Here is a 57671-nt window from a genome sequence, read left to right on the forward strand (position 1 = left end):
AAATGAAACAAGCCCACATTAATACCCTTCAACAGCTCAATTTCACATGCCTGCTCCAGAAAAAAATGTATCAGATTTCTAGTTTATTGTTGTAATTTTAATTTCTCACGAATGTATGCATATTCTATTTATAATTTTGATTATTAATTTGGATATCTTTACACTGTTATGTATCTTCTAATAAATTTTTAAATCTAATTTCAATAAATAAATTGATTTCTCTATAATTGATCAATTACCCTTGAACATTTGATTGTATATTTGATAAAAAAAATATAACATATTATAATTAATAAGGCATCATATAATAAATGTAAAAGAGGAGAATAACAAATGAATGAATTATTTAAAATTAAAGATCTAGTATTTTACGAAGAAGAATTTGTAGATGATATTAAGGATTATGAAGATATATTAGATATAATACAGGAATTAAGTCCAGAATTAGATTATGAAATAATCGAAGTTGCAGGAGAAAATGGTTGCTGCGATAAGACTAAGAAGAATTATTTAGTTGAGATAATTGGCTATTTAGATGAAAATGATGAATTTATAACAAAAGAAGAAAGGGATTCTATGGGAGTAATGGCTTTGAATAAAAAATTTGATTTATTTGTTATTACTATTCATAAATGTACTGCTTGTAATAAATGGGTTATTTCACTATTAGAATAAGTTGACAAAAATATATTGTAGGAAGGACAGAGTATAACTTGAAATATCGAAATACAAAATTCGATTTAAAGATATTGTGTGTTTTTACATTATTAATTGCACAACTATTTTTTAATCTTAATTTTTTTAGCGCAACTGTACAAGCATCTGAAATTACTAACGAAATTGATCAAATTTATATTTCAGAAGGAGATTATTCTGACAAAATGAATAATATTGTTGAGCCATATTTACTAAATAAAGTTCAAAGTGGATATATTACTGGAGATAAAGATGCTAAGTTATATTATGAAAAATATAAAGTTGAAAATCCAAAAGGTAATATAGTCTTAAGTCATGGTTATACTGAAAGCTTAATAAAATATCATGAGTTAATATTCTATTTTATGAAAAATGGATATAATGTCTTTGGAATTGAACATAGGGGACATGGTAGATCAGGTAGTCTTGGTATAGCTGATAAAACGCAAGTACATGTAGATGATTTTAATCAATATGTCATTGATTTTAAGACATTTATTGATGAAGTAGTAATGCCTAATAATGATAATAAAAAATTGTTATTATATGCTCATTCCATGGGTGGAGCTATTGGTGCAAAATTTTTAGAAGATTATCCAGATTATTTTAATGCAGCCATTTTGAATGCACCTATGCTCCAAGTTAATACAGGAAATATTCCGGAATTTCTAGCTAAAATTATAGTTGAAATACAGGTTGCTATTGGTAATGGTGGAAAGTATGTTTTAGGCAAAGAGCCATATAATTCAAAATATGATTTAAACACAATTAATACAACGAGCTTCAATAGGTTCAAGTATTGTTATGATATTGTAGATAACGATGAAAAACTTCAAAGAGGAGGAGCTAGTTATAATTGGACAAACGAAGCTTTTAAGGCAACAGAAGAAATAATAAAAGAAAGAAATGCTTCAAAAGTTGAAATTCCTGTTTTACTATTTCAAGCTGGACAAGACTTTATGGTAAAACCAGAAGGACAAAATCAATTTGCTAAAGGAGCAAAGAATTGTAAAATTGTTAGAATTGAAAATTCGAGGCATCAAATATTTGGTGAAAAAGATGAAATTCTAAAGCCATATTTAGAAGATGTATTAGAGTTCTATGATAATATATGAAAATATAGACTAATTTGTATAAAGTGAATATTTGATTTTTTATATAACTGGAAGTTGCATTTCAGTTATATTTTTTTATATAAATTTTCTGTATACATCTAATTATTTACGAAAAATTCAGCAAAAACTTTATTGTAATCGAGTGCATATATTAATAAAACAAGTTTTTCAATATTAAGAAGAAATTTTCCTTACAGAAACTTTTGGATATTGCTACAATTACAAAGCAAATATTAAATTTTTGGAGGGAAACTATGAATAAAAAAAATCAAGGAACAAATTTTATCAGTATTATTGCTATATTAGTAGCCAGTGCCTTTGTTGCAACTTTTAATGAAACTATACTTAATGTAGCATTATCTGCAATTATGAAAGACATGAATGTATCCGCTGGAACAGTTCAATGGCTCGTAACAGCTTATATGACAGTAGCAGCAGTAATGGTACCTGTCACTGCTTTTCTTATTCAATCATTTAAAACAAGAAAATTATTTTTGTGTGCAATGGGATTATTACTTATCGGAACAATATGTGCGGCATTTTCAAATTCTTTTGCTATGTTATTAATTTCAAGAATGATACAATCATCAGGTACTGGAATGATAATACCAATTATGACAAATACCATATTATTAGTAGCGCCAAAAGAAAAACTAGGAATATCAATGGCAATTTGTGTGCCAGCAATTTTACTTGGCCCTGCATTTGGTCCAACGGTATCAGGAATTATATTACAATATTTTAGCTGGCATGCATTATTTATAATGTTAATACCAATTGTAGCTATAATTATTATTCTAGGTTCACTATTCGTAGTAAATGTTGGAGAATTAACTAAGCCTAAGATGGATTATTTATCTATTATTTTATCAACAATTGGAGTTGGAACATTAATATATGCTATAAGTAGTATAAGTGAAGGAAATATTAAGATAACTTTAATAAACTTTATAATTGGGATTATTTGTTTGACAATATTTATAAAACGACAAAATACTTTAAAAGAACCAATGTTGAATTTATCTCCATTTAAATATTCAAAGTTTATAATGGGAACAATTTTAGTAATGATAGCAATGATGGTTACTTTTACTATGAGTATAATGTTACCAATGTATATGGAAGGAGCTCTTGGAAAATCAAGTTCTGTAGCAGGGTTAGCATTATTACCAGCTGTAATTTGTGCTGGACTTGCAGCACCTGTAGGAGGAAAAATTTACGATAAATTTGGGGTGAAGTTTTTAATACCATTAGGAACAGGAATAGTAACTATCTTTGTATTTTTAATATCGTTATCTAAAATCGATACATCTTTAGTACATTTAGTAATAATCTATATATGCATGAGTCTAGGAGTTGGACTATTTATGTCTCCTGCTCAAACTCATGGATTGAATCAATTGCCAAAAGAATATTATCCTCATGGAGTAGCAATAATGAATACAGTTCAACAAATTTCTGCCGCTATAGGATCATCGCTTTTTATTGGAATAATGTCAGCAGCTCAAATTAATGCATTAGAAGTGCACCACGTAACCAATGAAGTTGCAATAGCAACTGGATTTTCAACTTCAACAATGGTAGTTTGTGGATTTGCATTTGTTGGATTAATTTTGTCTTTATTCTTTGGGCGAAATAAATCAGAAGTAGAAGCAAAGGATAAAGTTGAGTACACATCTGTATAGAATGCAAAATTGCTACTAGCGATTAAAAATTATAATTTATAAGATAGCTTAATGGAAGATTGAACTAGTTTTGATTTGTCAATAAATTTGGACAAGTTAATGTGGATCAACCTTCCATTTTTATATTTAATTATTTATATTCCTCCATCTTTTACTATAAGAACAGCAAATTTTTTTTACATAGTATGATAAATCTTCGGACAGTATATTACATATAGGATTAAATGGTGGTGAATAATGATGATAAAAAAATTAATTATTTTTTTAATATGCTTTTTAATTATTTTTAATATCCCAATAATCTCAAAAGCATCAGTAAACAAACCTTATGAAATTGAAATGAAACAAGATTTGTTAATCCTTATGCTTGCATACCCTGAAAATATTTCTGGAGTTGAGAAAAAAAGTAATGATGAAGTTTACTTAGTTATGAAATCAAGTAAGAAAATTAGATATGATGATAAAAGACAAAAGAACCATGAAGAAAAATTATCCGATCCAGATCTTCAAGATATGCTAGAACAATATTATCCTTTTGAAAAGACAAATGAAATAATGGATAAAAGCTTTGATCCAGGTAGGGCCAGAAATTATGCACTTCTAAGTGAAGTTTATGGAAGCTCAAAAACAGCTATTCAAAAAAATTTAACTAATATTAAATGTGGATATACAAATTATCAATTCAATAGTAAAAATAATGCAAATAAAGCTTTAGAAGAATCCTTAAAAGAATTAATATCTTTAGCAAGAAATAGAAATGATATAGCAAGTATTATTTATCCTGCAAGTGGCACTTTTAATTATAGAGTTATATCTGGAACTGGCAGATTAAGTCCTCATTCCTACGGTATTGCAATTGATTTAAAAAGTGATAGAAAAGATTACTGGAAGTGGAGTTCAATTGAAGATGGTAAAAAAAGATTAGCAGAGTATCCTAAAGAATTAGTAGATGTTTTTGAAAAAAATAATTTTGTTTGGGGTGGAAAATGGGGACATTTTGATATTTTACATTTTGAATATAGACCTGAAATAATATTGAAGGCAAGATATTTTGGAAATTGGGATAATGAAAGTGATTGGTATAAAGGAGTCCCTATTGATGAAAACACTAGTAAATATATTGAACTTATTGATAATACACTAAAGTAAAAATTTATTTGAAAGGTGGATTTTTATGCAGCTTTCTAAAAACAAAAAGCTCTTGTTTTTAATAAAAGCTATTATAGTAGCTTTACTATTATCTTTAATTAACATTAATAGTAAAATGGTTTTTGCCGAGCATATTATTACTAAAGATGAAGCTAAAAGCATTGCAGAAAATATTTTCTTAATAAAAAATAAAGCAATACTAGATAAAGATCTGGATTCAATAAAAAAATTATATGCTACAGATACAAGGTATGGCCAATGGGCATATGAATATGAGGAAAAGAAAGTTAAATATATTAATAATTGGGCTGAAAAACAAGGAGTAAAATTTATTGATATTATTCCTAAAATAGTGGTAAAGAAATCAAATGTTTGTAGTGAAAAATGTTCTTTTAGTATATTATGTAATATGGAATATAGATATGTCTATCCAGATAAGCCAGAACAAATAAATAGTTCAAGAATAGGGACATATCATTCCTTTCAATTAACCCAAAGAGATAATAATTGGATAATAACAAAGGAATGGTACACAGATCCATTTGCAGATTCCTTAAGTTTAGAAACCATTAAGGTAGATACAATTAAGGAGTTCATAAAAAATCAACCTCCAAGAGATTTAAGTACAATAAGTGAAAGAAGAAAATGTTCAAAGGAATATGCAGAAAAATATTGTGGCGCAGCAACTATTGAAGAGCATGGATTTAAATATAATAAAAAGTATAGAGATTTTAATCCAGAAGGTGGTGACTGTGCTAATTTTGCATCTCAAATTCTCTTTGAAGGTGGTAAATTCAAAAAAAATTCTACTTGGAATTATGATAAAGGAAGTGCTACAGGACCTTGGGTAAATGCTGGAAAATTCACTTACTATATGATAAACAGTGGAAGAGCATCCGTTATAGCAAAAGGCAGTTATGATAAAGTGTATAAGGAGTCATATAAGCTTCAGCCAGGCGATTTTATTGCTTATGAAAAAAAAGGTGATATAACTCATGTATCAGTAGTTACTGGAGCTGATTCAAAGGGATATACCCTAGTAACTTGTCATAACACAGACAGAAATAACGTACCTTGGGATTTAGGATGGAGTGACAAAAGAATAAAGTTTTGGTTAGTCAAAGTTAAATATTAATGATTATTATGATAATACTGTAATTTTTGAGTTTTTTCAAATATAGAAAAATTTTATTATTTGTGTATAATAGATAAAGATAGCACTATAATAAAATAAGGGGGATTAGCAAGAAAGTATTATGTATTCTTGCTTAAATAAAATGAATACTATAATATTAAACAAAAAAGATGGAAACAGTGTTGAAGCTGAATTAAAATTATTAGATTTAAGTTATCTTGATGAAATTATGAAACTTCAATCTGATATTTATGAAGGAATGGACAATAAGGAATTTTATTCTTGTACAACAAGAGATGAATTTGAAGAAACACTAAAAGAAACAGGAAAAATCATAGGCTGCATTACTTTAGAAGATAGCAAACTGATTGCTATAGGAGTTTATGTTCAATACGGATATAATGAGCATAATTATGGATATGATATTAATATTAAAGGTGAAGAGCTTCTAAGAGTTGGGCAACTTGAATCTTCTTTAGTTTTAAAAGATTATAGAGGTAACAGACTTCAAAAAATTATTTGTACATATCTAGAGAAAATTGCTAAGGATACGGGGATGAAGTGGCTTTGTGCTACAGTTGAACCTAATAATAAGTATAGTTTAAATTCAGTTAAAGAACTCGGCTATAAGGTAATGGTAGAGAAACTAAAATATGGCGGGCTTAATAGATATGTATTAATGAAAGAGTTATAGTATAATTTAAAATAAATAATCAAATTATTCAAAAAAGTATTGATTTTTGAATAATTATGAAATATAATAAATCTTGTAAGAAATATTGGTAAAATGTTAAGAAATTAATATTTAATGTATAAATTTATAAATGCTAAGATGAAGAAAAGTAAATTCTATTGGATGATTTTTAGAGAGCAGATGATGGTGGAATATCTGTATGAGTCTTGAATTGAAAGAACACTTCGGAGCAGTTAACCGAAATTATCTAGAATTAACTAGCTAAGAGTAGACTTAACCGGTTCCATACCGTTAAAAGTGGAGGGTATAAAATTAAATTTTGTACTTATATGAGGTGGGTTTTTTATAAAATCAACTAGGGTGGTACCGCGAATGATATCTCGTCCCTATGTATTAATTGCATAGTGACGAGTTTTTTTATATAAAAATTTATATAAAAAACGTGCATTTACTAAAATAAGTATAAAATTCGTATGTAAAAATAAGCAATAAATAGAAAAAGGAGTAATAACAATGAAGAGAGTATTTATTAAAGATTTAGTTGTAAAAGGTGAAGAAACAGTATTACTTAAAGGATGGGTTCATAAAATTCGTGATCTTTCTCATGTCTCATTTATATTACTAAGAGATAAATCAGGAATAATTCAACTTGTTTGTACTAAAGAACAAATTAAGGGGCTAAGACTTGAAAATTCAATTGAAGTAACTGGTATTGTTAGAGCAAATGAAAAAGCGCCTAAGGGTCTTGAAATAGAAGTTTCAACTATTGAAATGACTGGAAAAGTTTATTATGATAAACTACCATTTGAAGTTCAAAGTTTTAAAGAAAAAGCATCTCTCGAAACTCAATTAGACTTTAGAACTATAAGCCTTAGAATTCCTAAAAAGAAGGCCATCTTTAAAGTTCAAAATGAAATAGAAGACGCTTTTAGAAAATTCTTTAAAGGGAATGACTTTGAAGAAATTCATACACCAAAAATAACACATTCAGGAACAGAAGGTGGTTCTGAAATGTTTACTGTTAACTATTTTAACAGAAGAGCATTCTTATCACAAAGTCCTCAATTTTGGAAACAAATGATGGTTGGAGCAGGTTTTGAAAGAGTTTTTGAAGTAGGTTATGCATACAGAGCTGAGCTTCATAACACATGGAGGCATTTAAATGAATATGTAAGTTTAGATGTTGAGATGGGCTTTATTAAAGATGAGACTGATTTAATGGATATGGAAGAAAACTTTATAAGATATTTATACAAACATCTAAAGGAAACCTGCAGTGATGAATTAAAATTATTTAATGTTGAATTGCCAGAAGAAATTAGTATTCCAAGAATCCCACTTGCAAAGGCCCAAGAGATTTTATTAACTGAATATAATAAAAAATCTCCAGTTGGAAATATTGATAATGAAGGAGAAGCATTATTTCACAAATATGTTAAAGAAAAATACAATAGTGACTACGTATTTTTAACAGAATACCCAACTGCTAAAAGACCAATGTATGCAATGGAACGTGAAGAAGATCCAGAAATGACAAAGAGCTTTGACTTAATCTTTAAAGGTGTTGAAATAACAACTGGTGGACAAAGAATCCATGATTATGAAATGTTAAAAGCTAAAATGGAAAGATTAGGATTAAAACTTGAAGATTTTGCTTTCTATTTAGATACATTCAAATATGGAATGCCACCACATGGAGGCTTTGCAATAGGTCTTGAAAGAATTACAATGCAAATTCTAAATCTTGGTAATATCAGAGAAGCATCATTATTCCCAAGAGATATGAAGAGATTAACTCCATAGTTAGAGAAATCAAAAGTGCGAGTCTAAATCTTGTATTTGATTACTCGAACTTTTTCTTCCAGCAGTATTGATTTGGTGTGAATCACTTACCCAATGAATAAATGTGAGCTGGTTTTCCTAAAATTGATCATTGATCATTGGAAATTGACAATTGACAAAATAATTATTAGAGGTGAAAGTAATGAAAGTTAGTATTGATGAAGTAAAATATATAGCAAAGCTCTCTAAATTAAAATTTTCTGATGAAGAAGCAGCAAAATTTGCTAGTGAATTTGAAAGTATTTTAGAAAATTTTCAATATTTAAATGAACTTGATTTAGAAGTTAAAGAAGAAATAAATGATAAAGCTGAATTAAAGCCTGTAGTCAGAAAAGATGAAGTTAAGACTTTTGAATGCAAAGACTTATTTAGAAATGTTAAAGATATGCAAGAAACATATCTTAAAGTACCAAAGATTATTGAATAGGTGGTGGTAGAAAATGCAAATGAACATTAAAGACATGGTAGAAAAAATTAAAACTGGAGAATTAACTAGTGAAGCACTAGTTCAATCATATATTTATGAAATTACTAAAACAGAACCAACAGTAAATGCATTCTTAACATTAACTTGTGATGAAGCAATTACTAAAGCTAGAGAAATTGATGCAAAAATTAAAGCTGGAGAAAAATTAGGAAGACTTGCAGGTATTCCAATTGCAATAAAAGATAATATTTGTACTGAAGGTGTAAATACAACTTGTGCATCAAAAATGCTTGAAGATTTTGTTCCTCCATACGATGCTACAGTAGTAAAAAAATTACTAGCTGAAGATGCAATAATTATTGGAAAGACAAATATGGATGAATTTGCCATGGGGTCTTCAAATGAAAATTCAGCATTTAAGAAGACTTTAAATCCTAGAGATATTACTAGAGTTCCAGGAGGCTCATCTGGTGGTTCAGCTGCTGCAGTTGCAGCAAAAATGGCTCCAATATCTCTTGGTTCAGATACAGGTGGTTCAATCAGACAACCAGCAGCCTTCTGTGGAGTTGTTGGATTAAAACCAACATATGGCTTAGTATCTAGATTTGGCCTAATTGCCTTTGGTTCATCTCTTGATCAAATAGGACCATTTTCTAACTCAGTTGAAGATAGTGCTTATATATTAAATATAATTGCTGGAACAGATTTATACGATTCAACAAGCTTTAGGGATTTAAAAGAAATTGATTATACAGCTACTCTAAAGGATGGAGTAAAGGGAATGAAAATCGGTGTTCCTGAAGAATTCTTTGGAGAAGGCTTAGATGAAGAAATTAAAGCTTCAGTTAAGGATAGCTTAGAAAAATTAAAAGAACTTGGAGCAGAAGTTGAAACATTTTCTCTTCCAATAATTAAAGATGGCTTGGCTGCGTACTATATAATATCTTCTGCAGAAGCTAGTACAAATTTAGATAGATATGATGGTATTAGATATGGATATAGATCTGAAAATTATACTAATGTAGATGAATTAATGGAAAACTCAAGAACAGAAGGTTTTGGACCAGAAGTTAAAAGAAGAATTATGCTTGGTACTTATGCATTAGCATCTGGATATTACGATGCATATTATAAAAAGGCAGATTCCTTTAGACAAAAACTTAGATATGATCTTAAGAAAACTTTCCAAAAATATGATTTAATTGTAGGACCAGTTTCTCCAGTTCTTCCTTTTAAAATTGGTGAGAAGAATTCTGATCCACTAGCAATGTATTTGGCTGACGTATACACTATAAATGTTAATTTAGCAGGAAATCCAGCAATATCTATTCCAGCAGGAAAGAGCAAAGAAGGCTTACCAATTGGAATTCAATTAATGGGTGATATGTTAAGTGAAGAAACAATATTCAAAGCTGCTTATAGCTTAGAACAAGCTTTAGCTGTTGAGTTATAGGAGGGGACAATAATGAATTTTGAAACAGTAATAGGACTTGAAATACATGCAGAATTAAAATCAAAAACAAAGATTTTTTGTTCTTGCTCAACTAAATTTGGAGCAGAACCTAATGCTAATACATGCCCAATTTGTACAGGGGTACCTGGAACACTACCTGTGCTTAATGAAGAAGTAGTTAATTTAGCTATAAAAGCAGGAACAGCACTTGGATGTACTATAAACAAATACAATAAGATGGATAGAAAAAATTATTTTTACCCTGATCTTCCTAAAAACTATCAAACTTCACAATTTGATATACCAATTTGTTCAGGCGGCTTGGTTGAATTTGAATATGAGGGAAAACAAATAAAAGTAAGATTAAATAGAATACATATTGAAGAAGATGCTGGTAAGTTAGTCCATGTTGAAGGTGAACCTATATCATTGATTGATTACAATAGAGTTGGTGTGCCTCTAGCGGAAATAGTTACAGAACCAGATATGAGAAGTGTTGGTGAAGCTGTAGCCTTTATGAAAAAACTAAAAGCAATATTAGAATATGGAGAAATTTCGGATTGTCGTATGGAACAAGGTTCTTTAAGATGTGATGCTAATATTTCTTTAAGACCTGTTGGACAAAAAGAATATGGAACTAGGGTTGAACTTAAAAATATAAACTCTTTTAGAGAACTTCAAAAAGCTTTAGAAAAAGAAGAGAGAAGACAAAGAGAACTTTATACTTATGGTGAAGGTCATAAAATAGTTCAAGAAACTAGAAGATGGGATGCAGCAAAAGGTAAGACAATATCAATGAGAACAAAAGAAGAAGCAGATGATTATAGATATGTGGTTGAACCAGATTTACCACCTATAATAATCTATAATGAGCAAATTGAAGAAATGAAAAACAAATTACCTGAAATGCCTGATCAAAAGAGAGAAAGATTTTTAACTTCTTATGAATTATCAGAAAAAGAAGTTGAAATTTTAATAGGTGACAAAGGCCTTGCTACCTTCTTTGAAAAAGTTGTTTCATTAAAGGTTACTCCTAAAATAGCTGCGAACTGGATTCTAGGAGATATCTTAAGAATACTAAATGATAAAAAAATTGAATCTGAAGATATGACATTAGAAGCAGAAGCCTTTGCAAAACTTCTAAAAGTAGTTGAAGAAGGAAAAATAAGCAATAATGTTGGAAGAGAAGTTCTAGATGAAATTTTCGATGAAAATATAGATCCAATGAAAATTATTGAAGAAAAAGGATTAATGCAAATAAGCTCAACTGATGAGTTAGAAAAAATTGTTGATGAAGTAATTGCAAACAATCCTCAATCAGTAGAGGACTTTAAAGCAGGTAAAACACAAAGTGCTGGTTTCTTAATGGGGCAAGTAATGAAATTATCAAAAGGTAAAGCAAATCCAAAGGTTGCAAAAGAGCTTGTTGATAAAAAATTAAGTGAGTTATAAAAATTAAATAATCAAAATAAAGATTATGCTGTTTTTAAGCATAATCTTTATTTTTATAAAAAGCAAATTGTTATAAATTTGTTAATAAACCGGATACCTATTCTAAATTTCCAAAAAAGTGGTATAATATTGTTGAAAAATATGTAAAAGGAAGTGTAGCGTATGAAATTAAAATCAATAGCTTTAGCAATGGCTTTTACTAGTATACTTATGGCGTTACCTACTAGTGCTAAAGCCGAATCAAAACCTAATAATAGCTTTAACTCAAATTATATTGAAAAAGAGACTTCTATTCCAACTTTACAAGAACAAGCCGGACTCGATTGGCTCAATTTTTATCCGAATAAAGATGTAACATATAATTCAAGCTGTAATGGTTATACCTTTTATTCTAATACTAATAATGATAATGTTAATGGTAATTTTATCATATATTATATCAACACTACTACTGGAGCAGGTGTTAGTATTACTTTTAACAGTACTACATGTTCTGCTGTAACTTTTCCAATCGATGTAACAACAGCGCCAGCTGTCACACTATCCAATACGGCGATTCCAAATGTTACAACTAATTATGAAGAATTCTTAAATGAGTATGACAAACAAGAAATAGAATTCGATAATTGGATAAATAAGATGAATGACAAAATGGATTCGCAATTTGATAAAATGCAAAAGCAAATGGAGAATTCTTGGAAATTTATGAAAATGTAAGCATAAGAAACTCAAAATTCAATTTTTTATTAAATAACACAAAAGATAACACATACTTAGGGGAGTATGTGTTATCTTTTTGTTTATAGGGGAAATAATAATGCTTTACCTCAACAAATTTAATTTTATTCTATAAAGTTCACAACAATGTTACAATGCTGTGGCAGAAGTGTAAGAAATGTGCTCCCTCGTTAATTATAAATTATCACCATTTGTATTTAATTTCAAAACTTTATCAAGATTTTCAAATACAGATTGATCATAATCTTGATGAAGAGTTACATCAAGGACATCATAAAGTTTTTCAAGTTGCTTTATAATTTGATCTAATACAAAATCATTTTTTACTAATAAATACATTTTACTAGTTGAACCATCACCAATTTGAGCACATAATATTCCTTCAAGGTTAAAAGCACGTCTAGCAAATAAGCCTGTAATATGACTCATCACTCCAGCATGGTTTCTAACATGTAATTCAATTAAATAAGAATTAGTGTTAATCATTAAATTTTACACCACCGATCATTTCAATATTTGATTTTCCTGGGGGAACCATTGGAAGAATATTTTCTGTTTCATTAATTGGAATATTTATTAACCAAGGTCCTTTAGCTTCTAAAATTTCTCCTAATTTTTCTAAAGGATTTGTTTCACTAGCCAAATCACATGAATTTATTCCAAAACCTTCTGCAATAATTTTAAAATCCGGATTTGAAATAAAACTTGATGCAATATAATGTTCATTATAAATAAGCTGTTGCTGCTGACGAACTAATCCTAAGTGATGGTTATTTAAAATTATTATTTTTACATTTAAATCTAAATCTGCTAAGGTAGCAAGTTCTTGAATATTCATTAATATAGAACCATCACCACTAAAGCAAAGTATGGTTTTATCTGTATTCATCAAGGCTGCGCCTATAGCAACTGGAAGACCAAATCCCATAGTACCTAAGCCACTAGATGTTAGAAGGGTTCTCGGAGAACTGAATGGATATCTTTGTGCAACCCACATTTGATGTTGTCCTACATCTGTGGCAATAATTGTATCTCTAGGAACCTTAATACCAATATAAGGTATTATATTTGCTGGATGTAAATCATTGTCATAAGAAGGTAACGGATATTTTTCTTTAAAACACTTAACCCTTTCAATCCAACCACGCCTTGATTTGTCCTCAATTTCAGGCAAAATATCTTCTAAGAAATCTTTAATATTTGCAACCATTGATAAACTACTTGATTTAACTTTATTAATTTCTGACGGATCTATATCAATGTGAATTATAGAAGCATTAGGGCAAAATTTTTCAATATTTCCTGTTGCACGATCATCAAATCTTACACCTAGAGCTAAAATTAAGTCAGCTTCATTAAACAAATAATTAGTATAAGGAGCTCCATGCATTCCAATCATTCCAAGACTTAATTCATCATTACTAGGATACGCATCTAATCCCATAAGACTTAAAGCAACAGGAATATTACCCTTTTTAGCTAATTCATATAAATTGTTTGAAGCATTAGAATTAATAACACCTCCACCAGCATAAATAATTGGTTTCCTAGACTTATTAATTAATTCAGCCATACAAAATAGAGTAGAGCCTTTTAAATTTTTTCGCTCACACAAGCCATCAAGTTGTTGAGTTTCGTTAGAGAAACCTTCTACTTCAATGATTTGTGTCTGAATATTTTTAGGAATATCAATTAATACAGGTCCTGGTCTTCCATCTAAAGCTATTTTAAAAGCTTCCTTAATTACAGTAAATAAATCATTAATATCTCTAATTAAAAAATTATGTTTTGTTATTGGAATAGTTAATCCATATGCATCAACTTCTTGAAAAGCATCTGTACCAATTGCTGATAATGGTACTTGACCAGTTATAGCAACTAATGGGATTGAATCAAGTTTTGCATCTGCAATAGCTGTTAATAGGTTAGTTGCTCCAGGTCCAGATGTTGCAAAACATACGCCCACCTTATTAGTACTTCTTGAAATTCCTTGTGCAATAAAGCCCGCGCCTTGTTCATGTCGCGCTAATATATGTTTGATTTTACTTTTATATAAAGCATCATATAATGGAAGATTAAATCCACCTGGAATTCCTGCAATATATTCTACACCTTCATTTTCTAAAAGTTTTATAACAATTTCCGCACCACTATATTTCAAAAAAATCACTCCTTAACTTTATAATCTATTCATCATTGATTTTGGGTAACCATGGAATTTTTAGTTACATATGATATCTTTGGAACTCTTTAAGTATAAATAATTGGCTTTTGTAACATCTTTAAAATAAAAAAAGCTCCTCATCCTAGACATTTAGGACGAAGAGCAACTCACCGCGGTACCACCTAATTTTGTATATTAAATACACTCTTTAATTATGATACAAGCAAAAGCTTATATCATTGTCTTTATAACGGTAGACATTCCGTTTAATTCTACTCTCAAAATGATTTCTATTAAATTCTCCAAGGCTACTTTCCATATATAAATCATGAGAATTTCCACCAACCATTCTCTCTCTTTATTTCAAAAATATATGTACTTCTCCTTATCAACGAAGCATATTTGATTTGTATTAATTATATTCAAAAATGAATATATTTGTCAATAATATTCTGAATATTTTGCTAATTGTATTCTGAATTTTTTTAAAAAATTATAATAATTTATAGTGTATTATATTAATATTTGAAGAAAAATATGTTGTAATTGCTATTAAAAGTTATTATAATATTACGATAATATAATATAAAAATTTGTTTTTAGCAAAAAGTAAACTCATATTGTAATTATGAAAAAATAAAATGGTGATATTAGGAGAACTTTAATGTTAAATCATAAAGGTACACAAATTATTGAAACTACTAAATTTATATTAAGGCCATTTAGAGTTTATGATATCTTTGATATGTATTATAATTGGGCTTCTGATAAGGAGGTTACAAAATATCTTACGTGGGAAGAGCATGATAGCATTAATAAAACTAAAGTTGTAATTTCAATTTGGAAAACTGCTTATCAAAGCTTAGAATATTATAATTGGGCAATAGAAGATAAGTCTACTGGTAGCGTAATTGGAAGTATTAATCTTATGAATCTTGATAACTTTAACGAAAACTGTGAAGTAGGATTTTGTATAGGTAAAGAGTTTTGGAATAAAGGAATTATGACAGAAGTATTAAATACTGTACTTGATTTTGCCTTTATGGAAATTAATTTCTATAGAATTACAGCTAGAAGGCATATTAACAATTTAGCTTCAGGAATGGTTTTGAAGAAATGCAATTTTGTATATGAAGGTATTTTACGGAAAATAGTAAAAAATAATTTAGGTGTATTTGTTGATTGCAAATATTATTCAATAATAAAACCAGAATATATTGAGCTTGAAAAAGCAGGTAATGAAAAAAAGAGTTATAGAGAAATTAAAGATTTAATTAATAACTTAAATTAATAGCAAGGAGCAGATGAGTATATAGTGCCACTGCTCCTTTTAATTATTGAAAATACCTAAAAATATTTTTCTAGATATAAATGCTAGGGATAAAGAGTTTACTATGTTAAAATATAATGTATATACTTACACGAAGGAGATTAAGACTAATGAACATAATTACTTTAGAAAATATAACCAAAAGTTATAGTGATAAAATTTTATTAAACAATATTTCTCTTGGAATAAGTGATGGAGATAAAGTTGGTTTAATTGGTATAAATGGAGCAGGAAAATCCACTTTTTTAAAGGTTGTATCAGGACGTGAAGAATTTTTTGAAGGAAATATTATAAAAGGGAAGAATGTGAGAATTGAATTTCTTGATCAAGATCCAGTATTTCATGAAAATGCAACAGTATTAGAACAAGTATTTAAAGGCGATACTAAAGAAATGAAACTCCTAAAAAAATACGAGGAATTATTAGATAAAATTAAGTCTTCAAAGGGAGAAGAATTTGATTTACTTAATAAGGAACTCATTAAAGTTCAAAGTGAAATTGACTCTTTAAATTTATGGGATATGGAAAGTGAAGCAAAGACTATATTAACTAAGCTTGGAATAAAAGATTTTTCTCAAAAAGTTGGAAATTTATCTGGCGGTCAAAAAAAGCGAATAGCTCTTGCATGCTCACTAATAACTCCATGCGATTTGCTAATTTTAGATGAACCTACAAACCATTTAGATTCAGATTCTATTGAATGGCTTGAAGAGTACTTAAATTCTAGAAAAGGTGCTTTATTAATGATTACTCATGATAGGTATTTTCTAGATAGAGTAACTAATAAAATTATAGAATTAGATAGAGGAAATTTATATTCATATCCTGGAAATTATACAGCTTTTCTTGAAAAGAAAATTGAAAGACTAGAAGTTGAGCAAGTTCAAGAAGATAAAAGAAATGCTTTAATTAGAAATGAGTTAAAATGGGTACGTAGAGGAGCAAAAGCAAGAACTACAAAACAAAAAGCTAGACTCCAAAGATTTGATGAACTTGTTAATACTGAAAGTATGAAGAGACAAGAAGATGTGGATATTTCCCTTGTTGGGTCTCGTCTTGGTAAAAAAGTTGTTGAATTATATGATATAAGCAAATCCTTTGGAGATAAAACATTAATTAAAGATTTTAATTATATATTTTTAAGAGACGATAGAATTGGAGTAGTAGGTGAAAATGGTGCTGGTAAAACAACGTTAGTTAATATATTGAGAGGAAACCTTGCTGCTGACAATGGAACAATTGAAATTGGAGATACAGTAAAGATAAGCTGTTTTTCACAAGATAATAATCATATGGAACCAACCTTAAGAGTAATTGATTATGTTAGGGAGGGTGGCGAATTTATACCAGTTGAAGATGGTACAAAAATTTCTGCTTCAACTATGTGTGAAAGATTCCTTTTTGATAGTACAATGCAATATACTCCTATTGGGAAACTATCTGGAGGAGAAAAACGTAGACTACATTTACTTAGAATTTTAATGGAATCTCCAAACTTTTTAATATTAGATGAGCCTACTAACGATTTAGATATAGAGACTTTAAAGATACTAGAAGACTTTTTAGATAAATTTATGGGAGTAATAGTTGTTGTATCCCATGATAGATATTTCTTAGATAGAGTTTGTACTAAAATATTTTCTTATGAAGGAAATGGATATATAAAAGAATATCATGGTAATTATAGTGATTTTTTAATTTCAAAGGAAATAGAAAAAGCTTCTGATATAACTACCAGTAAAAATACAGGTGAAACAAAAGATGACAGAATCAAAAACTCAAAAGAAAAAACTAAAGATAACAAACCAAAGTTTACCTTTAAAGAACAAAAAGAATATGAAACAATAGACGATGACATTTTAAAGTTGGAAGAAAAAATTAAAACACTAGAAACTGAAATGTCAAAAAACTCTTCAAACTACGGTAAACTTAATGAGTTAATTAAAGAAAAAGATGTTATTCAAAAAGAATTAGAGTTTAAATATGAACGTTGGGAATATTTAAATGAAATTGCTGAAGCAATTGAAGAATTCAAAAATAATAATTAGAGGTAAATAAATGGAAGTACATGTATTTTTAAAAGGAAAAATTGAACCAACTATATTTCAAGGAGAACGTATTGATATTTTAGATATAGAACTTGAAGGCAGAAAGTATAAACAGATACGATATTTTGGAAAGGGAGTATCAAAATCTCAATATATTAGTGTAGACTTAATAAAAAATATTAAAGAAATTAGGAAGTAAAAATGCAGGTGATATAATTGATAAAACAAATTTTACTAGAGGGTTTCAATAAAAACATAACAAATTTAACTCTTACTAAAGGTCAAAGGGTAATAAAAAATGATTTATTAAGAGACCTTAAAGTTGATGTAGATAGAGATTCTATTAAAATCAATTCAATTGTAGTTTCAGAAAGCCTTCTAAGTGAATATTCATGTAAACTAGAATTTGATAATATAACAAAAGAAGTTATTGGAAGCTACTGTAGTTGCCTGGATTTTGAAAAAAATGAATTTAAAAAAGATAATTATTGCTGTAAGCATTTAGTAGCAACATTTTATACCTTTCTAAGAGAATTAGATGACGATGATGAGTTGAGAAATAAAATAACTAACATTTTTAAACAAAAGGATACGAGAGCTTCCTTTAAAGAAGAGTCTAATAATGATTTATTGTCTTTACTTATAGGAGATTCTCAAAAAGAAAAATTGAAATTTGAAGTAATTATTAATAAGAATAATTGGTCTTCAAAGCTTCAAGCGGAATTTAAAATAGGTTTAAAAAACCAAAGCAACAAAATGTATATAGTAAAAGATATTAATCAATTTTTAGTAGCTCACTATAATAAGGTTCCAATAAAATATGGTAAAGATTTTACCTTTGATATTAAAACTCAAAGCTTCAATGCTGAAGATAACAGATTGATTAAATTCATGAATAATATCAAAAATATGGCTGATAGAGATAGAAACTTCAGACGATCACAAGATAAATTAATTGATGGAAAGACTTTGACTATTCCTGATATTATGTTTAAAGAATTTTTGACAATCATTAAAAAAAATAGAGTTTTCCTCGGAGATGGATTTTTTTATAGAATTTTAGAAACTGATATAATATATGGGGATTTACCTATTTCTTTTGCATTAACAAGCAAAAAAGATGTTATAGTTTTAGAAGCTAATAGTGGAATCCCTGAAATCTTAACTCAAAATGAAGATGTGTTTTTATATGGGACTTCAATTTATATTCCATCTATAGAACAATGTGAAAGATTATCTCCTTATTTAAAAATATTTAATGGTACACCAAAAATAAGTTTCAATAAAAATAAAGAAACTAAAATTTTAAAAGAATTGATACCAGCTATTCAAAAAGTATCAAAAGATTTAACTCTTTCAAAAGATATTAGAAATAAAATTATAATTGGTCCTGTTAGTTTTAGATTTTATTTTGATAAGGACAAGGAAATATCTTTATTATATAAAGTTTCTTATGAAGGATATGAGTTTAATTACTTTGATGAAGTTACTGATAAAATAATTTACAGAGATACGCATAAGGAATATGAAGTCTTAGCAACATTAAAAAGCCTTGGATTTGAGGAAATAAATGAAAGACTATATTTTATGAAAGATGATGAAGAAATCTTCAGATTTTTTAAATACGATATAGAAAAACTACAAAAATATGGTGAAGTATTCTATTCTGAAAGATTTAAAGGTATAAAAGATATTAAGAAATCAGATTTTAAGGGAGAAGTTAGAAAAGGTAAGTTCAATTATTTTGAATTTGAATTTAAGCTCTCAGACATATCTCAAGAAGAAACTGCAAAAATCCTAAGAAGTTTTAGAGATAATTTAAAATACTATAAACTTGAAAATGGAGAATTTTTAGATTTAGAAGAAGAAGCTTTAAAAGAAGTACTTGTTCTTATGGATAATTTGCTCTTAGAAGAAGAATTAAACAATAATTTAATACAAATTCCTTCAAGCAAAGGAGCATATTTTGAAGATTATCTTGAAGATAAAGAATTAAGATTTATTGAAACCTGTGAGGAAATTAAGGAATTAAAGAGTAGACTGAAAAATATTAAAGATAAAGTGTTTCAACCACCATATGGTTTACAAGCTCAGCTTAGAGAATATCAAAAAGACGGGTATAATTGGTTTAGAACTTTAGATTATCTGGGTTTTGGAGGAATACTTGGAGACGAAATGGGACTTGGTAAAACCCTTCAAGCTATTACTTTTCTGCTATCTAAGCCAAACTCAAAGACTTTAATTATAGCTCCAACTTCTTTGATTTATAATTGGAAAAATGAATTCAAGAAATTTGCTCCATCTTTAAAAATAGGTATATCTAATGGCGTTAGAGAAGAAAGAGAAAAATTAATTGAGAAATACGACGAGTTTGATGTAATTTTAACTACCTACAATCTCTTAAGACGTGATTTAGAGTTATACAATATGGAATTTGATTATTGTATTTTAGATGAAGCACAAAATATAAAAAATCAAAGTTCTCTAAGTGCTAAATCAGTTAAAGACATAAAAGCTAAAATTAAATTTGCACTTACTGGTACTCCAATAGAAAATTCATTAATGGAACTTTGGTCAATATTTGATTTTATTATGCCAGGATATTTATATAACGAAAAAAAATTTGTTACCAGATACTTTAGAAGACTCGAAGAGGGTCCAGAAATTCTAGAAGAATTAAACAGGCTTACAAAACCATTTATTCTTAGACGATATAAGAAGGATGTAATTAAAGAATTACCAGATAAAATTGAAAAACGACTTTTTGTTCCATTAAGTGATGAACAAAAAGTTGTATATGAAACTTATTCAAATTATGCTAGAGATTTAATTCAAAAGAAGGTTGATGATTTTGAGTTTGCAAAAAGTAAAATTGAAATTTTATCTTATATCACAAAACTTCGTCAAATATGTTTAGATCCTTCAGTTACCATGGACAATTATTCTGGGGCTAGTGGTAAAATAGATGCACTTATAGAACTATTAGAACAAAGTATTGAGGAAGGACATAAAATATTAGTATTTTCTCAATTTACTTCAGTATTAAAAAATATAGGTAAAATTTTAAGTGAGAAACATTTTTTGTATTCTTATTTAGATGGAGCAGTATCTTCAATAAATAGAATGAAAATGGTTGATGAATTTAATAATGGAGAAAATCCAGTATTTCTTGTATCCTTAAAGGCTGGCGGAACTGGTTTAAATTTAACTAGTGCTGATATAGTAATACATTTTGATCCTTGGTGGAATCCAGCAGTTGAAGATCAAGCAACAGACAGAGCTCATAGAATTGGCCAAAAAAATATAGTCGAAGTAATTAAGCTGATTGCTGAAGGAACTATAGAGGAAAAAATAATGGAACTTCAAGATTCAAAGCGAGAACTGATTAACAAAGTTCTTGGTGACGATTTATCAGTAGGTACTTTTATAAATACCTTAAAAGAAGATGAAATTATAAATTTATTTAACTAGGATAAGAATTAAATAGATTACGATTGTTACAAATTTAAAAAGAAGAAAAAAATTGCACACTATAATTAAATGTAAATAAATTATATATATATTGAAATTATCAATGTTAAATATTCAATAATTATCACCGAATATTGATTTACAATGGAAATATTTAATTTTGAACAAATTTTGTAGTATATTTTAATTGGAACTTAAATATCGCATCATTTTATAGTTACAGGAGGGAAAAACAATAGAGAATTTATTAGAATATTTAAGAGAGGTTAACACAGTATCTATAATTTTAAGACTTACCTTGGCTACAATCTGTGGAGGTATTCTTGGGGCAGAAAGAGGAAGGAAAAAAAGACCTGCTGGTTTTAGGACACATATCTTAGTTTGTATTGGTGCCGCTATGGTTATGATAACAAGCCAATATATGACAGATATACTTAAGATAAGTACAGATGCAAGCAGAATGGGTGCACAGGTAATAAGTGGTATTGGATTTTTAGGAGTGGGTACTATTGTTGTTGGCCATCGTGAAGTTAAAGGACTTACAACAGCCGCTGGACTTTGGTCTTGTGCATGCATGGGGCTTGCAATAGGAATTGGATTTTATGAAGGAGCTTTAATATCATGTGTCTTCTTGTTTGGAGTATTTACAGTGCTTCACAAGTTAGATTTGTATTCAAGGAATCATTCTAGAATATTAGATGTATATGTTGAAATCAAACATATAACTGGAGTTGAGAGCTTTCTTGATGTAGTAAAATCTGATGGAACTAAAGTTTCTAATATAGAAGTTAAGAAGTCAAATGAAATGGATAAACATACTATTGGGCTTACAATGACTTTAACATTGGCAGATAAAATAGAACATTCTGAATACATTTTAAAGCTTCATACTATTGAAAATGTATTGTCAGTTGAAGAAATTATGTAGCTTTTTAAGGACAAATATGAAATAATTAACCAATATCTATGCAGTATCGTTAAAATAACCGATTTTATCTTCATAATATCTTCATATTCTTTTGATAATATATAATATATCAATGATATGGAGGTATTTATTATGAACATGACTCATTACATGTCCTTATTGGCAGAAAATCAACCTTGGAATTTAATTATCTTTATGGCTATACCTGTAATATGTGCTGAGACTCTTACTATTACAGAATTTTTCATAATCTTTAATAAGTCTCGATCAGGTGGTTTAAGAACTCTTAATAAAATCGTAGGTATATTTGATGGATTTTATTTCACAGGTATTTTTATTTATCTACTTTTTAATGCAGTTATTCCACTTACAACAAGTGGGGGATGGCATACATGGGTAGATGTAGTAGCTGTCGGTTTTTACTTAAGTGGAGTAGTATTTGTTTTACCAATTGCATTAATGGAACTTGGTGTAATATTTAAAAATAAAACAGAGAACCAAAAGACTAAGATTCACTTTATTCTTATTGGTGGTTTTCTAGTTGTTGCTCATATTGCAATGATCTTTGGTATGGTAAATCCAGAGATAATTAATTCAATGTCAAATATGTCATCTATGCCAGGAATGCAATAGAAATAATTTAATTAATAAGAAGACAGTTACAACAGATGCTTGTCTTCTTATTATTTTTATTTAAAATACTAGTTTTAAATAGCACACTTTCTATAAATTTATATTGTTAAAATCATAACATAGTGATAGAATATCTGTGGGTAGTATCGAAGATGAATTACACCAAACAGAAAAGCATTAATACTTATAATATAACTCATATCTATATGAATGAGATTAAAATTAGGATGTTGTATCACATTTATGGAGGTGATACTATTAAAATTGGATTTATTGGTCCTGGGAAGGTAGGCGTAAGTTTAGGACGCTACTTTACTCATAAAGGAATGCAACTAAGCGGTTTTTATGGAAGAAATGAAAATACTGCCAAAGCTGCTGCACATGCTACTAAATCAAAATTTTATAAAAACATACACGAACTTATCAAGGAAAGTAATATTTTATTTATAACAACTCCTGATGACTCAATTTCACTCATAGATAATGAATTATCAAAATTTGATTTAAAAGACAAATCTATTTGCCACGCCAGTGGTTCATTACAATCAAATGTATTATATAATGCAAAAAATTCTGGTGCATTAATCTATTCTGTACATCCCATATTCGCATTTTCAAGTAAAAATACAAACTTAACAGCTTTAGAAAATATTTATTTTTCTATAGAAGGTGATATTATTGAAAATTCACCAATTATAAAACTATTTAATGAAATAGGAAATAGATATTTTATTAGGAACAAAATTGACTCTTCTATTTATCATTTGGCCAATGTTCTTGTTTCTAATCTTACATTGTCTTTATTAGATATAGGAATAAATTATCTGATGAAACTAGGCTTAAATGAGGAAGATGCTTTAAATGCTCTAAAACCATTAATAAAAGGTAATATAGACAGCATATGTGATAAAGGTTTTTCAAATTCCTTGACTGGTCCTATTGTAAGGGGAGATCTATCTACAGTCAAAAAACATCTATCTGTTTTAGATAATCAAGATCAAGAGCTTTATAAAAGATTATCAATTAATTTATTAAAAATTATGGCATTTAAAGAAATTAAAGCTGGGAATATCTCATTAGATGTAAATAACGATTCCTCTAATGAAGAAATGGCGATTACTAATTTAATCACTAAATCTAGTAAACACTTGGAAATATATAATATTTTAGAAGGAGTAAATTAATGAAAAATACAGTTTTGACATTTAAGGAAGCTAAGGAACAAGGAAGAAAATTGAGCATGCTTACAGCATATGATTACTCTATGGCTAAAATTATTGATGAAAGTAATGTTAATGGAATATTAATAGGTGATTCATTGGGCATGGTAATTAAAGGTGAAGAAGATACTTTAGCTGTTACTATAGATGAAATTATCTATCATACAAAAGCTGTTAAAAGAGGCACAAAAAATGCACTTATTGTAAGTGATATGCCGTTTTTATCATATCATATATCTGTAGAGCAGGCTGTTTCAAATGCAGGAAGATTAGTTAAAGAAGGAGGAGCTAATGCAGTAAAGCTTGAAGGTGGAGCTAATGTTATACCTCAAATCAAAGCCATTGTAGATGCTCAAATTCCAGTGATGGGACATTTAGGTTTAACCCCTCAATCCATAAATGCTTTTGGAGGTTTTAAAGTTCAAGGAAAAAGTGAAATCGCAGCTAAGAAGCTTATTGAAGATGCTGTTAATTTAGAGAAGGCTGGCGTCTTTTCAATTGTCCTAGAAGGAATTCCAGAAAAAGTTGCTGAAATCATTACAAAGTCAGTTTCAATTCCTACAATCGGAATTGGAGCAGGTAAGTATTGTGATGGTCAAATATTAGTGTATCAGGATATGCTAGGAATGTTTAATGATTTTGTACCTAAATTCGTAAAGCAATATGCCAATATAGGTGAAATCATGCGCAATGCAATAAACTCTTATGTTAATGAAGTTCAAGAAGGATTATTCCCAGAGATAAAGCATACCTTTAAAATTGATGAAAACGAACTAAGTAAGTTATATTAATAAAACAAAAAAACATATGTGATATTCACAGTCAAACTTGTAATTTTCTTTATATTTGAGAGGAAAGAGGAGATGCCAAATGTTAATAAAAGAAATTAAAGAACTTAAAAATCTAGTTAAGTCATGGAAGAAAGAAGGTTTTTCCATTGGGTTTGTTCCAACCATGGGAGCATTACATGAGGGCCACCAAAGTCTAATAAAAAAAGCTGTAGAAGAAAATGATAAAGTCATTGTGAGTGTATTTGTTAACCCCACTCAATTTGGTCCTAATGAAGATTATGACAGTTATCCAAGAGATATCAAAAAAGATTTAGAACTTTGCATGATGGTTGGAGCTAATGTTGTCTTTAATCCTGAGCCTAACGAAATGTATTTTAATAATAGATCAACTAGCATAAGTGTTTCAAAACTTACAAGTGTACTTTGTGGTGCAAAAAGACCTGGGCATTTTGATGGCGTTTGTTTAGTTGTGTCTAAATTATTAAATATAGTAACTCCAGATAAAGCTTATTTTGGACAAAAAGATGCTCAACAAGTAGCTGTTATAAAGAGAATGGTAAGAGATTTAAACATAGATGTTGATATAATAGCATGTCCAATAATTCGTGAAGAAGATGGACTAGCAAAAAGTTCAAGAAATACTTATCTTTCAGCTGAAGAAAGAAAAGCAGCATCAGCATTAAGTAGAAGTTTAAATATAGCAAAGAATCTATTAAATAAAGGTGAAAGAAGCGCTTCAAAAATTAAAGAAATTATGATGGAAGAAATCAATAAAGAGCCTTTAGCTAAAATTGATTATGTAGAAATAGTTGATAATGAATCTTTAGAAAATGTTGAAATTATAGAAAAAAATATATTAATTCCAATTGCAGTTTATATAGGCAAAACTAGATTAATTGATAATTTTATCTTTGAGATATACACCTCTTAAAAGAGCAGCTATGCTGCAATTAAGAACTTAATATAACCTATAAAAAGAGTAGCTATGCTACAATAAGGAACTTAATTTAACCTATTAAAAAAGCAGCTATGCTGCAATGAAGAACTAAATAATATAGTAAATAAATATAACTAGGCAAATTTATATGGGAAATAAGAGGGAAGAATTAAAAATTAAACTTACTGAATTCATTATACAAGGGGGAATAAAAAATGATATTAACTATGTTAAAAGGAAAAATACACAGAGCAACAGTAACACAAGCTGAGTTAAATTATGTGGGAAGTATTACAATAGATAAAACATTAATGGAGGCAGCAGGCATACTTGAAAATGAAAAAGTTCAAATCGTTGATGTAAATAATGGGGCAAGACTTGAAACCTATGTAATTTCAGGTAAAAGAGATTCTGGAGTCATTTGTTTAAATGGCGCTGCAGCAAGACTAGTACAACCTGAAGATAAAGTAATAATAATTGCTTATGCTCAAATGACTGAGGACGAGGCAAAAACCTATAAGCCAAAAGTAGTTTTTATGAATGAAGATAATACAATTAAAGAAATAACTAATTATGAATCTAATGAATAAGATTTAACTTATATTTTGAATCATATAGATATCCAAAGCAAGAATTAGATATATGCGGAACTTACCGAAATTAAACACATATTTATTAGTAACATTTTCAATAAGATATGAAGTATAAATAGGAGTGAGGTTTTTTAACAATCTCACTCTCTATTTGCATACAACACGAATAAGTATATTTTCAATATGATTTCCACCATATTCATCTTCAACTAGAAGTTGAAACAAATCAAATCCCGAAAATCTCCTTGTTGATTTATATATAAGAGTAGATGAATTGATTAAAACTACCTTTCCATATTTGGGTTCTTTTTTAATTTTTATAAAGTTATTAATATTATAAGGACTTATAACTTTTAAATCTAATAAGATAGATTTGCATGCACACACATAAAACGGTTTTATTTCCCTAATTTCCACTTTTAAGTCACAAGGATGTGCTATAAATTCGCATTTTTCTTTATACGTTTCATTACCTTCCAAAATCACACTTCCTTTTTATTATCACTTATAATGCATATTATGCTTTAAAATTGATAATTGTACCATTTCAAGATTAACATTAATACAATATTATATATTAAATTATAAAGATAGTTTATTTAGGAGGTCATATTATGAGTTTAGGCAAAGATATATATGATGAAGAGTATAAAGATTACATTAAGGAAGATTCTCTAGACGATAGTGAAAATATTGAAGATTATTCTTGCAGCGGAAACTCAAAAATTTATGTTAATTGTAAATTAAAAGTTGATTTTGATACAAAAAATAAGATGATTTATTTGTATCCAGGGAAATCTCAATATTTCACCGTTGATGTATTAAAGTCATGTGGAGATGTTATTATAAAGTATAAAGATCCTTATTCTGAAAAGGGGATATGCGGAAATCTTGGAATATATAGAATAATTCAATCTGGAATAATTGTAGAAACTTATTGTAAGTTAGATCCTAAAAAAAATGATATTCTAAATTTTACAGCAATTGATAATTGTACTAAAGAGTCCTATGACTTTGTTGTAGTATTTTCTTTCAATCCATGCCGTTTTCATGTCTAATATATCTTCAAAAAATATTCAACCAATAATTGCAGAATTGCATAGAAAAAAAATTATTGCTACGAGTTGAAGTTATCAATATATTAAATTATTGAATTCAATGTAAAGTGTGATATGCTCACTTATAGGTAGACAAGTGAAATAATAAAAATTGGACATGGTATAATAAAGTAGACACAAAGTTAAGAGAAAAATATGAAAGGTGGTTTATTTATTATGCGACGTTCATATAACAAAGAATTTAAAATAGCAGCAGTAAAGTTAGTTATAGAAGATAACATGCCTGTAGCAGAGGTTTCCAGAGCACTGGTTGTACACTATAACTCATTATATCGTCGTATAAGTGAATATGAAGAATACGGAGAGAGTGCGTTTCCAGACCATGGAACCGCACTCTATTTATATCAATATGAGATTAAAAAACTAAAACAAGAAAATACAGAATTAAAAAAGGAGCTAGAAACTCTAAAAAATATCATAATGTCTCTAAAAAATTGATGTTTGATTTTTATATTTTATATCATATTATAATGTTTTAAAGCATAAGCAATTCCGTCTTCTTCAATATCTTTTGTTACAAAAGACACTAAATCAAATAATATTGGATTACTATTTCCCATAGCAATACTATTTTTAACATATTCAAGCATAGTTAAATCATTTGTGCTGTCACCAATTGCATAAGTATTTTCATGAGGTATATCTAAGTAATTTGAAATAAATTTTATTCCTGTGGCTTTAGAACATTCTAAAGGAACTATTTCATAAAAATCTTTGCCTCGATGTATAAAATCAAAGGAGTTCTTATAATTATCATAGAAAGCTTCGAAATTACTATTTTCATTATTCCAAATAACTAATTTATCAAAATCAATATCTACATCATCAAAAGTTTGTCCTTTATAAAAACCTTCTTTAATATGACGTTCCTTAATTCTTTGCACTTCTTTTGAATTTATATTTTTATCATGATCATAATAAACACCATTTCTTCCTTCTAAAATAGCATCTATTTTATATTCTTTTAATTTCATTGCAATTTCTTTTGATAATTCAATTCCAAGACTCTTGTGAAATAATTCTTTTGAATTCAATTCCACATATGTACCACACCCACAAACATACCCATCAAAATTTAATTCTTCTATACAAGTGTCAATTTCTAAAATAGGTCTTCCGGTATTAACAAATACAAGATGTCCATTTTCCTGTGCTTTTTTTATAGCATTTTTTGTACTCTGGGGAACGCGATAAGTTTTTTCGCATAACAACGTTCCATCTATGTCAAAAAATATAATGTTAGGTTTCATAATATTCTCCCTTCAAGCTTGTATACTTAATAATGAAATGAATCATTAACTAAAATTCAATTGTCATTATACATATTTTATAGGATTATTACAATATAGTTTCAATTATATAGATTCTATATTGTAATAATTTTACGTAAATTCTCCACTATAATTTTTTGTGAATAAAATTATAGTGGAGAATTATAATGCTATTTTCTTTTACATTAAGTTTAATTAGTCAATTACATTCTGTATTTGATCCCTATATTGATTAGGAGAAATCCCATAAACCTTCTTAAAGGTTCTTATAAAATGGGTATCATTTTCATAACCAATAGCATCACTAATATCCCGAATTTTTAAATCTGTTGAGGATAAAAGTTCAATTGCCTTATTTAATTTTAAGGTTTGAATCATTTCTTTAAAGGTATGGCCTGTTGTTTTTTTTATAAGCTTACTTAAATAGGGTATTGAAAAATGAAATTCATTTGATAAATCATTCAAAGTTATAGTCTTATAATTTCCTTGAATATAAGAAATTATTGAGGCAAGCTGTTTGTTAGTCTTTTGCAGTTCTTGAGGTAATTCTACCTTATTAATATCGTTCCTTAGTAAATTTGCAAAGAGTATCATAATTTGATTATCTAAAATTTTATTGCTGTATTTCTTATTTTCAAAGTCTTCAATTATCATTTCACAAAGAATTTTCTTTATTTCAGGATTATTATTTGTGTGGAATATAATGTAGTTATTGTAATTTTTAGTGTACAAAATCTTAGTAAAAAAAGCAGACAAGATATTTTCTTCACTTAATACTTCTAAAAATGTATCATTAAAGGTACTTCTTCTGATCAAAAAATTAACCAGTACAGTATCATCGTAAATGCCAACAGAATGTTCAACATTAGGAGGCAGAATGTATAAATCACCTTCATTAAAATTAATTTCATCTCCAGAAATATCTTGTTTGAAGCTTCCAGAATAAACATAACTCATTTCAAAAAAACTATGTTTATGATTAAATTCAGGAGTATATCTATAGTGTTTTAGTGCTATGACATTATGGTTTTTCTTTTCAACAAAAAGTATATCTTCTGGCATGAAAGAAGGATCAATACCATGGTCAACTCCAGGAATGAGAAGCCTTAATTTCTTTATGTATTCTATATCCAAATTATCCATAAAGGTTTTATAGGTATTAGGATTTTGTTTAGCTAAATAAAATTTTTTATAATATAATTCGTCTTCTGTATATTCTTTTAAAAATTTATCTAATTCCATTAAGTTCATTTTCTACACCAATTCCTTTCTAAAAATACCTAAGCACAATTATAGGATTTATTATAGATTTTTTATCTATATAAACTTAGATTTATTATTTTAAAAATATAATCCTATGATTAAAAAATGTCAATCATTAAAATTAAATGTTGTAAGTTTAAATTAGATATAGGATTACAAAAGTGTGATTAATGATTTCAAATAGCTATATACATATAAAGTAATGTCCAAATAAATTTTTTATCACTTGAAATTTAGATTAAAAAATGTCAGCCTTTTTCATTAAGTTATGTTATTGGTTTTAAGCTGAATTTGAAATATTATATGAGTATAGTGTTTGATTAACTTAAAGTTTGGGCTCAGCTTGTAATCGATAACTTATGAATAAATAACTTATGAGTTATAAGTTAAGTAGGAGGAAAAATATGGATATAAATTCAAAGGCAAATGTTAATATTTCAGCTAACAGTGAAAATAATAAAGTTGGTTTTGGCGAAAAAGTTTCTTATGGATTTGGAAATTTAGCAGGTAATCTTTTATTGACTACTGCAAATACTTTTATAAGTTTTTTCTATACAGATATTGCAGGAATTGCAGTAGCAACAGTTGGATTTATTTTACTTGCAGGAAGAATTCTTGATGGAGTTGCAGATTTAGCAATGGGGGCAATTGTTGATAAGACAAAAACAAAGTTTGGAAAGGCTCGGCCTTGGCTTTTATGGCTAGCTATACCTTATGCAGTATCATTAATACTAATGTTTACAGCGCCAGATTTAAGTAGTAACGGTAAAATTATTTATGCATTTATTACATATATTTTTGGAATGCTTATGTTTACAGGAACAGCAACTCCGTATAACGTTTTGAGTGCTTTAATAAGTCAAGATTCAAATGTAAGGTCACAATTAAGTTCTTATAGAAGTATGTTTGGTTTTTTAGGTGCATTAATACTTAGTATAATTACAATGCCTTTAGTAAAGACTTTTGGCGATGGAAAAAAGGGATGGCTTCTTCTTGCAGTTGTATATGGAATAGCATCAGCGGTATTATATTTTATGTGTTTTAAGAATACAAAGGAAAGAGTAGCAGCGCCAGTAGATAATGCTGATTTCTCTTTAAAGGATGGATTAAAAACATTATTTAGAAATAAATATTGGGCAATGATTGTAGCTAGTATTGTAATAATATTTATATCAGCAGGACTTGGTGGGGTAAATGTTTATTATGCTCAATATGTACTTGGAAATCCCAATTTAGTTGGAGTAATTGGAACAGCATCTTTTTTACCTATAATTGCAGGATCATTTTTAGCAGGACCTGTTCTTACTAGGTTTGGAAAAAGAAACACTGCTTTAGGTGGAATAATATTAACTATAGTTGGCTCAATACCTATGGCATTAGCTCCAACAAATATTACAATGATCATAGTCGGACTAGTTATTAAAGGTTTAGGATCCGCTGGATTCTTAGTTTCAGCCTTTGCAATGCTTGGAGATACAGTAGAGTATGGTCAATGGAAACATGGAATTCGTATTGAAGGTTTAACTTTTGCAGCAGAAGGTTTTGCTGAAAAAGTAGGTACAGGATTAGGCGGTGCAGTGCTTGGAGCAATATTAGGCCTTGGTGGATATATTGGAGGACAAGCTACTCAAAGTGCTTCAGCAATCATGGCAATGAAAGTTTCCTTTGCATATGCACCAATTGCTGCATCAATACTAACAGCTGTATTACTTTATTTCTACGATTTAGATAAAATATATCCTAAAATTATTGCAGAATTAAAAGAAAGAAACAAATAAGGTATTTATTAATACTATTTAAAAAGATAAGTTAGTAAATATAAATTTTTATTAGAAAATCATAGTTTGTATTTTAATTAGGCATTAGGTTGTTTTAACTTATGCCTAATTATACATTTAAAAAGTATATGTAATTCAATTGAATTTATATAATTATTTTAAAGCTAAAGCTTTGTTTATATATTATTACGTATAAATGATACATTATCAATTGAAACATGCATAGATATCGAGAGGAGTTTTAGTATGCTAGTTGTAAAAAACTTAAAATGCGAATATTTAGAGAATCCAATAGGAATAGATAAAATAAATCCAAGATTGAGCTGGCAGATTATTTCTGATAAAAGAAATGTTAAACAGCAGCAATTTCAAATACAAGTTGCAACAGACGAAGAATTTAAGAATATTGTATGGAACATGCATACCTTCTCTGAAAAATCAATTCATATTCCTTATGAAGGAGCGCCACTTGAAAGTAGAATGAGATATTTTTATCGAGTAAAGGTATGGATTAATAAAGAAGAAGAATCCGATTGGAGTGATACGTGCTTTTGGGAAATGGGTTTAATAAATACTTCGGAATGGAAGGCAGAGTGGATTTCTTTAAAAGATCAAAAAATAAATGAAGACTTTAAAGCTAGAGCTCCATTTAGTTGTTTTAAGAATTTTACTATAAATAAAGATGTTAAGAAAGCTGTCGTTTATGTAACAAGTTTAGGAGTGTACGAACTTTATTTAAATGGAAAAAGAGTTGGGGAAGATTATTTAACACCAGGTTGGACTGACTATAATTATCGCATTCAATATCAGACTTATGAAGTTTCTGATTTAATTAAAGCTAAGGACAATAAACTTAATGCAACAATTGGAGAAGGCTGGTACAGTGGCTATCTAGGATGGACTAAGAGAAAAGATACTTACGGAAGTAAAAATGCTTTGTTACTTCAAATGTATATTTATTATGAAGATGGCACAAGTGAAGTTATAGCTTCAGATGAATCTTGGAAGGAAGAAAATTGTAACATATTAATGTCTGACATATATAATGGGGAAATATATGATGCAAGAGAAAAAGAGGAAACTAGTATAGACATTAATTTAATAATTGTTCCATATCCAAAGACACATTTAATTGCTCAAGAAAATGAACCAATTAGAATTCAAGAAGAAATAGAACCATTGTCAATATTTAAAACTCCAAAGGGAGAGTTTGTATTAGATATGGGACAAAATATGGCTGGCTTTGTACGCTTTAAGATTAAGGGAGAAAAAGGACAAAAAGTAACTTTAATTCACGGTGAGGTTTTAGATAAAGAAGGGAATTTCTATAGAGATAATATTAGAGATGCAGCTCAAAAAGTTACTTATATATGTAGTGGTAATGAAGAAGAAATATATGAACCTCATTTTACTTTTCAAGGATTCCGTTATGTTAAGCTTGAAGGATTCCCCAAAGATATAAAACCTTCTAATTTTACAGGAGTTGTACTTCATTCAGACATGAAACCTATAGGAAGTTTTGAAACTTCTGATAAAAAAATTAATCAACTTCAACATAATATTTTATGGGGACAAAAGGGTAATTTTATTGATGTGCCAACAGATTGTCCTCAAAGAGATGAACGTTTAGGGTGGACAGGAGATGCACAAATCTTTGCACGAACTGCATGCTTTAATATGAATGCAGCACCTTTTTTCAGCAAGTGGTTAAAGGATCTTTCTTGTAATCAAATGTCAGATGGTGCAGTACCTTTTGTAGTTCCAGATATATTAAAGGGCACATTTGCTGATGGAATTGGATTAACAACCGCAGGTTGGGGAGATGCAGCTGTTATATGTCCTTGGACAATTTATCAATGTTATGGGGATGAAAATATATTAATTCAGCAATATGATAGCATGAAAAATTGGATTAATTATATAAGAAATCAAGGTAATGATGAATATCTTTGGGATACTGGTCTTCAACTTGCAGATTGGCTTGCTTTAGACAATGAAGAAGGAAGCTTTTTTGGAGCAACCGATGGATACTTAGTTTCTACCGCATATTATGCTTATTCTACAGGAATATTTGCAAATATAGCTAAAATATTAGGAAAGTTTGATGATTACAAATTATATAACCAGTTATATGCTTCAATAAAAGAAGCTTATATTAATAGATTTTATGACAATGAAGGTAATTTAACAAGTGAAACTCAAACTGCTCAAGTAATATCTTTATATTTTGATTTAGTCCAAGAAAAATATAAAGAAAGGATTGCTAAAAGATTAGTGGAATTAATAGAAAAGAAAAATATGCATTTAGATACAGGATTTTTAGGAACTCCGTATATTTGTCATGTGCTATCTGATAATGGATATGAAGACGTTGCTTATAAACTTCTATTTAATACTGATTATCCATCTTGGTTATATCAGGTAGAAAGAGGTGCTACAACCATGTGGGAGCATTGGGACAGTATTAAAGTTGATGGTTCTTTTTGGGATATAGGTATGAATTCCTTTAACCATTATTCATATGGTTCAGTAGGTGCATGGATGTACCAAAATATTGGTGGTATTGATATGGTTGAGGCAGGATATAAAAAATCCCAAATAGCTCCAAAACTATCAGAGAAATTGAGCTATACTAAGGCTGCTTTAGATACTATGTATGGAAAAATATCAGTCAGTTGGGAAATAATTGAGGATAAGATATATATGAATGTAGTAATTCCTCACAATACAACTTCAAGGATTACACTTCCTAAAGTTAAAAATATTGAAAAAATAAAGAAATACATTATTGAAGCCTACAATGAAAAAAGATTGCATATTGATTTAACTAACGGGCTCTCCGAAACTTATATTGATACTAATTTTAGTTTCGAAATTTTTGGTGATAATATTTCTTTTGAAATTGGTTCAGGTGTATATAATTTTTCGTATGAATATACACATATATAAAGAGTAGCTTTGCCACAATAAGGATCTTTTCACTAATATAAAGAGCAGCTTTGCCAGAATATGAAATTTTTCACCCTATAAAAAAGGAGTTATGCCTTAATTAAGTTAATAGTTTAGGATAAAATCTATTGAGTCGATAAATATATAACATAGTGTGCAATACTTCTTTGCCCACTATGTTTATTTTTAGTTAGAAGAAAGGTGTAATGTTTAATAATAGGAAGTGAACCAACTTTTAATTTATTCAATACTCTAAGATTAAAATTTTGCACATAGTCAGATAATATAGTATAATTACATCTATGATTTAATATAGAATATATTTAGTTTCGTGATAATTTGTATTTTAGGATATGATTAAATTCTAAATAAAATAACACAAAAGGAAGGAGGATTTTTATGGAATTCAATAGGAAACAAAAGAAAATTATTAACAGCAAACCTAATGGACCTATGTTAATAAAAGGTGAAAATAGTACAGGAAAAACAACAGCTTATGTAAATAAAATTCCAACATTACTTAATAATTATTGTATTAATAAAAATGATAGAATTCTTATTGCAACAAATAGTGAAGAACATTCTAAATTTATATCCTTTGTATATGATAATATGGATAGTGAAAAATATCATCAAAATAGTTTTTTTGATGTTGATAATACAAATAAATTAGAAATTAGCACAATTAGTTCTTTAATACAATATTATTTTAATCAATATGAAACAGAGCATAAAATTAAACTAATAGAAGCATCAATTACTGAATGTGAAGTACAATTAAAAAAGGCTATTGAAGTTACTAAGCAAAAATATACAAAGGAAAAGTTTGATATATTTGATGCTTCATACACAAAATTTATATTTGAAGAAATCACATGGATTAAGGCTTCGGGGCTCAACAGTATTGAAGAATATCAAAAGGTGCCAAGAAAAAGCAGAATAAATGAAATAACTGGTAATAAAAAAATACTGAGAAAGAATTCGAAACTTAGACATGCTATTTATGACATAGTTATTGAATATAACAATAATTTGAATAAGATAAATAAAATAGATTTACAAGATAAAGCTTCTTTTGCACTTAAAAGTGCTACAAATAATAAAACAAAAGCTTTTACGCATATTTTTATTGATAATAGCGAAATTTTAACAAAAGTTGAATTGGATTTATTAAAAACAATACATACTCAAACTCATTATTCAAGCATAACCTTTATATTTAATATTGGTGAAAAGCCAACATTAAATGCTTGGATTTCTAATGGAAAAGCTTTTAGTAGTTTAGGTTATGATATGAAAGGTAAGAGTATTACACTAACTGAACATTATGATCATGAAGTAAATGAAGATTATACTACTAAAGTTGAAAATTATGATATGATCGAAAGTAATACAACTCCACAAAGCACAGACTCTTATTTAACATTAAATCCAATCGAATATATAGATTTAAAACGAAATGTTTCTCATAAATTTATTAAAGATCCAGATGCATTGGATGAAATATACATTAGATACAATGGAATTGAAGAAAAAGTAGTAGATACTATTAATATTCCAGTATTTAATGAAATTGCTGCTGGTAGTCCTATATTAATGAATGATTCAATTGAAGATAATTATCTTTTACCAAAAGAGTGGATAAGAAATACTAAAGATACATTTATTCTTAAAGTAAAGGGTGACTCCATGATAAACAAAAACATTTATGATGGAGATTTAGTTGTAATCAATAAGCAGCCTTTTCCAAATGTTAAGGATATAGTAGCAGTTGATATCAATGGGGAAGCAACCTTAAAAACTTATAAAAAGATCCATGGTCAAGTTGTATTAATGCCAGAAAACGAAAAATATGATCCAATAATTATAGAAGATCAAGAAGTCCATTTCCTTGGAGTTGCAATTGGCCTTATAAAAAATTAATGATTAACCATATAATAGTTGATATAATTATTATATGGTTTTCTATTTATATAGATATCAAAAGCGAGAATTAGAGCTATGCGAAACTTACCGAAATATGATACATTTATCTTCCGCAGGACTAGTGAAATTTTCGTCAGCTCAATTTTACATGCCTGCTCCAGAAAAAATGTATTATATTTCTAGTGTAGTATTGTAATTTTAGACTTTACATATTTTATTATGTTAGGAGTGAACCTAATTGTTTGAATTAAACAATATAAAATTTAAAGATATCTTAGATATACCATATTTAAAAATTAATAAGAATATAACCTGTATTATTGGTCCATCAGGAAGCGGAAAAACAACTCTATTGCGAATGTTAAATAGATTAAATGCTCCAGATGAAGGAAAAATCACTTATAATAATATGGATATTTTCAAAATTAACTCAATAAAATTGCGTCGCAACATTGTAATGCTAGGTCAAACACCTGTAATTTATCCAGGAACAATAGAAGATAATCTTCAAATTGGATTGGAATTTTCAGAAAAATTGCCTGCTTCAAAAGAAGCTATGAAAGATGCTCTTGATAGAGTGGAGTTAAGAAAGGAACTTTCTGATACTTGCAGCAATCTTTCAGGTGGAGAAAAACAACGTTTGTGCCTTGCAAGAGTTATGCTTATGAATGCTGATACATATTTACTAGATGAACCTTCAGCAGCTTTAGATAAAGATACCGAAGAATTTATAATTGATAATTTCTCTAAATTTGTAATGGAAAACAATAAAGAGCTCATAATGATCACTCATTCAGAGTTAATTGCAGAAAAATTTATAAATTCCATAATAAGAATTGAACAGGGAAAGGTAGTGGAGGCATATAATGAATAATACAGTAATGAATCTTTCCATATTACGATTATCTATTGCATATGTCTTTGTTTTTATAATGCTAATTATATTTAAAGCACGAGGAATAAAACGCGAAAGACAGATTATTATTGCATCAACCAGAATGACAATACAACTTATAATAATGGGCTATATATTAATGTTTGTTTTTAATAATCCAAGTTGGTGGCTAACCTCAATAATGATAGTGGTAATGATATCTTTTGCCATTTATAATTCAATTAAAAGAGTTAAATATAATATGTCTTATGAATTAAAGAAAATAATTGCATTTGCAATGACATTTGGAGCACTATTAACTGCAACTTTTTTCATTATAATTATCCTTGGTGTTCAACCCTGGTTTAATCCTCAATATTTTATACCGATTTCTGGAATGATAATTGGAAATAGTATGACAGGTATTGCTTTAGGTGCTAATAAGCTTTGTAGCTCCATTGAAGAAAAAAGAATTGAAATTGAAAATTCATTAATGTTAGGTGCAAGTCCTGCAGCAGCAACAAAAGAAATTGTAAATAATTCGTTTGATACTGCAATTTTACCTACAATGAATAATATGCTCACTATGGGAATTGTTTCATTACCTGGAATGATGACTGGGCAAATACTTTCTGGAACCTTTCCAATAACAGCAATTAAATATCAAATTGGTATAATGCTTGCTATTCTAGGTAGTACAGCAGTTTCAACTGTAATATTTGTGAGTTTAGGCTATAGAACATTTTTTACTAAAGACCATAGGCTTAAATAAATAAAAGAGAAGAAGTTATCTCAGAAATGAATTGCAAAATTATTATATTAAATATACAAAATTGCAACATATACATTTTCTTTAGATAACTTCTTTTTCTTTTGACATCTTATTAATATTTTCTAATATTTCCATCCAATTATATACTCTTATAATATTATTATTTATTGGATCTCTATTGTAGTTCGTATCAATTAATAATACTTTAAATCCGCTAGCTGATAACTCAATAGCATTATCATAACTATCTTCAATAAAAATATCACAATTTAAATTTCTTGCTGTTGGAACTTTATTATGAGTTCCTAAAACAAAAACATCATCAAACGGAATTTTATTTTGTTTTAAATACAGATTTGTTAATAATTCTAAAGATTTATCTCTGGCTGTAACAAAATAGATATTATTATTCTTAAACAACTTATTTAACACATTTTTAACGTCTTCTCTTAATTCTTGTTTTCTATGAATATCAAATTTTAATTCTTCGTAAAATTTCAAATATTCTTTTTCTTCGATTCCAAGTACTTTAGAAATTTCATAGGAATTAATATCTTCTTCTGATACCTTTAAGTTAAAATAGTTATTAGCATAATTTAACCAATAATATGGATCGGTAATAGTTCCATCAATATCAATACAAATATTTAATTTTTTCATTTTATCACTCCTTTTAAAATTAGTATACAATTATAAGATTAAAAACAATTTAAAATCACGTAATATTTCTGTGAAATAAGGTTAAAGTTATATATGAGTTTCTAAGGATTCTAGAAATATTTCAGTAATAATTAACATTTCAGTATACTAAGTCTAAATATATTTTAAAAATTAACTAGTAATTTTTATATGCTTATTATATAATAATTATTATTAAATAACAATAGATAGAGGTGAAAATATGTTTAATTGCATTAAATCTGAAAATAATGTATTTAAAAATTTAATTAATGGTCAATGGGTGAGCAGTAAGGAAGATAATTTAATAGAAATCAATTCTCCAATAGATAATTCAATTGTTGGAAAAATTCCAGCTATGACAAAAGAAGAGGTTGATTTTGTTATTAGCACAGCTAAAAACGCGCAAAAAGATTGGAAGAAGATTCCTATAAATGAAAGAGCAGAAATATTATATAAAGCAGCAGATATTTTAGTTAATAATATTGATGAACTTGCAGAAATAATGATTAGAGAAATTGGTAAGGATCGAAAAAGTTCTAGATCTGAAATCACTAGAACAGCAGATTTTATAAGATTTACAGCAGATACAGCTAAAAATTTATCAGGAGAAAGTATTCCAGGTGATACTTTTCCAGGATATAAGAGAAATAAAATTTCTGTTGTGACTAGAGAACCATTAGGGGTAGTTTTAGCAATTTCTCCTTTTAATTATCCTATCAATTTAGCTGCTTCTAAAATAGCACCAGCTATTATCGTTGGAAATTCTGTTGTCTTAAAACCAGCTACTCAAGGTAGCCTATGTGGCTTATATTTAGCTAAAGTTTTTCAAGAAGCTGGTGTTCCTAATGGTGTATTAAACACTATAACAGGTAAAGGAAGCGAAATTGGTGATTATGTTGTTACTCATAAAGACATAAATTTCATAAACTTTACTGGAAGTACAGAAGTAGGAACTAGGATTTCTAAAATTACAAGTATGGTTCCTCTTTTAATGGAACTAGGTGGTAAGGATGCTGCCATTGTATTAGAAGATGCTGATCTAGAACTTGCAGCAACTAATATTGTTGCTGGAGGTTATTCTTATTCAAGTCAACGTTGTACAGCTGTAAAAAGAATTTTGGTTATTGATAAAGTTGCTGATGAACTTGTTGCTAAAGTCAAAGAAAAAATTAGTAAACTTAAAATTGGTAATCCTTTAGTTGATGATGTAGATATAGTTCCATTAATAAACAAAAAAGCTGCAGATTATGTGTCAGAACTAATTGAAGATGCAAAAAGCAAAGGTGCAGATTTAATAGCAGGTGGAAATAGAGATGGTAATATAATCTTCCCAACATTATTTGATAATGTAACTACTGATATGCGAATTGCTTGGGAAGAACCTTTTGGTCCAGTACTTCCTATAATTCGAGTAAAAGATAAAGATGAAGCGATAGAAATAGCTAATAAATCAGAATACGGCCTACAAAGCGCTGTCTTTACTAAAAATATCGATGATGCTTTTTATATTGCTGACAGACTTGAAGTTGGTACAGTTCAAGTAAATGGTAAGACTGAAAGAGGACCTGATCATTTTCCTTTCCTTGGAGTTAAAGCTTCTGGAATTGGAACTCAAGGTATAAGATATTCTATAGAATCAATGTCAAGACCTAAAGCAACAGTAATAAATCTATTAAAATAAAAAGCAACTATTACAAATTAATAGTAAGATTCATTAATAGGTGAGAGTTAAGAAGAAAACTCTTACCTATTACTTTTTATTTGAACTATTTCAATGGATTGTTAAAAGAAACATCTCGTACAAAATGAAATTTTTGATTGATATTTTAAGTTTATGAGTTATTATAATTTTAATTATATTTGTATTAATTTAGAAAAACTTATTAAAACTAATGAAAATCCCGAGGATAATTGTTATAATTGTTCTGGGGATTTTTACATTTAACAACAAAAATAAAATAGCATTCCGGTTATGGAAATATCATTTCTAAAATTTGTAATAACACCCCTTAACTATAGCGTGTGAACTTAAAGGAGGAAATAATTATGGCTTTAACGCCAATGATGGTTGAATACATAAAAACTAAAGAGGAATATAAAGATTGTATTCTATTTTATAGATTAGGTGATTTTTATGAAATGTTTTTTGAAGATGCTGAAACTGTATCGAGAGAATTAGAACTGGTTCTTACAGGAAAAAATTGTGGTTTAGAAGAAAGAGCTCCAATGTGTGGAATACCTCATCATGCAGCTGCGGCATACATTCCAAGATTGATTAGCAAAGGCTATAAAGTTGCAATTTGTGAGCAACTTGAAGATCCAAAGGAAGCCAAAGGAATTGTAAAAAGAGGAGTAGTAAAAATAATAACTCCTGGAACTTTTATTGATAATACAACTTCACTTGAAAATGATAATACATATTTGATGGCTATTCAAGTATACGATGATAAAATAGGAATTTCGATTTCTGATATAAGTACTGGTGAATTTAAAACAACATCTTTTAACAATATAAGAATAAGTTTACTTGATGAAATAGCAAAAATTTCACCAAAAGAAATCTTAGTTTCAGAAACTTTAAGTGATGATGTTATTCAAGATATAAAAGGAATAACTTCAGCATTAATTTCTAAAGTGAATTTTGAAGAATTTTTAGTATCAAAAGAAGATTTAATAGAACAATTTTCTGATATGGAAGTAGCTGGTTTGACAGTTGAAAGAGAAATTACAAGTAGGGTTCTTTTAAAGTATATATATGAAACACAAAAAATGAGTTTAACAAATATAAATTTACTTGAACAATATGAAATAATTAATTACATGACTATTGATGGAAATTCAAGAAGAAATCTTGAATTAACTGAAAGCATTAGAGAGAAAAATAAAAAAGGTTCTTTATTATGGGTTTTAGATAAAAGTGCTACTGCAATGGGTGGAAGAACTCTAAGGAAGTGGATTGACGAACCACTAATTATTAAAACTGAAATAGAAAAAAGGCTAAATGGGGTAAATGAAGCTTTTAGTTCTGTAAGTTTCAATGAAGATTTAAGAATTGCATTAAAAGAAATTTATGATATTGAAAGAATTGTTGGTAAGATTTCTAATAAAAATGTAAATGCAAAAGATATGTTATCTCTTAAATCATCATTAGAAAAGCTTCCTATGGTTAAAAAACTTCTAGAAGATAGATCATCTGATCTTCTAAAAGAATATCATGCTGAACTTGATGAGTTAACTGACATAAAAGATTTATTAGATTTATCCATAAAAGAAGAGCCTTCATTAAGCATAAAAGAAGGTAATATTATTAAAGATGGATACAATAGTGAAGTTGATGAATTAAGACAATCAAAGCTTCATGGCAAAGAATGGATTGCTGCTCTTGAAAATCGTGAAAGAGAATTTACAGGAATTAAATCCTTAAAAGTAGGTTATAACAAAGTATTTGGTTACTATATAGAAATTTCTAAATCTAATTATGATTCTATTCCTGAAGGTAGATACGTGAGAAAGCAGACTCTATCAAATGCTGAGAGATATATAACTGAAGAATTAAAGGTAATGGAAGAAAAAATCTTAGGAGCAGAAGAAAAGCTTATTAATTTAGAATATGCACTATTCTCTGATATAAGAGACAATATAGAAAAAGAAATTTCAAGACTTAAGAAAAGTGCTCGGATAATTTCAAACTTAGATGGAATATCTACTTTAGCTTTAATTGCCTTAGAAAATGATTATATCAAACCAGAAATTAATGAAGATGGTATAATAGACATAACAGATGGAAGACATCCAGTAGTTGAAAAAGTAATAGGTAGAGGTGAATTTGTTTCAAATAATACTATTTTGAATCAAAATGATAAAGAATTACTTTTAATAACAGGTCCAAATATGGCAGGTAAATCAACTTATATGAGGCAAGTTGCTCTTATTACTTTAATGGCTCAAATTGGGTCTTTTGTACCAGCATCAAAAGCCAATATTTCTATATGTGATAAGATTTTCACTAGAATTGGTGCATCTGATGACCTAGCTGGTGGTAAATCAACTTTTATGGTTGAAATGTGGGAAGTATCAAATATTCTAAGAAATGCAACTCAAAAAAGTTTAGTATTATTAGATGAAGTTGGTAGAGGTACTTCAACATATGATGGATTATCCATAGCTTGGTCAGTTATTGAGTATATAACAAAAAATGATAAGCTTAGATGCAAAACATTATTTGCTACACACTACCATGAATTAGTAAAACTTGAAGGTATCTTGCCTGGTGTTAAAAATTACTCTGTTGCTGTTAAAAAAATGAAAGACAGCGTAATCTTCTTAAGAAAAATTGTAGAAGGCGGCGCTGATGAATCATATGGAATTGAGGTTGCTAAACTTGCAGGTCTTCCAGAGGCAGTAATTAATAGAGCTAAAGAAATTCTTCAAAATTTAGAGGGCGAGAATAATTTTGATATTAATAAAGTAACAAATACAGAACCTGATGAAGCTGAAGCTTCTATAGACATAAATATTTCTAATAATACTGTTTCAGTTGAAGAAAATACCTCTGAAGTTTTAAAAGAGGAGCAGTCTACTATAGTAGAAATTAAAGAAGAAGTAAAAACTAAGAAACACAAGGAAAAAGATGCTTCAAATAATATGCAGTTAGACTTTTCCTTTATGGAAAAGGAAGCTTTATTAAAAGAAATAAGTCAAGTTGATATTTTAAGCTTAAATCCTATGGATGCTATGAACACACTATATAAATTAGTGAGTGAAGCTAAAAAGTTGACTAACTAGAATTTACTATTTATATGCTATAATATGCCCACGATAAATAAATGTCGTGGGTGTTCTATTAAAAAATAAGTAAATAAGCTTTCTCCTTGTAGCTTTCCTTAATTGATACTTGAACATTGATAATTAGTATATATAATATGATTATGGTAGGAGATTTTTACATGAAAGAAGAAGTTGAAATCAGATATCCCTCATATATTAAAGAATTTAAATGTATTGGCGGTAATTGTTCTGATAATTGTTGCCACGGATGGGAAATACATATTGATAAAAATACTTTTGATAAGTATGTAAAAATTCCAAATAATATATTTGATACAGATATCCTCGAAAATATAATTGTAAGAAAGAATTGTAAGAATCCAAATATTGATTATGGGCAAATAAAATTAAATAATGAAACTCAATGTCCTTTTTTATGTAAAGATAATTATTGTAGTATTCATGCTAATCTAGGTGAAAATTATCTTTCAAAGGTATGTACAACTTATCCAAGAATTATTAATAAAATAGATGACTGCTACGAGCTTTCCCTTAATGTTTCCTGCATAGAAGCTGCAAGAATCATACTTTTAAAAGAAGAGGGAATAACATTTGACTATAGTAAAGAACTAATATCTAATAATTATGTAATAGCAAAAGAAATCAATACTAATACCTATGAAATTAATGATACAAACTATAAACACATCAAAGAAATCAGAGACAAAAGTATTAATATCATCACCAACAGAAAATACAAATTAAGCGAAAGATTATTTGATCTTGGATTGTTTTTAGAAAATGTTCGTAGGAAATTATGTTACAATTATGACAATACGGTTCAATTTGTTGATGAATATGATATAAGATCAAACAAAATCAAATTTCAAAGAGATATAAATGACTATATGCTACAAATATCATTTTATAAAGGCATATTAGAAAAGTTAGCTGCTTCGAAATTTTTTATTAGTGATAATTTCAGCGAGATCATCGATAAAGTCATGTTAGGTTTTAAATTTAGTGAAGATAAAAGTCTTATAGAAAACTCTCAAATTTATTTAAAAGCTTATACCATACTGGATAAGGAAATTTTTGAACCTTACAGCTATATTTTTGAAAATTATTTAGTAAATCATATGTTTAAAGAACTTTTCCCTTTTTCTGAAAATGATATTGTATATGATGGATATATCATGATGCTTGTTAGATTATCGTATATAAAATTTTTTATTGCAGGCTATTATCTTTCTAATGGGAAAATAACAATAGATAATATAATAAAGATAATTCAATCTTTAACTAAAGAAATTGAACATGATGAAACTTACTTAAAGCATATTCTCACTCATATTAAAGAATATGAATTAGATAATAAGCGCTTTGCAAAAATACTTTTGTAATTTGAAATAAAAATATTCACTAAGGAAGTGAGCATAATGCCAGTATATAGATTACCTAAAGAAATAATTTTTCCAAATCCTGAGCTTTCTGAAGAAGATGGACTTTTAGCTATTGGAGGCGATTTATCCTTAGATAGATTACTTTTGGCTTATTGTAATGGTATATTTCCATGGTATAACGAAGGAGAACCTATACTGTGGTGGTGCCCTAAGCCTAGATTTATATTAATACCTAAAGAAATTAATATCTCTAAATCCATGAAAAAAATCATCAAGAGAGATATATTTAAAGTAACCTTTAATGCTGATTTTGAAGGTGTAATTAACAATTGTAAACACATTCGTGAGGACAATAATGAAGAAACTTGGATTAGTGATGATATGAAGGCCGCATATATAAACTTATTTAATAATGGATATGCAATGAGTGTTGAAACGTATCTAGATGAAGATTTAGTTGGGGGCTTATATGGCGTTAAAATAGGCAAATGCTTTTTTGGAGAAAGTATGTTCTCGAAAGTAAGTAATTCATCTAAAATAGCATTAATAAAACTAGCTGAAAAGCTGAATAATGAAGGTTATCTTTTTATAGACTGTCAAATGCAAACCAAACACTTAGAAAGCATGGGTGGGAAATTTGTTGATTGGAATACCTTTAAAAATTTACTTAGTAATGGTTTAGAAGAAACTTATTTAAGATAAAAAATAGTTTTCATTTATAAATATGATATATATAATAATATTACTTAAATATATAGAAATAAATTATAAGGTGTGTTGTAAAATGGAAGAATTAAAGAAAGTTATTGATGAAATAATTAATGACGAAATTATAAAATTAGTTATTAGTAATAAACTGAATAATAATATTGAATATAATAAAATCACATTTGTTTTAAAAGAAAACAATAATAAAAAATATTATCAAATAGAAAAATATACTGACAAGCAAGTATTTCATGAAAATGTTGATATAAATATTTTAGGTGAAAAGCTCCTTGAATATGTATCATCAAATTATAAACAAATATCAGCTTGGTCAAGCAATAATACCTTTGACGTGAAAATATCAAAAAAAGGTAAAGTATTATTAAGTAAGAAAAAAAGTGATAATGCAAAGTTGGTTAATAAAAGCCATAATAAAGAAAAAAATTATATTTTAAAAGAAGGAATGATTATCGAGCCTCTTATTGATTTAGGTATATTCACTAAGGAAGGTAAAGTGATCAATTCTAAATATGATAAATATAAGCAAATAAATAGATTTGTAGAGATAATAGATGATGAAATCAAAAAAAATGATTACACTGACCTTACTATTTTAGATTTTGGTTGCGGAAAATCTTATTTGACCTTTGTTTTGTATTATTATTTTGTAGAGATCAAGAAAATTAATGTTAAAATGATAGGCTTAGATCTTAAAGCAGATGTAATAAAGAAATGCAATGATATAGCAAAGCGATATAAATATGATAATCTACACTTTGAGTTAGGAGACATAAATGGTTTTAAGTATAATAATAAGGTTGATATGGTAATTACATTACATGCGTGTGATACGGCTACAGATTATGCATTATATAATGCAATAAAATGGAATGTAAAAATGATTTTTTCAGTTCCTTGTTGCCAACATGAATTTAACCATCAAATAAAAACGGATTCCTTGTCAATACTAACAAAGTACGGTATTGTTCAAGAAAGAATTTCAGCATTAATGACAGATTCAGTTCGTGCTAATCTCTTAGAATGTGTAGGCTACAAGACACAACTTCTTGAATTTATAGATATAGCGCATTCACCTAAAAATATATTAATAAGAGCATCAAAAGATCACGTATCTAAGGATAAGAAACAAAAAGCCTTGACTGAAGTCACTAATCTTATGAAGCAGTTTAATTTAAGCCCAACTTTACATAAACTACTAAAAGATGATACTTTAATTTAATATATAGGTCACTCGAATAGTTATATGAGTGACCTATTTTTAATATTATATTATTTAAAAGTTGTTTGTGGAGAAGGTTCATCGTCTCCATAGGGACTTTTTTCATTTGCCTTATTTTTTACTACTTTTGCATAATTTCGCGTTAATGGCTCAGATACACTTTTGCTAGACTTTTCATTATTCATAATAATATTGCCTCCTTTTATTTAAATTTTCTTCTGTATTAGCTTATCCATAAAATTATAAAATACAATTTAATAATTAATATTTCCTCTGATTTCAATTGTTATTATTGTATAAATTAGTTATAATACATTTTGAGAATGATAATTTTAGTAATATTTATGATATTTATTTAGCAAACAAATGAGAGGGGGAAAAAAGATGAAGAGAATTAATATTCTTAGTGAAGATACTTCTAATAAGATAGCAGCTGGTGAAGTCGTTGAAAGACCTGCTTCAGTTGTAAAGGAATTGGTTGAAAATTCCATAGATGCTAATGCTCAAAACATAGTAATTGAAATTGAAGAAGGCGGAACAGCACTAATTAGAATTATTGATGATGGAGACGGTATTTATAAAGATGATATTGCAAAGGCGTTCCTTCCTCATGCAACAAGTAAGATTAAAGAATCTGAAGATATTTTTAATATAAACACTTTAGGATTTAGAGGTGAAGCTCTTCCATCTATAGCTTCTGTAGCTAAAGTAAATTTAAAATCAAAGGAAAAAGATCAAGATCTAGGTTATGAAGTAACTATAGAAGGAAATAATTTTACAGAAGTAACTGAATGTGGGGTTAATAAAGGAACTATTCTAGAAGTTCGTGATTTATTTTTTAATGTTCCAGCTAGAAAGAAATTTTTAAAATCTGTTTCAAAAGAAGCTTCTGTAATTAACGATATAATTACAAGATTAGCATTGGCTAATCCTAAGATAAGCTTCAAATTATATAATAATCAAAAAAAGGTTCTTCACACCTTTGGTAATGGAGAGCTTAAAGATGTTATAAGAACTATCTATGGTAAAGCTATAACCGATAACATAATTTATTTCAGTGAAACCTCTGACCTTATTACTGTTTACGGCTATATCGGTAAGGAAGAAATAGCAAGAGGTTCAAGAAACAATCAAAGTATCTTCGTAAATAAAAGATATATCAAAAATAAAGCTTTGACTGTAGCTGTAGAACAAGCGTTTAAATCTTTTTCTACAGTAAATAAATTTCCTTTTTTCATATTATATATAGAGGTTTATCCAGAATACGTTGATGTTAATATTCATCCAACTAAAGCAGAAGTCAAATTCAATGATGAAAGAATGCTATTTAAAAAGATCTTTGGTGCAGTCCATACTTCTTTAAAAAATGAAGTCTTTGAAACTTTTGCAATTAAAGAAGAAAATGACAATACATATACACCTCCAACTTTTGAAGAAATAACTTTTAAAATAAAAGAAGAAGAAGAAAAAGTAAAATTGCTTAATTCGTCTGTCAAGACCATGATTGAAGAAGGAAAAGACCTTAAAGTCAACAATAATGATCACAACATAGTTACATATAGTAGTAATATACAGCCTGAAATAAATCATATTGATGATATACAAAAAATAGATGTCACCATTCCAGTAGATTTGAAATCTAATTCAATAGAAGAAGTTACAGTGCTTAAGGAGCACATCGAGAATCCTTATAATGTTGAAAATAACAATGAACCTTTTCAAGAATATGAAAGTGAAACAGTTGAAACTCAAAATATAAAACCGGAACCTATCGCTAAGTTTCCGGCACTCTCAATTATTGGCCAATATAATAAAACATATATTCTAGGAGAATATGACGGCACTTTATATATGATAGACCAACATGCTGCTCATGAGAAAATATTATTTGAAAAATATTTAAAAGAAATTGAAATGGGAACAATAATAATTCAACCACTTATGGTGCCAAGCATTATTGATTTAAGCATTGATGATTACTCTTATTATGAAGAAAATAAAGAGGTATTTAAAGCTGCTGGTTTCTTACTTGAAGAATTCGGAGGTAATTCATTGTCTTTAAAAGAAGTTCCTTATTTTCTTGGAAGACTTAATCCAAAAGATTTATTTTTAGATATTCTTGATAATTTGAAAAATTTAGGCAATGGTAAAACTATTGAAGTGAAACATAATGCAATAGCAACAAAAGCCTGTAAGGCTGCAATAAAGGCAAATGATAAACTTGATATAAATGAAATGGTTAAATTAATTGAAGACTTAAGATACATCGATGATCCATTTCATTGCCCTCATGGCAGACCAGTAATTATTAAATTCACTAGCACTGATATAGACAAAAAATTTAGAAGAATAGTATAACAATACAATAGTGGAAGGATACATTAATGAAACAAAAGTTATTAGTAATAGGCGGACCAACAGCAGTAGGAAAAACAGAGCTTTCCATAAAATTAGCCCAAAAATTAAATGGAGAAATAATTTCAGCAGATTCCATGCAAATATATAAGTACATGGATATAGGCTCAGCAAAAGTTACTATAGAAGAAATGGATGGTATTAAACATCATCTAATTGATGTAATTGAGCCTGATACTCCATTCTCTGTAGCAGATTTTAAAGAATACGGAGAAGCTGCATTAAATAGTATTATTCTTAATCATAAGTTCCCAATAATATCTGGTGGAACTGGTTTATATATTAACTCCTTAACCTGTAATATGACGTTTACTGAAGCAGAAAAAGATGATGATTATAGAAAATACTTAGAATATTTAGCAATTGAAAAAGGAAATGAATATATCCATGAAATGTTGAAAGATATTGACCCTATAAGTTATAAAGAAATACATGCTAATAACAGAAAACGTGTTATTAGAGCTTTAGAGGTATATAAACTTACAAATAAGCCATTTAGTTCATATAATGCTGGAAGTGATTTTTATAATAGTGATTATGACGTATTTTATTACGTTTTGACAATGGATAGACAAAGATTGTATGAAAGAATAAATAAACGAGTTGATATAATGATGGAAAAGGGACTTCTAGAGGAATGCATAAGACTAAAAGAGATGGGGTATACTTCAGATATTCAGGCAATGCAAGGAATAGGATATAAGGAGTTATTGTATCATTTGGAGGGAAATCTTTCTTTATCTGAAGCTGTTGATATGATAAAACAAGGTTCAAGAAATTATGCAAAACGTCAATTGACATGGTTTAGACGTGATAAAAGATGTATTTTTTTAGATAAAGATGTATTGAGTGATGATAAAATTATAGAAAAAGTATATAATGACATAATAAATAATTAAGTGTTATAATATTAGTAGAGGATTTATTACTTACTGGAGGTGTTATATTTTGGTTAATAAGCAACAAAATAATCTACAAGACATTTTCTTAAACAATGCAAGAAAAAACAAAATAACTTTAGTTATCCATTTACTTAATGGATTTCAGTTAAAGGGTGTTGTAAAAGGGTTTGATAATTTTACCGTTATTTTAGATTGTGATAATAAGCAAATGCTTATATATAAACATTCAATATCAACTATAACGCCAGCTAAACCAATTTTATTTACAGATAGTGAATATGTGGGGAATTAATAAATAGGCAAATTTTTGCCTATTTATTTTTGGGTATAAATTCATATTCATAGTAACATTCGTGATTACAAGAATATGTTAAAATAAATCAATAAACTTTGGAGGATATACTTAGATATGTTAAGAAAAACAGAAGAATTTTTAATTAATAATTATAAAATAAGTGAAAGGACTTTTGAAATATATAGACAGGCTTTAGCTGATACTGAAGCTCAATTTGAAGAGTATGATGATATTAGAGAATTCAACCAACTTAAGGTTTTAAATGCTTTTCAAGCTGAAAAAATAAGTGATTCTCATTTCACAAATACTACTGGATATGGACTTGATGATATAGGTAGAGATGCCTTAGATAAAGTATATGCTAATATTTTTAATACAGAGGCTGGTCTAGTTAGACCTCACTTTGTTAGCGGAACTCATGCAATAGGATGTGCAATTGCAGGTAATGTAATGCCTGGAGATAAAATATTATGCGTATCAGGTTTGCCATACGACACTTTACTTGGAGTACTTGGATTATCTGAGAAAAAAAATGCAGGCTCTTTAGATCAATATGGAATTAAAACAGACGTTGTAGATTTAGATAAAGAAGGTAAATTCCAATTTGATATAATTAAAGAAAAATTAAGAACTGATAGTAAAATCAAACTTATTCATATTCAAAGAAGCACTGGTTATGCTTCAAGAAAGTCATTTTTAGTTTGTGAGATAGCTGAAGTTATTAAACATATAAAAGAAGTTAGGGATGACGTTATAATCTTTGTAGATAATTGTTATGGAGAATTTATTGAAATAACAGAACCAACAGAATTTGGTGCAGATATTATGGCTGGATCACTAATGAAAAACATAGGTGGAGGTATTGCACCAGGTGGTGGTTATATTGTTGGTAAGAAAGCTTATGTTGATGCTGCTGCTAACAGAATGACTGTTCCAGGAGTAGGAGGAGAGTACGGTGCTACTTACGGTTTAATGAGAAGTTTTTACCAAGGATTATTTTCTGCCCCTCATGTGGCTATTGAAGCTGTGAAAACTGCTATCTTTTGTGCTAGAGTAATGGAAATAGCAGGATTTAAAGTATTCCCAGCATCATCTGATAAGAGAACAGACATAATTCAAGCTATAGAATTTGGAAATCCACAAAAATTAATCAATTTCTGTAGTGGAATCCAAGCAGGTTCTCCAATAGATGCTTTTGCTGTATGTGAGCCATGGGTAATGCCTGGGTATGATAGTGAGATAGTTATGGCAGCTGGAGCTTTCATCTCTGGATCAACCATTGAATTATCAGCCGATGGGCCTGTAAGAGAACCATACATAGCATATATACAAGGCGGATTAAATTTTGATCATGGTAAAATTGGTGTATTAATTGGTCTAAGCAGAGTTTTAGAAGTTAAATAAAATAATAATAAGTGATTAATTATGAATAATTTTTATTGTAGGTATTAATTTTGTAATTTGAAATTAAAATATTCACTAAATAATTAATTTATTTAAACAAATATATTATAAAAAAGATTGTATAAATTTACTGTAATTTATACAATCCTTTTAACTTATAAAATTCAAACTTTACTAAAATCAATATGTTTTATGCAAAAGATCTAAAAATACCAACGAGCTTTCCTAAAATTTTGCAGTCATCCACTATAATTGGATCCATATTATCATTTTCAGGTTGCAATCTTATATGATCTTTTTCTTTAAAGAATCTTTTAATTGTAGCACTATCATCAATTAAAGCTACAACAATATCTCCGCTTTTAGCACTTTGAGAACTTTCGATTATTGCTAAATCTTTATCTCTAATACCCACATTTATCATACTTTCACCAGATACGTGGAGTATAAACAAATCATTATCATGCTTAATATAATCTAAAGGAATCGGAAATGTATCTTCAATATTTTCAGTTGCAAGTATTGGAAGTCCAGCTGTTATTTTACCTATAATAGGAACATTAATCATTTCTTTTTTAGGCATAGAAAGTTCCGCGATTTCTAAAGCTCTAGGTTTAGATGGATCTCTTTTTATCATACCCTTTTTTTCTAATCTCTTTAAATGACCATGAACAGTTGAAGTTGATCTTAAGGATACAGCTTCACAAATTTCTCTTACTGAAGGAGGATATCCTTTACTTTCTGTATAAGATTTTAAAAAGTCATATATTTCTGATTGCTTATCTTTTTCGTCTGACATTACAAACACCTCACTATTCTTAAAATTATTATATCATATACAATTTAATATAGCAAACTAACGTTCTTTATCAATTAATAATTAGCATTTATCTTAATATTATTGCCCAAAATATAAATAATACTACCACAATTATCAATTATTATATAATATTAGAATAAAGATGGAGTTAAATTTAATAAGCTAATATATATAACTTGTATTTTTAAAGTTTTATTTGCTTTGATTAACTTTTTTTGATATAATTTTAAAGTTAAATTAGTGAAAGAGGTGTTCAAAATGACATTTAAATATACTGACGATGATTATTGCGATATTTATGAAAACAAACTTTGTGACAATTGTGGTAAATGCTTAGAAATTAATGGTATAGATACAAAAGCAATTAAAATTGAAGATATAGCTAAAACTCAAGAAGAAAATGAACTATTAGAGGAAGAGTTTTTAAATGACTTGAAGTCTAATCTAAATGATGAAGATCTAAATGAAATAGAAAAAGACAATTTAAGCTTACAAGATATATATAAAAGATTTGTAAATAACAAAACTGATTTTGACAACATCCCTGAATCCTCTGATTCTGATGATGTAGAATATGAAGATGCTTTTGAGCATATTGAATATTTAGATGAAGTTGCATCACTAGATGATTTAACTTTAGAAGAGATGACAGAAGAAATTTATCCTGGAGTTAGAAGAGTAAAAAAAGCTTAATAATTGTTGGTGCATATATTTTATCTATTTTCACATAATAAAACTGAAATATGTTTTAAAGTGAAAGGATGATATACTATGAAGCGAAAATCTACTACAGCATTAATTTTAGCAGCATTTGTTGTAGCCTCACTTTCTTTAACTGGATGTGGTAATACAGCTAGAAACAGAAATAGAAACAATAACAATTCAAATAACGTTCAAGATGGTATTAATAACACAAGATCTTATAGCCAAAATGCAGCTGATGCTACTCGAAATTCTGCTGATACTGCCAGAAACGCAACTGATAACGCTGTAAATGCTGCAAATTATACAGCTCAAAATTTTAAAAATGATATTTCTAATGCAGGATATACAGTAACTGACTGGGCTAACAACACAAAGAATTATTTTAAAGGCAAAGAAACCAACTATAAATTAGGTGGAGATGCCGTCAGACTTTACGAATACAATTCAGCCTCAGATTTAGAAGGAGATATAAACAGAATAGCTCCAAATGGAATGACCATCAATGGTACTGATGCTAAGTTTGCGAATAGCCCTTACTATTATAGAAAAGGGAATACGCTTATAATGTACGAAGGAAAAGAGCCAGCATATGTTGATGAATTCAATAGGGTTTACGGAAATCCCTTAAGACCTTAAATTATATATTTTTATTTTACAAAAGGTTATTAGTTATTGCAGACTAATAACCTTTAATTATTATTTAATAAAAGCAGAGTAGAGTGCGATATTTTTAAAATAAATCTATTATAATTTTGACAACGGATTTGATTTTACTGCATCTCTTAAAGAATCATCATCTACATGTGTGTAAATTTGGGTAGTTGAAATATTCTCGTGACCTAATATACTTTGTAAACTTCTTATATCAACATTGCCGTATTTATACATAAGAGTAGCAGCAGTGTGCCTTAATTTATGAGGCGTATATTTATCATCTGTTAGCCCTGCATTTGTTATATGTTTTTTTATCATTATTTCAACAGTTCTTTGATTAATTGGTGTATTCCTTGATGAAAGGAATAAATATTTTTTATCTTCTGGTAATGCTTTTGAATCATCTCTAACTTTCAAGTAATTATCCAGAGCTTTTAAGCAGGCATCATTCAAATAAACAGTTCTTTCTTTGTCGCCTTTACCAATAATGCTTAATGTATCACCTTTAAACTTTGTTAGTTGTATGCTGCATAATTCGGATAATCTCATACCACAATTCAAAAATAATGTAAGAATGCAGTAATCACGTTGATAGTTCTTATTCTTTTTATCAAGAGACTCCAACAAATGTAAGCTTTGATTTAATGTTAAATAAATTGGATGTCTTTTATTAACTTTGGGAGATTCAAGCTCTAAAGTTGGATTTTCTGTTATTATTTTTGCTTTTCCTTGAAGAAATTTAAAATAAGATTTTAAAGTAGCAACTTTTCTAGCTCTAGCATAAGCGCTGTTTTGTCTATATTTTTCTGTAAAAGACATGAAGGCATAAAGATCTCTTAATCTAATAGATTTTATAAATTCATCATTAATGGAAGTTATATCAATATCATCAAATTCTATTCCTTCGCTTGTTAAACCTCTATATTTTAGCATAAATCTAAAAAATATTATTAAATCCTTTCTATATGCATTAATAGTGTTTTCAGATTTATTTTTTATCGTTTCCAAGTAAGTTAAAAAATCAACTGCCGAAACCGGTAATTTATTGTTTGCAAATATATCAAAATCATAACTCATATTTTTATCTCCATTGTAATTATATTAAGCATTTCTAAATACTTAATATAATTATACCAGTAAATCTATTTTTAATCAATTAATTTCGGGAAATATGCATTTCCCGAAATTAATTTAAGCATTTTTTATTAATATTTTTATTAATTTCAGTTTATTGTATTGTTATTATATAGATTTTATTTGTATCTAAACATTAATTGCTGTATTTTTCTTTATACTTATAATTTTAACTAATTAGTTGGTCGAATAATTAATTTATAAAAAAGCAAATCACTTTTCTTAACTTATATAAATCTAGTTTTAAAACCTAAACTTAAATATTTTTTCTAGTGTTACAATTAAACATCAGTAGATTTTGACTTCGATTCTGACAAAATTCTAAATTCGAACATAATTAAAAATTATAAAAGTCACTTTTAAATAAAACTTAAATCCAATTTAAGCAAACTCAAGTTTCAGTTCAAATTTTATTGTGTTATAATAAAATTGCATTTCATTAAAGAAAATAATATTTTTATAAAGCCAAGGAGGAAATTCACAATTATGGCACAAGGAAAAACTAACGCTATGAGAATTTTAGATAGCAATGCTATTACATATTCAACTTACAATTATGAAAACAAGGACGGTAAAATTGACGGAATTGCCGTTGCACATAAAATAGGAAAAGATGTTGAATCCGTATTTAAAACATTAGTTACACAAGGTCATTCAAAAGAATATTATGTGTTTGTAGTACCTGTAGCTGAAGAATTGGATTTAAAGAAAGCAAGTAAAGCTGCTAATGAAAAAAATGTTGAAATGATACATGTTAAAGATATAAATAAAATTACAGGTTATATCAGGGGTGGTTGCTCTCCTCTTGGTATGAAAAAAGTTTTTAAAACCTTTGTTCATGACAGTGCTTTGAGTTTTAATACAATTGTTTTCAGCGGCGGTAAAATTGGTTTTCAAATAGAAATGAATCCAAACGATTTATCCAAAGTTATCGGATGTTCATTTGTTGATATTATCAAGTCCAACTAAAAAGACATCTTAAAATTTATATATAACTACTCTACTTCTTTTACTTATTCATGTCAGAAACTTATTTAATTAATTATTTATTTTTATAAAGCAAATAATCTGTGATTATACAAATACATTTAGTATGATTTAAATCACAGATTATTTTTATTTATCAAGTATCTCTATTAATCTTATGCGTTAAAATTATTTCACAACTTCTCCAACTAATGAGAAAGAATTTGCTTTTACTATTTTAACTTGAACTAATTCTCCTATTAGCTCTTTCCCACCTTCAAAGTTTACTAGCTTTCCATTTCTAGTTCTTCCTGTTAATTTCGAATCGTCATTTTTGCTAGTACCTTCTACTAAAACTTCATAGACTTTCCCTTCGGCTTTTTTATTTCCTTTAGCAATACCGTTATTTACTACTTCTACTAATCTATTAAATCTTTCATGTTTTACATCATCAGAAATTTGGTTTTCCATTTTATCTGCTGGTGTATGATTTCTTCTTGAATAAATAAAAGTAAACGCAGCATCATACTCAATTTCCCTAGCCAGCTCTAAAGTTTCATTAAAGTCTTCCTCAGTTTCTCCAGGGAAGCCAACTATAATATCAGTAGAGAATGTTGCATCCGGAATCTCTTCTCTTATTTTTTTAGCTAATTCCATGTAGTGATCTTTAGTATAATGTCTATTCATTTCTTTAAGTATTCTATCCGAACCACTTTGTACTGGCAAATGAATTTGTTCACAAACCTTATCACAATCTCTTATAGCATATATAACATCTTCTGTTAAATCCTTAGGATGAGATGTCATAAATCTGATTCTTTCTAAACCTTCAATTTCATTTACTCTTCTCAAAAGTTCAGCAAAAGATATTTTATCTTCAAGTTCTTTTCCATATGAATTTACATTTTGCCCAAGAAGCGTTACTTCTTTGTATCCACTTGCAACCATATCTCTTATTTCTTTTTCTATGTCTTCAGGCTTTCTACTTCTTTCTCTACCTCTAACATACGGAACTATACAGTATGTACAAAAATTATTACATCCATACATTATAGTTACAAATCCTTTTATGTCACTTTTCCTATCTATTGGAACTCCTTCAACAATTTCTGTTTCTTTATTGAC

Annotated in this window: 50 protein-coding genes and 2 other annotated features (1 of these 52 running past the window's edge); of the genes, 40 read left to right on the forward strand and 10 right to left on the reverse strand. The window is 28.2% G+C overall.

Going from position 1 to position 57671, the window contains the following annotated elements; all coding sequences use genetic code 11:
* Window positions 1-333 precede the first annotated feature (333 nt).
* The 11 genes from L3B98_RS25180 to L3B98_RS25230 all read left to right on the forward strand — a co-directional run bounded on the left by L3B98_RS25180 (window position 334) and on the right by L3B98_RS25230 (window position 12365).
* Entirely contained in the window at window positions 334-675 is a 342-nt protein-coding gene (locus tag L3B98_RS25180) for a hypothetical protein (protein ID WP_015393271.1), read from the forward strand.
* Between the two features lie 38 nt (window positions 676-713).
* The gene (locus L3B98_RS25185; RefSeq protein WP_238918696.1) at window positions 714-1811 is read left to right on the forward strand and encodes an alpha/beta hydrolase; all 1098 of its coding nucleotides are present in this window, start codon (window positions 714-716) and stop codon (window positions 1809-1811) included.
* 254 nt (window positions 1812-2065) lie between these two features.
* Window positions 2066-3496 (forward strand): MDR family MFS transporter, encoded by a 1431-nt coding sequence (locus L3B98_RS25190; protein WP_238918697.1) that lies wholly within the window; start codon window positions 2066-2068, stop codon window positions 3494-3496.
* A gap of 240 nt (window positions 3497-3736) precedes the next feature.
* A complete protein-coding gene (locus L3B98_RS25195; RefSeq protein WP_238918757.1) occupies window positions 3737-4645 on the forward strand; it encodes a M15 family metallopeptidase in 909 nt (302 codons plus the stop codon).
* Between the two features lie 25 nt (window positions 4646-4670).
* Complete coding sequence (locus L3B98_RS25200) at window positions 4671-5780, forward strand: amidase domain-containing protein (protein WP_015393275.1); 1110 nt, start codon at window positions 4671-4673, stop codon at window positions 5778-5780.
* Window positions 5781-5922: 142 nt separating this feature from the next.
* On the forward strand, window positions 5923-6474 hold the full coding sequence (locus L3B98_RS25205; RefSeq protein WP_015393276.1) for a GNAT family N-acetyltransferase: 552 nt from the start codon (window positions 5923-5925) through the stop codon (window positions 6472-6474).
* 126 nt (window positions 6475-6600) lie between these two features.
* Window positions 6601-6865 (forward strand) — a binding site (T-box leader).
* A gap of 122 nt (window positions 6866-6987) precedes the next feature.
* Window positions 6988-8277 carry an aspartate--tRNA(Asn) ligase gene (gene aspS, locus L3B98_RS25210; protein ID WP_015393277.1) on the forward strand — a complete coding sequence of 430 codons (1290 nt, stop codon included), beginning with the start codon at window positions 6988-6990 and terminating at the stop codon, window positions 8275-8277.
* A gap of 181 nt (window positions 8278-8458) precedes the next feature.
* Window positions 8459-8743 (forward strand): Asp-tRNA(Asn)/Glu-tRNA(Gln) amidotransferase subunit GatC, encoded by a 285-nt coding sequence (gatC, locus tag L3B98_RS25215; protein ID WP_015393278.1) that lies wholly within the window; start codon window positions 8459-8461, stop codon window positions 8741-8743.
* 19 nt (window positions 8744-8762) lie between these two features.
* Window positions 8763-10196 (forward strand): Asp-tRNA(Asn)/Glu-tRNA(Gln) amidotransferase subunit GatA, encoded by a 1434-nt coding sequence (gatA, locus tag L3B98_RS25220; RefSeq protein ID WP_343073710.1) that lies wholly within the window; start codon window positions 8763-8765, stop codon window positions 10194-10196.
* A 12-nt stretch (window positions 10197-10208) separates the two neighbouring features.
* Window positions 10209-11648: an Asp-tRNA(Asn)/Glu-tRNA(Gln) amidotransferase subunit GatB gene (gatB, locus tag L3B98_RS25225; protein ID WP_238918703.1), complete on the forward strand. Its 1440-nt coding sequence runs from the start codon at window positions 10209-10211 to the stop codon at window positions 11646-11648.
* Between the two features lie 162 nt (window positions 11649-11810).
* Window positions 11811-12365: a hypothetical protein gene (locus L3B98_RS25230; protein WP_238918704.1), complete on the forward strand. Its 555-nt coding sequence runs from the start codon at window positions 11811-11813 to the stop codon at window positions 12363-12365.
* 195 nt (window positions 12366-12560) lie between these two features.
* Here the strand turns inward: L3B98_RS25230 and L3B98_RS25235 are convergent, their stop codons facing one another.
* Both L3B98_RS25235 and ilvB read right to left on the reverse strand, forming a co-directional pair.
* Window positions 12561-12872, reverse strand: coding sequence for an ACT domain-containing protein (locus L3B98_RS25235; RefSeq protein ID WP_015393282.1), 312 nt, complete (start codon window positions 12870-12872; stop codon window positions 12561-12563).
* Window positions 12865-14547 carry a biosynthetic-type acetolactate synthase large subunit gene (gene ilvB, locus L3B98_RS25240; protein ID WP_238918705.1) on the reverse strand — a complete coding sequence of 561 codons (1683 nt, stop codon included), beginning with the start codon at window positions 14545-14547 and terminating at the stop codon, window positions 12865-12867. The genes L3B98_RS25235 and ilvB overlap by 8 nt, the downstream gene beginning before the upstream one ends.
* Before the next feature lie 151 nt (window positions 14548-14698).
* Window positions 14699-14951 (reverse strand) — a binding site (T-box leader).
* Between the two features lie 263 nt (window positions 14952-15214).
* Between ilvB and L3B98_RS25245 the strand changes: the two genes are divergently transcribed.
* From L3B98_RS25245 to panD, 10 genes are all read left to right on the forward strand, one after another.
* Window positions 15215-15841 (forward strand): GNAT family N-acetyltransferase, encoded by a 627-nt coding sequence (locus L3B98_RS25245; protein WP_077363587.1) that lies wholly within the window; start codon window positions 15215-15217, stop codon window positions 15839-15841.
* A 149-nt stretch (window positions 15842-15990) separates the two neighbouring features.
* The gene (locus L3B98_RS25250; protein WP_238918706.1) at window positions 15991-17928 is read left to right on the forward strand and encodes an ABC-F family ATP-binding cassette domain-containing protein; all 1938 of its coding nucleotides are present in this window, start codon (window positions 15991-15993) and stop codon (window positions 17926-17928) included.
* Between the two features lie 10 nt (window positions 17929-17938).
* Window positions 17939-18127 (forward strand): hypothetical protein, encoded by a 189-nt coding sequence (locus L3B98_RS25255; protein WP_238918707.1) that lies wholly within the window; start codon window positions 17939-17941, stop codon window positions 18125-18127.
* A gap of 17 nt (window positions 18128-18144) precedes the next feature.
* Window positions 18145-21399, forward strand: a complete 3255-nt coding sequence (locus tag L3B98_RS25260; RefSeq protein ID WP_238918708.1) for a DEAD/DEAH box helicase — start codon at window positions 18145-18147, stop codon at window positions 21397-21399.
* 235 nt (window positions 21400-21634) lie between these two features.
* Window positions 21635-22327, forward strand: coding sequence for an MgtC/SapB family protein (locus L3B98_RS25265; RefSeq protein WP_026106380.1), 693 nt, complete (start codon window positions 21635-21637; stop codon window positions 22325-22327).
* A 132-nt stretch (window positions 22328-22459) separates the two neighbouring features.
* A complete protein-coding gene (locus L3B98_RS25270; RefSeq protein WP_015393290.1) occupies window positions 22460-22960 on the forward strand; it encodes a DUF6803 family protein in 501 nt (166 codons plus the stop codon).
* Window positions 22961-23166: 206 nt separating this feature from the next.
* Window positions 23167-24144 carry a Rossmann-like and DUF2520 domain-containing protein gene (locus L3B98_RS25275; protein ID WP_238918709.1) on the forward strand — a complete coding sequence of 326 codons (978 nt, stop codon included), beginning with the start codon at window positions 23167-23169 and terminating at the stop codon, window positions 24142-24144.
* The gene (panB, locus tag L3B98_RS25280) at window positions 24144-24971 is read left to right on the forward strand and encodes a 3-methyl-2-oxobutanoate hydroxymethyltransferase (RefSeq protein WP_077363595.1); all 828 of its coding nucleotides are present in this window, start codon (window positions 24144-24146) and stop codon (window positions 24969-24971) included. Before L3B98_RS25275 ends, panB begins: the two co-directional genes overlap by 1 nt.
* A 79-nt stretch (window positions 24972-25050) precedes the next feature.
* A complete protein-coding gene (panC, locus tag L3B98_RS25285; protein ID WP_238918710.1) occupies window positions 25051-25902 on the forward strand; it encodes a pantoate--beta-alanine ligase in 852 nt (283 codons plus the stop codon).
* 221 nt (window positions 25903-26123) lie between these two features.
* Window positions 26124-26498 carry an aspartate 1-decarboxylase gene (gene panD, locus L3B98_RS25290; RefSeq protein ID WP_015393294.1) on the forward strand — a complete coding sequence of 125 codons (375 nt, stop codon included), beginning with the start codon at window positions 26124-26126 and terminating at the stop codon, window positions 26496-26498.
* Between the two features lie 150 nt (window positions 26499-26648).
* On the opposite strand, the gene L3B98_RS25295 is transcribed toward panD, so the two are convergent.
* Complete coding sequence (locus tag L3B98_RS25295; protein ID WP_015393295.1) at window positions 26649-26981, reverse strand: hypothetical protein; 333 nt, start codon at window positions 26979-26981, stop codon at window positions 26649-26651.
* A gap of 134 nt (window positions 26982-27115) precedes the next feature.
* Here L3B98_RS25295 and L3B98_RS25300 point away from each other — a divergent pair, with 134 nt between their 5' ends.
* Together L3B98_RS25300 and L3B98_RS25305 are read left to right on the forward strand one after the other, a co-directional pair.
* Window positions 27116-27559, forward strand: a complete 444-nt coding sequence (locus L3B98_RS25300; RefSeq protein WP_015393296.1) for a hypothetical protein — start codon at window positions 27116-27118, stop codon at window positions 27557-27559.
* Between the two features lie 216 nt (window positions 27560-27775).
* Window positions 27776-28057: a transposase gene (locus tag L3B98_RS25305; protein ID WP_238918715.1), complete on the forward strand. Its 282-nt coding sequence runs from the start codon at window positions 27776-27778 to the stop codon at window positions 28055-28057.
* Window positions 28058-28074: 17 nt separating this feature from the next.
* Here the strand turns inward: L3B98_RS25305 and L3B98_RS25310 are convergent, their stop codons facing one another.
* On the reverse strand, window positions 28075-28869 hold the full coding sequence (locus tag L3B98_RS25310) for a Cof-type HAD-IIB family hydrolase (protein ID WP_015393298.1): 795 nt from the start codon (window positions 28867-28869) through the stop codon (window positions 28075-28077).
* Between the two features lie 216 nt (window positions 28870-29085).
* Entirely contained in the window at window positions 29086-30141 is a 1056-nt protein-coding gene (locus L3B98_RS25315) for an AraC family transcriptional regulator (protein WP_015393299.1), read from the reverse strand.
* Window positions 30142-30557: 416 nt separating this feature from the next.
* Here L3B98_RS25315 and L3B98_RS25320 point away from each other — a divergent pair, with 416 nt between their 5' ends.
* The 5 genes from L3B98_RS25320 (at window position 30558) to fetB (ending at window position 38452) form a co-directional block, all read left to right on the forward strand.
* Window positions 30558-31931 carry an MFS transporter gene (locus L3B98_RS25320; protein ID WP_238918717.1) on the forward strand — a complete coding sequence of 458 codons (1374 nt, stop codon included), beginning with the start codon at window positions 30558-30560 and terminating at the stop codon, window positions 31929-31931.
* A 246-nt stretch (window positions 31932-32177) separates the two neighbouring features.
* Entirely contained in the window at window positions 32178-34880 is a 2703-nt protein-coding gene (locus L3B98_RS25325; RefSeq protein WP_238918718.1) for an alpha-L-rhamnosidase, read from the forward strand.
* A 399-nt stretch (window positions 34881-35279) separates the two neighbouring features.
* Window positions 35280-36803, forward strand: coding sequence for a transcriptional repressor LexA (gene lexA, locus L3B98_RS25330; protein WP_238918723.1), 1524 nt, complete (start codon window positions 35280-35282; stop codon window positions 36801-36803).
* Between the two features lie 241 nt (window positions 36804-37044).
* Entirely contained in the window at window positions 37045-37680 is a 636-nt protein-coding gene (locus L3B98_RS25335) for an ATP-binding cassette domain-containing protein (protein WP_238918724.1), read from the forward strand.
* Window positions 37673-38452, forward strand: coding sequence for an iron export ABC transporter permease subunit FetB (gene fetB, locus L3B98_RS25340; RefSeq protein WP_238918726.1), 780 nt, complete (start codon window positions 37673-37675; stop codon window positions 38450-38452). The genes L3B98_RS25335 and fetB overlap by 8 nt, the downstream gene beginning before the upstream one ends.
* 81 nt (window positions 38453-38533) lie before the next feature.
* Here the strand turns inward: fetB and L3B98_RS25345 are convergent, their stop codons facing one another.
* The gene (locus L3B98_RS25345) at window positions 38534-39112 is read right to left on the reverse strand and encodes a hypothetical protein (protein ID WP_015393305.1); all 579 of its coding nucleotides are present in this window, start codon (window positions 39110-39112) and stop codon (window positions 38534-38536) included.
* Window positions 39113-39353: 241 nt separating this feature from the next.
* Between L3B98_RS25345 and L3B98_RS25350 the strand changes: the two genes are divergently transcribed.
* The 5 genes from L3B98_RS25350 to L3B98_RS25370 all read left to right on the forward strand — a co-directional run bounded on the left by L3B98_RS25350 (window position 39354) and on the right by L3B98_RS25370 (window position 47251).
* The gene (locus L3B98_RS25350; protein ID WP_238918728.1) at window positions 39354-40814 is read left to right on the forward strand and encodes an NADP-dependent glyceraldehyde-3-phosphate dehydrogenase; all 1461 of its coding nucleotides are present in this window, start codon (window positions 39354-39356) and stop codon (window positions 40812-40814) included.
* Window positions 40815-41179: 365 nt separating this feature from the next.
* Window positions 41180-43918, forward strand: a complete 2739-nt coding sequence (mutS, locus tag L3B98_RS25355) for a DNA mismatch repair protein MutS (RefSeq protein ID WP_238918730.1) — start codon at window positions 41180-41182, stop codon at window positions 43916-43918.
* Window positions 43919-44079: 161 nt separating this feature from the next.
* Window positions 44080-45303: a flagellin lysine-N-methylase gene (fliB, locus tag L3B98_RS25360; protein WP_238918731.1), complete on the forward strand. Its 1224-nt coding sequence runs from the start codon at window positions 44080-44082 to the stop codon at window positions 45301-45303.
* Window positions 45304-45339: 36 nt separating this feature from the next.
* The gene (gene aat / locus L3B98_RS25365) at window positions 45340-46005 is read left to right on the forward strand and encodes a leucyl/phenylalanyl-tRNA--protein transferase (RefSeq protein ID WP_238918735.1); all 666 of its coding nucleotides are present in this window, start codon (window positions 45340-45342) and stop codon (window positions 46003-46005) included.
* A gap of 82 nt (window positions 46006-46087) precedes the next feature.
* The gene (locus tag L3B98_RS25370; protein ID WP_238918736.1) at window positions 46088-47251 is read left to right on the forward strand and encodes an SAM-dependent methyltransferase; all 1164 of its coding nucleotides are present in this window, start codon (window positions 46088-46090) and stop codon (window positions 47249-47251) included.
* 50 nt (window positions 47252-47301) lie between these two features.
* On the opposite strand, the gene L3B98_RS29030 is transcribed toward L3B98_RS25370, so the two are convergent.
* Window positions 47302-47436: a hypothetical protein gene (locus L3B98_RS29030; RefSeq protein ID WP_275298502.1), complete on the reverse strand. Its 135-nt coding sequence runs from the start codon at window positions 47434-47436 to the stop codon at window positions 47302-47304.
* Between the two features lie 199 nt (window positions 47437-47635).
* Here L3B98_RS29030 and mutL point away from each other — a divergent pair, with 199 nt between their 5' ends.
* The 4 genes from mutL (at window position 47636) to L3B98_RS25390 (ending at window position 52267) form a co-directional block, all read left to right on the forward strand.
* On the forward strand, window positions 47636-49609 hold the full coding sequence (gene mutL, locus L3B98_RS25375) for a DNA mismatch repair endonuclease MutL (RefSeq protein ID WP_238918737.1): 1974 nt from the start codon (window positions 47636-47638) through the stop codon (window positions 49607-49609).
* A gap of 26 nt (window positions 49610-49635) precedes the next feature.
* A complete protein-coding gene (miaA, locus tag L3B98_RS25380) occupies window positions 49636-50565 on the forward strand; it encodes a tRNA (adenosine(37)-N6)-dimethylallyltransferase MiaA (RefSeq protein ID WP_015393313.1) in 930 nt (309 codons plus the stop codon).
* Between the two features lie 49 nt (window positions 50566-50614).
* Complete coding sequence (hfq, locus tag L3B98_RS25385; RefSeq protein ID WP_077363626.1) at window positions 50615-50860, forward strand: RNA chaperone Hfq; 246 nt, start codon at window positions 50615-50617, stop codon at window positions 50858-50860.
* A gap of 117 nt (window positions 50861-50977) precedes the next feature.
* A complete protein-coding gene (locus L3B98_RS25390) occupies window positions 50978-52267 on the forward strand; it encodes a methionine gamma-lyase family protein (RefSeq protein ID WP_238918739.1) in 1290 nt (429 codons plus the stop codon).
* Window positions 52268-52457: 190 nt separating this feature from the next.
* On the opposite strand, the gene lexA (L3B98_RS25395) is transcribed toward L3B98_RS25390, so the two are convergent.
* Entirely contained in the window at window positions 52458-53066 is a 609-nt protein-coding gene (gene lexA, locus L3B98_RS25395; protein WP_015393316.1) for a transcriptional repressor LexA, read from the reverse strand.
* A 279-nt stretch (window positions 53067-53345) separates the two neighbouring features.
* On the opposite strand from lexA (L3B98_RS25395), the gene L3B98_RS25400 reads away from it, so the two are divergent.
* On the forward strand, window positions 53346-53780 hold the full coding sequence (locus L3B98_RS25400; protein WP_015393317.1) for a hypothetical protein: 435 nt from the start codon (window positions 53346-53348) through the stop codon (window positions 53778-53780).
* A 78-nt stretch (window positions 53781-53858) separates the two neighbouring features.
* Window positions 53859-54428: a hypothetical protein gene (locus tag L3B98_RS25405; protein WP_015393318.1), complete on the forward strand. Its 570-nt coding sequence runs from the start codon at window positions 53859-53861 to the stop codon at window positions 54426-54428.
* Between the two features lie 108 nt (window positions 54429-54536).
* Here the strand turns inward: L3B98_RS25405 and L3B98_RS25410 are convergent, their stop codons facing one another.
* Window positions 54537-55523, reverse strand: a complete 987-nt coding sequence (locus tag L3B98_RS25410) for a tyrosine recombinase XerC (RefSeq protein ID WP_238918740.1) — start codon at window positions 55521-55523, stop codon at window positions 54537-54539.
* A 543-nt stretch (window positions 55524-56066) separates the two neighbouring features.
* Here L3B98_RS25410 and ybaK point away from each other — a divergent pair.
* A complete protein-coding gene (gene ybaK / locus L3B98_RS25415; protein WP_238918745.1) occupies window positions 56067-56549 on the forward strand; it encodes a Cys-tRNA(Pro) deacylase in 483 nt (160 codons plus the stop codon).
* 186 nt (window positions 56550-56735) lie between these two features.
* On the opposite strand, the gene miaB is transcribed toward ybaK, so the two are convergent.
* Window positions 56736-57671, reverse strand: partial view of a tRNA (N6-isopentenyl adenosine(37)-C2)-methylthiotransferase MiaB gene (gene miaB, locus L3B98_RS25420; protein ID WP_077363634.1) — the 3' portion only. The gene runs 432 nt beyond the window's last position; 936 of the gene's 1368 nt are visible here — the last part of the coding sequence; its start codon lies off the right edge, out of view; the stop codon is at window positions 56736-56738.

Source organism: Clostridium sp. YIM B02555, assembly GCF_022320955.1.
Classification (GTDB): Bacteria; Bacillota; Clostridia; order Clostridiales; family Clostridiaceae; genus Clostridium; species Clostridium saccharoperbutylacetonicum.

Coding starts and splice junctions, on each gene's coding strand:
- L3B98_RS25180 (WP_015393271.1), top strand. CDS start 334: ATGAATGAATTATTTAAAATTAAAGATCTAGTATTTTACGAAGAAGAA.
- L3B98_RS25190 (WP_238918697.1), top strand. CDS start 2,066: ATGAATAAAAAAAATCAAGGAACAAATTTTATCAGTATTATTGCTATA.
- L3B98_RS25195 (WP_238918757.1), top strand. CDS start 3,737: ATGATAAAAAAATTAATTATTTTTTTAATATGCTTTTTAATTATTTTT.
- L3B98_RS25200 (WP_015393275.1), top strand. CDS start 4,671: ATGCAGCTTTCTAAAAACAAAAAGCTCTTGTTTTTAATAAAAGCTATT.
- L3B98_RS25205 (WP_015393276.1), top strand. CDS start 5,923: ATGAATACTATAATATTAAACAAAAAAGATGGAAACAGTGTTGAAGCT.
- aspS (WP_015393277.1), top strand. CDS start 6,988: ATGAAGAGAGTATTTATTAAAGATTTAGTTGTAAAAGGTGAAGAAACA.
- gatC (WP_015393278.1), top strand. CDS start 8,459: ATGAAAGTTAGTATTGATGAAGTAAAATATATAGCAAAGCTCTCTAAA.
- gatA (WP_343073710.1), top strand. CDS start 8,763: ATGAACATTAAAGACATGGTAGAAAAAATTAAAACTGGAGAATTAACT.
- gatB (WP_238918703.1), top strand. CDS start 10,209: ATGAATTTTGAAACAGTAATAGGACTTGAAATACATGCAGAATTAAAA.
- L3B98_RS25230 (WP_238918704.1), top strand. CDS start 11,811: ATGAAATTAAAATCAATAGCTTTAGCAATGGCTTTTACTAGTATACTT.
- L3B98_RS25235 (WP_015393282.1), bottom strand. CDS start 12,872: ATGATTAACACTAATTCTTATTTAATTGAATTACATGTTAGAAACCAT.
- L3B98_RS25245 (WP_077363587.1), top strand. CDS start 15,215: ATGTTAAATCATAAAGGTACACAAATTATTGAAACTACTAAATTTATA.
- L3B98_RS25250 (WP_238918706.1), top strand. CDS start 15,991: ATGAACATAATTACTTTAGAAAATATAACCAAAAGTTATAGTGATAAA.
- L3B98_RS25255 (WP_238918707.1), top strand. CDS start 17,939: ATGGAAGTACATGTATTTTTAAAAGGAAAAATTGAACCAACTATATTT.
- L3B98_RS25270 (WP_015393290.1), top strand. CDS start 22,460: ATGAACATGACTCATTACATGTCCTTATTGGCAGAAAATCAACCTTGG.
- L3B98_RS25275 (WP_238918709.1), top strand. CDS start 23,167: ATGAATGAGATTAAAATTAGGATGTTGTATCACATTTATGGAGGTGAT.
- panB (WP_077363595.1), top strand. CDS start 24,144: ATGAAAAATACAGTTTTGACATTTAAGGAAGCTAAGGAACAAGGAAGA.
- panC (WP_238918710.1), top strand. CDS start 25,051: ATGTTAATAAAAGAAATTAAAGAACTTAAAAATCTAGTTAAGTCATGG.
- panD (WP_015393294.1), top strand. CDS start 26,124: ATGATATTAACTATGTTAAAAGGAAAAATACACAGAGCAACAGTAACA.
- L3B98_RS25300 (WP_015393296.1), top strand. CDS start 27,116: ATGAGTTTAGGCAAAGATATATATGATGAAGAGTATAAAGATTACATT.
- L3B98_RS25305 (WP_238918715.1), top strand. CDS start 27,776: ATGCGACGTTCATATAACAAAGAATTTAAAATAGCAGCAGTAAAGTTA.
- L3B98_RS25310 (WP_015393298.1), bottom strand. CDS start 28,869: ATGAAACCTAACATTATATTTTTTGACATAGATGGAACGTTGTTATGC.
- L3B98_RS25315 (WP_015393299.1), bottom strand. CDS start 30,141: ATGAACTTAATGGAATTAGATAAATTTTTAAAAGAATATACAGAAGAC.
- L3B98_RS25320 (WP_238918717.1), top strand. CDS start 30,558: ATGGATATAAATTCAAAGGCAAATGTTAATATTTCAGCTAACAGTGAA.
- L3B98_RS25325 (WP_238918718.1), top strand. CDS start 32,178: ATGCTAGTTGTAAAAAACTTAAAATGCGAATATTTAGAGAATCCAATA.
- lexA (WP_238918723.1), top strand. CDS start 35,280: ATGGAATTCAATAGGAAACAAAAGAAAATTATTAACAGCAAACCTAAT.
- fetB (WP_238918726.1), top strand. CDS start 37,673: ATGAATAATACAGTAATGAATCTTTCCATATTACGATTATCTATTGCA.
- L3B98_RS25345 (WP_015393305.1), bottom strand. CDS start 39,112: ATGAAAAAATTAAATATTTGTATTGATATTGATGGAACTATTACCGAT.
- L3B98_RS25350 (WP_238918728.1), top strand. CDS start 39,354: ATGTTTAATTGCATTAAATCTGAAAATAATGTATTTAAAAATTTAATT.
- mutS (WP_238918730.1), top strand. CDS start 41,180: ATGGCTTTAACGCCAATGATGGTTGAATACATAAAAACTAAAGAGGAA.
- fliB (WP_238918731.1), top strand. CDS start 44,080: ATGAAAGAAGAAGTTGAAATCAGATATCCCTCATATATTAAAGAATTT.
- aat (WP_238918735.1), top strand. CDS start 45,340: ATGCCAGTATATAGATTACCTAAAGAAATAATTTTTCCAAATCCTGAG.
- L3B98_RS25370 (WP_238918736.1), top strand. CDS start 46,088: ATGGAAGAATTAAAGAAAGTTATTGATGAAATAATTAATGACGAAATT.
- L3B98_RS29030 (WP_275298502.1), bottom strand. CDS start 47,436: ATGAATAATGAAAAGTCTAGCAAAAGTGTATCTGAGCCATTAACGCGA.
- mutL (WP_238918737.1), top strand. CDS start 47,636: ATGAAGAGAATTAATATTCTTAGTGAAGATACTTCTAATAAGATAGCA.
- miaA (WP_015393313.1), top strand. CDS start 49,636: ATGAAACAAAAGTTATTAGTAATAGGCGGACCAACAGCAGTAGGAAAA.
- L3B98_RS25390 (WP_238918739.1), top strand. CDS start 50,978: ATGTTAAGAAAAACAGAAGAATTTTTAATTAATAATTATAAAATAAGT.
- lexA (WP_015393316.1), bottom strand. CDS start 53,066: ATGTCAGACGAAAAAGATAAGCAATCAGAAATATATGACTTTTTAAAA.
- L3B98_RS25400 (WP_015393317.1), top strand. CDS start 53,346: ATGACATTTAAATATACTGACGATGATTATTGCGATATTTATGAAAAC.
- L3B98_RS25405 (WP_015393318.1), top strand. CDS start 53,859: ATGAAGCGAAAATCTACTACAGCATTAATTTTAGCAGCATTTGTTGTA.
- L3B98_RS25410 (WP_238918740.1), bottom strand. CDS start 55,523: ATGAGTTATGATTTTGATATATTTGCAAACAATAAATTACCGGTTTCG.
- ybaK (WP_238918745.1), top strand. CDS start 56,067: ATGGCACAAGGAAAAACTAACGCTATGAGAATTTTAGATAGCAATGCT.